This window comes from Pseudomonas sp. W17 (assembly GCF_040268305.1).
In the GTDB taxonomy this organism is placed as follows: Bacteria; Pseudomonadota; Gammaproteobacteria; order Pseudomonadales; family Pseudomonadaceae; genus Aquipseudomonas; species Aquipseudomonas protegens.
In genome coordinates, this window is sequence record NZ_CP158490.1 from 3332740 (window position 1) to 3388470 (window position 55731).

Sequence of the window (55731 nt, forward strand, 5' to 3'; positions counted from 1 at the left end):
TCGGCGTCCGGCGCCGCTTGTACCAGCGCCGCCGGGAATAGAGTGCTTAAACAGACTATTGCGCGCAGTGAAACCGATCGATACATGAAATAAACCGTCCCTTGTGAACCTCAATGGTCGAGAATCAGCGTAGTTCAAGATCAGAATTTGCGTAGAGCGTTGAGCGTACTCAAATTACAGTCCAAAGCACCGGTGCTGGGACCGTTGTTCCTGAGCACCACATTGAGCTGTGTCATGTTGTTCACCAGGTTGCTGTTACCCATCAACTGGGTATTCTGCAGCAAATTGCCCTGGGCCACTTGCTGCAAGGCATTGCCCTGGTTGCCGCTGGCCTGAATGGCCATCTGGATGCCACCGTTGAGGGCCGACACCGCCACACTGCCGGCGGCGTTGCTGCCGGTGATGGTCTGGCCGCTGATCAATGCCTGCCCCACACCGGCCGCCAGTGCCGGCGCCTGATTGGCTTCTGTGACATTGATATTGATGTTGTTGTAGGCCGAGTTGCCGTCGCCGGCGGCCCTTACGCTCTGGGTTACGCCCTGGCCGCTGGCCAGCCCTGCGCCGCCGATCACGTTGCCGGTCCCGGGCGGGGGCGTAGTGCCGTTGCCGGCCTGGCTGATGGTGGAGACGTAGAATTCCGGTTTGATCGTGGCTTGCTGGATCTGCAGCGAAGTGGACGCGCCGATCAGATCGCCGCTGGCGTTGCGCCAGGTACTGCTCATGACAATGCCGAAGCTGATAATCCGCCCCGGCATCACGTAACGGCCCCGTAACTGCGATAACTCCTGATCCTGGATGAGTTCGGGCTTGAAACCAGCATGGGCTGGAAGAGCTGCTGCCAGGCAGGCGGCTGCCAGCCAGTATGAAGTCTTCATCTGCTTGCTGCTCCCGGAGCGTCCTGCCCCTTTATAGTGTTTGCGCTTCTAGAAGAAGTCGCTCTGGATGAAACCGAAGTCCATCAAGTCCGCGTCCCTGACCGGGTAGAAGTTATCGAGCTTGTTCTTCGCGGTCAGTGGGGCTGGCGGGTCGAGCAAGGCGTTGGCCTTGTCGTAGCCAGGGCCGATGATGGCGAACACGATACCGTTCCAGCCTTTGACGAAGTCATCATGGGTGTAGCGCTTGTGGCCCAGCACCGGATCACCGATATAGACCCAGCCTTTCTGCGCCCGCTGCATCACCACGAAGTGCTTGTAGCCGCGAATCTCCATCAGTACCACCACCGGGATGGTCACCGCCTCGAGCTTGTCTGGCGGAATCCGGTAGCCCCGGGCGCGCATGCCGATGCTTTCCACGTAGCGCTTCATGTCGAGCATGGAGAACCCCTGGGTACGCACCAGGTTCTGGTCCGAGTTCACCAGCATGCCCTTGATGACGTGCTCTTCATCGACATCGAGCCAGTAGGCCTGGCGCAGAATGGTCGCCAGCGCGGCAGCGCCGCAGCTGAAGTCGGTTTTCTGCTCGACGATGTCGCTGAACTTGCGCTCGCGCACGCTCTGCACCTGTTTGAAGATCAGGTTGCCACCGGGCAGGCCGGCCACCGCCATCTGTGCGGCCTGGACGGGGGCGCAGAGGCACAGCAGGAGAGAGAGGATCGCAGTACGCATGATCGTTACGCCTTGGTCGGACTGTGGAAAAGCCCCGTTTCCGGGGCTTTCGTTACGATCGCGATTACATGCAGGCTTTGCAGCCAGCGGCGATGGACAGCGAGTTGCTTTGTTGGTTGCCCACACCGGCCGAGACGTTGGCGCCGCCGTTGCCGGAGAAGCCGTTCATCGAGTTGGTCATGCTGGCGTTGTTGACCACTGGGTTTTTCCAGCCGTCTTTGGTCAGCACTTGCTGGGTCCAGTAGCCAGCCAGTTCGATAGTGCCTTGTTCTTTGAAGGTGAGTTTCTGATCGTCGTTGCCGTGGCCTTTGTTGTCGCCATAGCCATGGCCGCTGCCATGATCGTCGCCACCTTCGATTTTGCCGCTGCCGGTGCCTTTGTAGGTGCCAGAGGCTACGAAGCCGCCAGTGAGGGTGTCTTTTTTGTAGGCCTGGACACCTTTGTTGTCTACGACCAGGTTGGTCGATTGCTGGTTGGCCGAAGCAGCGGCAGTGGCTACGCGGCCACCGGAAACGGCAATAGCCAGGTTGTTTTTCTGTTGGTTGAAGTCGCCGGCGGTCACGTTGATGCCGATGTTGCCGGAACCGTTGTTGCCGGAGTTGTTGAGCACGGCGTTGTTCTGAGTCGAGGAGTTTTTCACGTAGTTGTTGTTGTTGACCTGGGTGGCGCTGGAAGCGGCCACGGCACTGCCGAAGATGAAGCTTTCGTCAGCGGTTGCCAGGGCAGCGGCATTGTCTTGTTGGTTGCCGTCGCCGGCGGCGACGTTGGCACCCATGTTGCCGTTGGAGTTGTTCAGGGAGTTGTCGGCCTTGGCGTTGTTGTTGGTGCCCTGGTTTTTCACTACGTTGGTGTTGCTGTTCTGCACATCGATGACTGCGGCACCGGCTCCAGCGGTGATTTGCAGCAGAGTGCTGAGGTCCGGACCTTGATCGTGATCGCCATGGCCGTTGCCATGACCGCCGTTGTTACCATGATCGTTACCACCTGCCTGAGCAGCCATTGCCATGACTGCGGCCAGTGCGAAAACCAGTGGTTTGAGAGCCATTGTAGGTTTCATGGTGTTTCTCCGGTGCTTATTAGTTGGTTAAGTGTTGGTACTTTCTAATTGCACTACGAGGGGTCAATCTGCGACCCGGATGCTCAGGGTGTTAGCCATTCGGTTCCCCACCCCGGCACTCTGGTTCACCTGAATCACTCCACGGCTGCCGGTGAAGGCCTGGTCGCTGGTAACGACCTGGCGGCTGCCTTGTTGAGTGCCAGTTGCTCCTGAGTCTGGTAACAGCGCCACGTTCTGTTGCGACAGGGCGCTGTCGTCAATGCTTTGCGGATTGGCACTGATGCTGATCCGCAGGGCATTGGCCATCTGGTTGTTGGCCCCGGCCGACTGGTTCACGCCCAGTGCGCCGTTGCCGTTGCTGAAAGAGTTGCCGCCGATGGTGCTGCTGGCGTTGACCGCGCGGCTGGCGGCGGTGGTGATCTTCTGGGTCACGCTGGTGGTTGCCGTGGCGTTGGTGCCTATGGCAATGGCCCGTACGTTGGTCTGTTGCTGCTGGTCGCCGGCGGCCTGGTTGACGTTGAAGTTGCCGGTATAGTCTGCGCCGGAGTTCTGGATGTTCGAGGTAGCGGTGACTGGGCTGGCCGAGTCGGCCATGGCCCCGGTGCAGGTCAGCAAGGCGAGGAACAGCAGGGAGCGACTCATGTTATTGCCCTCCAATGTTGCTCAAGGGAGCCATGCCGGAGCTGATGCTGCGGTTGATCGAGTTGGAGATGCTGGCGCCCGCACCGCCGCCATGGCCGGCGGACATGCCGGGCAGGCCGTTGTTGTTGGTCAGCACATTCATGCCGGGTACACCGGCGCTGCCGGACAGCACCGTGCCGCGGACCAGCGCTCCGGTCTTGATTCCGGCAAAGTCGCCATCGCTCATTTCATTACTGGTCATCTGATTGACCAGGACCGACGGGTTGGTGTTGACCTCGACGGGGTTGGGATCTTTTTGCAAAGGTGCGCGGCCGATGGGCTGCGCCTGGACGGTGCGCTGGATGATGATTTCGCCATTCCCCGCAGCCATCACCGGAAGGCTGTACACCGCGCTGACGGCACAACTGATCAGCAGTAGGCGGGTGAAACTTTTATTCAGCGTCCCCACGGCGGTATTCCTTCTTCTCAGTGCTGGCCCTAGCCGGCGTTGCGAGGAAGAGAGCAGAAGCCGTGCCGCTTTTTGTTTCTTTTTAAGATTCAACGGCTTGCGAACGCTGCGGGGCGTCGGCTTTCGGGACTGTTTCAGGGATGAGACACCTACCCCCGACGGCCATTGGCCATAACCGGGGCAACGCTCTGGAACAGGGGTTGCTGCGGGGGTGTATCAGGGGCTTAACAGTTTGCCCGGCCGTGGGCGCCACCGCGGAAAATGGCGGCCTGATGGCCAGGCAGGTGTTTCAGGGATGGACACTTGTGGTCCTGCGGCACTGCACCGATCACGCTTGCAGCAGTTGCCGGACCTGCTCGAAGGCCTGTTGCCGGCGGGCTTGCCAGTCGCCGCCAATGATGCGGTACGGCTGGCGGTGTTGCTCCAGCCAATGGCGGGTAGCCTCGAAGAACGCCAGGCGTTCTGCCAGTTGTGGCTGGCAGCGCTGGCCATCGTCGCTCCAGGCCACATCTTCTGGCGACAGCAGCAGGTGCAGGTCGTAGTGGCGGGCCAGCAGTTGGGGTTCCAGCCACGGCGGGCAGTCGCCGAACAGGGTCTGGCTCCAGAGTTGGTTGCTTAACAGGTGGGTATCGAGAATCAGCAGTCCAGGTTGCTCGGCGCGGGCCTGATCTTCCCAGGCGAGCTGGCCCCGGGCGATCTCGGGAATGTCCGCCAGGCAGGTGTCGCGGCCCTGCTGCTCGATGAAGTGGCGCACGTATTCGCCCACCTGGATGCCACCGAAGTGGGCTTGCAGCTCGCTCGCCAGCCAGCTCTTGCCGCTGGATTCGGGGCCGGTCAGTACCAGGACCTTCACGACTGCAGGGCCGGGTCGGCGCGCCAGGCTCGCCAGCCCTGGACGGCCAGCAGGGTGAACAGGGCATACAGCGCCGCCGTCAGGTAGAGCTCCTTGTAGACGAACAGCCCGACGAAAATCACGTCCACGGCAATCCACAGCGGCCAGCATTGCACGCGCTTCTGCGCCATCCACCACTGCGCCACCAGGCTGAAGGCGGTCAAGGCAGCGTCCAGCCAGGGCTGCGCGGCGTCGGTCCAGTGGGCCATGGCAGCCCCCAGCAGCAGGCTGCCCATTGCGCCCAGGGCCAGGCCCTGTAGCAGTCCGCTGGACTGCAGCTGGCTGACCGGCCGCCCCTGGTGCTGTTCGCCGCCCCGGGTCCACTGCCACCAGCCATAGAGCTGCAGCACCGCGTAGACCACCTGCAGGAGCATGTCGGAATAGAGCTTGACCTCGTAGAAGATCCAGCTGTACAGCAGCACCATGACCAGGCCGATGGGCCAGCACCAGGGGTTCTGTTTGACCGTCAGCCAGACGGCGATCACGCCGAGGGCGGCAGCAAACAGTTCAAGCCCGGACATGGCGGTTCCTTGGGGAAATGGAGGAGGGGGGCGATTGTACCCAGAGTCGGCCCTGGGCGTCAGTCCGGGGCCTTGGGTTCAGCGAGGGGTCAGACGCGGAACTGGCGCAACAGGCCGTTGAGCTGCTCCGACAGCTCCTTGAGGTGGCGGCTGGCGGCGCTGGAGTGCTGGGCCGCCAGGGCCGTGCCCTGGGACAGGCCGGCTGCCTGGCCGACGTTGTGGTTGATATCTTCCACCACATGGGCCTGTTCCAGGGTGGCGCTGGCAATCGTCGCGTTCAGGCCGTTGAGGTTGCGCAGTGCCTGGCCGATGGCGTTGAGGCTGGCGCCGGCCAGCCCGGCCTGCTCGATGGTCAGTTGCGAGGCTCGGCTGCTATCGCCGATGACCTTGACCGCCGCTTCGGAGTGGTTTTGCAGGCGCTCGATCATGCCCTGGATTTCCGCGGTGGACTGCTGGGTACGCTGGGCCAGCAGGCGCACTTCGTCGGCCACCACGGCAAAGCCGCGCCCTTGCTCCCCAGCCCGGGCCGCCTCGATGGCAGCGTTCAGGGCCAGCAGGTTGGTCTGTTCGGCAATCGAGCGGATCACCTCCAGCACCGTGCCGATCTGGGTGCTTTCCGCCGCCAGGGTGCGGATCACTTCCACCGCCTGGTCGATGGTCATAGAAAGCTGGTCGATCTGCTGCAAGCTGCCGTCGATGTTGACCTGGCCCTGCTGGGCCTGGGCCTCGGCCTCGCGCACCTCGGTGGCGGCGTGCTCGGCGTTGCGGGCTACATCCTGGACTGCGCTGGTGACCTGGCTGATGGCGGCCGCCACCTGTTCCATCTGCTGGGATTGCTGCTGGCTGCGCTCCTGGGCGTCGTTGGCGTTGCTACCCAGTTCGCTGGAGGACTGTTCCAGGGCTGCGGCGCTGGATTGCAGCTGCATCACCACACCGCGCAACTTGGCGGTAAAGCCGTTGAAGTGCCGGGCCAGTTCGGTGACCTCGTCCTGGCCATGGGTGTCGAGGCTGCGGGTCAGGTCGCTTTCGCCGCTGGCGATGTTGGCCATGGCGTGCACCGTTTCGCGCAGCGGGCTGACAATGCTGCGCACGATCAGCACCACCAGGGCGGCCATCAGCAGGGCAATCACCAGGCCGATGGAGGAGGCGCGCAGTACCTGGGCGTAGAACTCGTCCTGCAGGTCGTCGATATAGACTCCGGAGCCGATGATCCAGCCCCAGGGCTGGAACAGCTGGATGTAGGAGGTCTTCTGGACCGGTTGCTCGGCGCCGGGCTTGGGCCAGCGGTAGTCCACCATGCCGCCGCCCTTGGCCTTGGCCAGGGTCACCATCTCGTTGAACACCTCGAAACCGTCCGGGTCCTTCACCGCGGCCAGGTTCTGCCCGTCGAGCTTGGGGTTGGCCGGGTGCATGATCATCACCGGCGTCAGGTCGTTGATCCAGAAGTAGTCATTCTGGTTGTAGCGCAGCCCGCGAATCACCTGCAGCGCCTGCTTCTGCGCCTGGTCGCGGGTCAGGCTGCCGGCGGCTTCCAGGCCCTGGTAGTAATTCAGCACGCCGGCGGCGGTCTGCACCACGTGCTGGGTCTTCTGCGCCTTGGCCAGGTACAGGTCCCCATGAATCTGCTTGAGCATCATCACGCCCAGGGTCACCAGGGTCAGCACCGCCACGATCAGGATCAGCCACAGGCGCTGACTGATGGACATCTTGCGTAAGCTATTCATCATCCGGTCACTCCAGATTCTTGTTCTTGTCATAAAAGGCCCGGAGCATCCAAGCACGCTGGCCTTCCAACGCCAACCCTACGGAAGTCCAATAACATCGCGGCGTGTTTTGCGCCTGTCTGTTAGGATTTCGGCGCCTTTACCGAAAACCTGAACCTTTCTGAACTTTTCACATAATTTTCATGGGCTTGTGTTGATCTTACGAGCGCCGATTTCTCGGCTACGCTCGACGCAGCAAATGCTTTGACCAATTAAAAAGAGGCATGCCACGAGCATCGCCTCATGGGGGAATCGATGGATCTTTGGACCGCCGCACAGGCATTGATACTCGGGATTGTCGAAGGCCTGACCGAGTTTTTACCCATCAGCAGCACCGGGCACCAGATCATTGTGGCCGACTTGCTCGACTTTGGCGGCGAGCGGGCGATGGCCTTCAACATCATTATCCAGTTGGGGGCGATCCTTGCGGTTGTCTGGGAATTTCGCCGCAAGATCCTCGATGTGGTGATCGGCCTGCCGACCCAGCCCAAGGCCCAGCGCTTCACGATCAACCTGTTGATCGCCTTCCTGCCGGCGGTGGTGCTGGGGGTGATTTTCGCCGACCTGATCCATGCCTACCTGTTCAACCCCGTTACCGTGGCCACGGCCCTGGTGGTCGGCGGCCTCATCATGCTGTGGGCCGAGCGCCGGCAGCACCAGGTGCATGCCGAGACAGTGGACGACATCACCTGGAAGGACGCGCTCAAGGTCGGCTGCGCCCAGTGCCTGGCGATGATCCCGGGCACCTCGCGCTCGGGATCCACCATCATCGGCGGCCTGCTGTTCGGCCTGTCGCGCAAGACCGCCACCGAGTTTTCGTTCTTCCTGGCCATGCCCACCATGGTCGGCGCCGCGGTGTATTCCGGCTACAAGTACCGCCATCTGTTCCAGCCCGATGACTTCCCGGTGTTCGCCATCGGTTTCGTCACCGCCTTTGTCTTCGCCATGATCGCGGTCAAGGGCCTGCTGAAGTTCATCGCCAGCCACAGCTACGCGGCCTTCGCCTGGTATCGCATTGCCTTCGGCCTGTTGATCCTGGCGACCTGGCAGTTCGGCTGGGTCGACTGGACGGCGGCCAAGCCATGAGTACGGCCCGGCGCCCGGCGCCTTCGGCCAGTGCTGCGCGGCTCCAGCATCCCCGGGCCAAGCTGCTGGCGTTCGTACTGCTGTGCGGGTTGCCGCTGTTCGGTTCGCTGTCGCTGTGGTGGAAGGGGATTTCGCTCATTCCCCTGATCGCCTATGGCGCGGTCAGCCTGCTGGCCTTCCTGGTCTACTGGCACGACAAGCGCCGGGCCCAGGCCGAGGGCCGGCGCACCCCGGAGAACGTCCTGCATGCCCTGGAACTGGCCGGTGGCTGGCCCGGGGCCTTGCTGGCCCAGCAGCTGTTGCGCCACAAGACCCGCAAGGTCTCCTACCAGTTGGTGTTCTGGCTGATCGTGGCCTTGCACCAGGTGTTCTGGATCGACCGGCTGTTCCTGGAAAGCAGCCTGCTGAGCCTGTTCTAGAGCAGCAAACCCACCTGAACCCGCTTGGGCAGCTTGCTCACCACCAACTGGTGAGAGCGCTGCAGCAGCGCCTCGAGCTCCGAGGCGCCCAGGGGGTAGGGGGTGTTCATGATGATCCAGTGCGCCCGGGCCAGGTAGGGCGCCGGGGCAATGCCCGGGCGGTCGACATGGCCGAGAAACAGCTCCTGATCGACCTTGAAGGCCAGCGAGTCGCCCCGCAGGTGCTGCACGGCGAACATCTTGTTGCCGGCAATCGAGAACACCCGCACACCGCCCCACTTGTAGTCTTCCCGCGCACCCGGCAGGCCCAGGCAGAATTGCGCCACTTGCTCTTCATTCAAGGTTCGGGCTTTCACAGCAGTCGTTCTCCGCAGCGTTCGAAGGATTCACTCAGGTGCTCGATCCAGGCGCGCACGGCCGGCATCACACCCCGGCGGTGAGGATACACGGCCTGCAGCCAGCCGCCGGGCAATGACCATTGCGGCAGCATCTGCACCAACTGGCCGCTGGCCAGTTCCTCCTCGCAATACAGCATGGGCAGCACAGTGCAGCCCTGGCCAGCGAGGGCACAGGCACGGCGCACGATGAAGTCGTCGATGCCCAGGCGTGCTTCCAGGGCCAGGTCGCAGGCCTGGCCTTGCTGGTCGAGCAGGCGCAGGTGCACCAGGCGGTCGGCCTCCAGGGCGCCGAGAATCGGCACGCGCCGCAGGTCTTCCGGGTGCTCCACCGGGTACTGCCGGAGGAAGTCTGGGGTCGCCACGATCGCCGTCTGGGCCCGGCGCAGGCGCCGGGTCACCAGCAGCGGGTCTTCGTCGCCCAGCTCGCGCACCCGCAGGGCGACGTCCACACCCTCGTTGATCAGGTCGACACGGCGGTTGAGCAGGAGCATTTCCAGCTGCACCTGGGGGTACTTCTCCAGAAAGCTGCTGACCAGCGGTGTCAGCAGTTCGTGGGCCAGGCCCACCGGGCTCGACACCCGCAGGCGCCCGCGGGGTTCGCTGGCCATGCTGGCCACGGCTTCGTCGGCCATCTCCGCTTCCAGCAGCATGGCCTGGCAGTGGCGCAGGTAACGCTCGCCCACGGCAGTCAGGCTCAGTTGCCGGGTGGTGCGTTGCAGCAGCCGGGCGTTGAGGCGTTCTTCAAGCTCGGCGATACGCCGTGACAGCCGCGATTTGGGAATGCCCAGCAGGCGTCCGGCGGCGGCGAAGCCACCGGCTTCCACCACCTTGGCGAAGTAATAGAGGTCGTTGAGGTCTTGCATGATGGTTTTTCGCTCGATTGTCCTGCTGGTGGGACGAACTATCGCATTTATACCGGCTAATCAGCTATTGGTTTCATCTGTAGGATTGCCCACATCCGATCGCCCAGTGGCGGTCCTCACTTGGAGATCCCAGATGAAACTCTTGCATATCGATTCCAGCATTCTTGGTGACAACTCGGCCTCCCGTCAGCTCAGCCACAGTGTGGTCGAGGCCTGGAAAGCCGCTCATCCGGCCACCGTGGTGACCTACCGCGACTTGGCCAATGACGCCATCAGCCACTTCTCCGCCGCCACCCTGGTGGCTGCCGGTACCGCCGCGGAGCTGCGTGACGCCGCGCAGAAGCATGAGGCCCAGCTCAGCGCTCAGGCCCTGGCCGAATTCAAGGCTGCCGATACCGTGGTAGTCGCCGCGCCGATGTACAACTTCACCATCCCCACCCAACTAAAGGCCTGGATCGACCGCATCGCCGTGGCTGGCGAGACCTTTCGCTACACCGAAGCCGGCCCGCAAGGCCTGTGCGGCGGCAAGAAAGTGATTGTGGTGTCCACTTCCGGCGGCCTGCACGTGGGCCAGGCCACTGGGGTGGCTCACGAGGACTACCTGAAAGTGCTGTTCGGCTTCTTCGGCATCACCGATGTCGAATTCGTTCGCGCCCATGGCCTGGCCTACGGCGAGGAAGTACGCAGCAAAGCCATGAGCGACGCCCAGGCGCAGATCAGCCAGCAACTCTTCGCTGCCGCGTAAGGCTTGTGTAAAGAGCCTTTGCTGCACGGCAAGGGCCACTAAACTCTGTATTCTGCTCACCGCATGAAGTGGGCAGGGTGCGGAGTTTTTTTATTGTGGTGTTCAGGGTTTCTGGCCCGGGTTATGCAACACACGGAGCAATGCTCCCGGCTTGTGCATCCCTGGCTACGGCGTGGTACAGCTGCAAGGCCTTGGCGGCAAGGGATGGCAGGGGAGAACGGCTTTCTCGATCCGGCGGCAAAGGTGGGCGTGCGATGAAACGTCTTTGTGCAATGTTACTGATCTGCCTGCTCAGCAGCCTGCTTTCGGTGCAGGCCGCCCCTGGGCCGCATCCGCACTGGAGCGTGGGCTTTCACGAGATGAGTTTTCTCGACCCCCTGGACCGGCAACCGATGCGCGCCATCGCCTTCTACCCATCCACCGGTATCGAGCACGGGAGCCAGCTTGAGGGCTATCAGATCGCGGCCTCGCGGGATGCCAAGATCGCCATCGGCCGCTTCCCGATGCTGATGCTGTCCCACGGTAACACCGGCACCCCTCTGGCCCTGCATGACCTGGCCACCTCTCTGGCACGCAAGGGTTTTGTCGTGGTGGCGGTGATTCACCCTGGCGACAACTCCAAAGACCACAGCCGTCTGGGTACCCTGAGCAATCTGTACGGGCGGCCGATCCAGATTTCCGAAGCCATCACCGCAACCCTCGGCGACCCGATGCTGTCGCCCTTCGTCAATGCCGACCAGGTGGGGGTGATCGGCTATTCCGCCGGTGGCGAGACTGCGTTGATTCTCTCCGGCGCCACGCCGGACCTGGACCGCTTGCGGCGCTACTGCCAGGAGCGCCCCAATGACCGGGATGCCTGCAACACCCAGGGCGAACTGATCGTCGACCGCGACGACCTGCAACCGGTGGCCGACCCTCGGGTGCATGCCTTGATGCTGCTGGCCCCCCTGAGCCTCAAGTTCGGTCGCCAGACCCTGGCCGGGGTGCATGTGCCGGTGCTGCTCTACAGTGGTGATGGCGACCAGTTGGTGGCGCTGGACAAGAACGCCGCGGCGCTGGCGCGCAAACTGCCGGTGGCCCCGGACTTCAAGCTGCTGGCCGGCGCCGGGCATTTCGTGTTCATGGCGCCTTGCTCCGCGCAGCAGATGGCTGCGATGCCGGCGCTGTGCACCGATGCCGACGGCGTCGACCGTGAAGACATCCACCGCAACCTGATTCTCGAAGCCGGCAATTTCTTCGCCCATACCCTGGGCCGGCCAAGCCGGGCCGGGATGCAGACCGCCGATCAATGACTCAGGCGCCGGCCCGGCGCTTGAGCATCAGGGTCAGGCCCAGGCCGGTCAGCGAGAGCAGGGCGGCGCAGAAGAAAATCCACGAATACCCCAGGTTCAACGCCACCGCGCCCATCAACGGCCCGGCGATGGCCAGTGCCAGGTCGAAAAACACCGCATAGGCGCTCAAGCCTGCGCCACGGCTGCTGTTGGGCACTTGCTTGATGGCCTCCACTCCCAGGGCCGGGTACACCAGCGACAGGCCGAAGCCGGTCAACCCGGCCCCCACCAGGGCCCAGCCGGTGGAGGGCGCCAGCCACAGCAGGGCCAGGCCCAGGGTTTCGACGCACATGCAGGCGATGGCCGAACGAAAGCCGCCGAAACGGCTGATGCAGGAGATGAACAGCAGCCGCGAAAAGATAAAGCACACGCCGAACACCGTCAGGCAATAGGCCGCGCCGGTCCAGCCGCGGCTGAGGTAGAACAAGGTGATGAAGGTGGTCAGGGTGCCGTAGCCGATTGAGGCCAGGCTCAGGCTGGCGCCAAAGGGTGCAATGCGCCCGAACACGGCCCAGAACGGCAGGCGCTCGCCGCGAATCACCGGCACCGAAGGCTTGTTGCGGATCAGCAGCAGCGCCAGGATCGCCAGGCTCGACAAGGCGATGCCGAGGCTGGCGAAACCGTATTGCTGGACCATGAGCACCCCCAACGGTGCACCAATGGCAATCGCGCCGTAGGAGGCAATGCCGTTCCAGGAAATAGACCGCGCCGTGTGTTCCGCACCGACCTGGCCCATGCACCAGCTGATGGTGCCGACCCCGATCAGGCCCTGGGCCACCCCCAACAGCAGGCGCCCGCCCAGCAGCACGGCAAGGCTCAGCAGCGGCCACTGGACGAGCAGCACCGAAACCAGGGTCAGCACCCCGCTGAGCAAAATCCCCAGCAGGCCATAGATGATCGAACGCTTGGTGCCCACGGTGTCCGACATACGCCCGGCCATGGGCCGGCTGAGCAGGGTGGCCAGGTATTGCGCGCCAATGGTCAGCCCGGCGACCACCGCGCTGAAGCCCAGCTGTTCGTGGACATAACCCGGCAACACCGCGATCGGCAGGCCGATGCAAAGGAAGGCGATAAAGGTATAGAAGACGATGGAGACGATCTGCAGGGTGATCGCCATGGAGCTTTGAGCGGGCGTTTGTGGCTCGGGCATGAAGGCTCGTTCGCGGGCGGCGGTTAGAGGCCTGCATCATCGCGTGCCGTGAATGTAAAAGAAAGCAGGCTAACTATCTATTCCCCGCACCCGGTAGGCGCTGGCAGGAGCGGTGCAAGTCTTGCGGGTCTCTCCGCCGGCAAGCCGGCTCCTACAGAGGCCTGTGGGTTCGTGCCGGAACTGGCTTGCCAGCGAAGGCGCCCGCTGGGCGATGCAAGGCTGGCGGGCCTTTTCGTCGGCAAGCCGGCACCTGCGAGCGGGGGAGATACAAAAAAGCCCCGTCACACTGGACGGGGCTTTTTTGTTGTCGCTTACTGCTTGCCGCTGTCTTTAGAACATCACGCCCTGGCTGCGCAGGTAGTCGTCGTAGGTGCCGCTGAAGTCGGTCACGCCGCTTGGGCTCAACTCGATGATGCGGGTGGCCAGGGACGATACGAACTCACGGTCGTGGCTGACGAAGATCAGGGTGCCCGGGTAGTTTTCCAGGGCCAGGTTCAGCGCCTCGATGGATTCCATGTCCAAGTGGTTGGTCGGTTCGTCCATCACCAGCACGTTGGGCTTTTGCAGGATCAGCTTGCCGAACAGCATGCGGCCTTGCTCACCACCGGAAATCACCTTCACCGACTTGAGGATCTCGTCGTTGGAGAACAGCATCCGGCCCAGGGTGCCGCGGATCATCTGTTCGCCCTGGGTCCACTGGCCCATCCAGTCGAACAGGCTGACGTCGTCTTCGAAGTCATGGGCGTGGTCCTGGGCGTAGTAGCCCAGCTCCGCGCTTTCGGTCCACTTCACTGTGCCGGCGTCCGGGGTCAGCTCGCCCACCAGGGTGCGCAGCAGAGTGGTCTTGCCGATGCCGTTGGGGCCGATGATCGCTACGCGCTCGCCGGCCTCGACGGTGAAGCTGAAGTTCTGGAACAGGGTCTTGCCGTCGAAACCCTTGGACATGCGCTCCAGGGTCACCGCCTGGCGGTGCAGTTTCTTGGTCTGTTCGAAGCGGATGAACGGGCTGACGCGGCTAGACGGCTTGACTTCGGCCAGCTGGATCTTGTCGATCTGCTTGGCCCGGGACGTGGCCTGCTTGGCTTTCGAGGCGTTGGCCGAGAAGCGGCTGACGAAGGTCTGCAGTTCGGCGATCTGGGCTTTCTTCTTGGCGTTGTCCGACAGCAGCTGCTCGCGGGACTGGGTCGCGGCGATCATGTATTCGTCGTAGTTGCCCGGGAACAGGCGCAGCTCGCCGTAGTCCAGGTCGGCCATGTGGGTGCAGACACTGTTGAGGAAGTGCCGGTCGTGGGAAATGATGATCATGGTGCTGTTACGCGCCGTGAGGATGTTTTCCAGCCAGCGGATGGTGTTGATGTCCAGGTGGTTGGTCGGTTCGTCCAGCAGCAGCACTTCCGGATCGGAGAACAGCGCCTGCGCCAGCAGAACTCGCAGTTTCCAGCCTGGCGCGACTTCGGTCATCGGGCCGAAATGCTGTTCCAGGGGAATGCCCAGGCCCAGCAGCAGCTCACCGGCGCGAGACTCGGCGGTGTAGCCGTCCATCTCGGCGAATTCGGTTTCCAGCTCGGCCACGGCCATGCCGTCTTCTTCGGTCATTTCCGGCAGCGAGTAGATGCGATCGCGCTCGGCCTTGACCTTCCACAGCTCCTCGTGGCCCATGATCACGGTGTCGATCACGGTGAATTCTTCGTAGGCGAACTGGTCCTGGCGCAGCTTGCCCAGGCGTACGTTCGGTTCCAGCATGACCTGGCCGCCGGACGGCTCGAGGTCGCCACCGAGGATTTTCATGAAGGTCGACTTGCCGCAACCGTTGGCGCCGATCAGGCCGTAGCGGTTGCCGCCGTTGAACTTGACCGAAACGTTCTCGAACAGCGGCTTGGCGCCGAACTGCATGGTGATGTTAGCTGTGGAGATCAATTACTTACCTACCAATGTTTTAGCGCCGACCTTAAATCCACAGGGCGCGATCTGGAGCCTTCCAGGTCGGACCGGTATGGGTGTGGAACTGAGCCAGCGGGCGTACGTCGAGCGCAACATTCCGGCCGAAAGGCCAGGTTGCTGAGCGAAGAGTGCGGGGTGCATGTTGAAATTTGCGCGCATTGTCGCATATGTAAACGAGCAGTTGTATGACACAGGGGCAGGGATTTTAGCGCGGGCAGACGATGCTCAACCCCTGCCGGGCATGGTAGCCGCTTCCAGCAGGTCGTTCAGGAAGTGCTGCAATTGCGCCGCTGCCGCGGCCGGCGCGGCCTGGAGCAGGCAGTGGGGCGCCTTGATCTCCACCAGCCGGGCGTCGCTGCGCAGTTGCCGGACCAGGGCCGACGCCGATGGGGGCACCAAGCGATCCTGGTGGGCCCGCAGGTACAGCAGCGGCACTCGGGTGGTAGCCAGGGCCTGGCGTACATCCACGGCGATCACCGCCTGCAACCGGGCCTGCAGTACCTGCGGCGCCACTTGGGCGATCGCCGCCGCCAGTGCCTGACGCAGTGCCGGGGTGGAAAAGCCGCCCAGCAGCAGGGCATCCATGGGCCAGAACGGCAGGCGCTGCACCGGCAGCACCTTGAGCAGGGGCTGCAAAGGCGCAAGGCGCGGGCGCGGATTGCGTACAAAGCTGCTGCACAGCACCAGGCCCATCAGCCCTTCGGGATTGCGGGCGGCCACGCTCACCGCCACCGGGCCGGAAAAGGACTCGCCCAACAGGATGAATCGCCGGTTCGTCGGCAATTGCGCCATCACCCGCTCCACCAGGGCCGGGTAGCCCAGGGGCTGATCGCCGGGATAATGCAAGACCTGTACCGGCCAATGCTGGTCCAAGGCCTGGAGCAGCGGTTCGAACAGGGTGCCGGTGCCATCCATGCCCGGCAGCAGCACCAGGGTTGGCGGGAGATTGGGGTCGATCAAGTCGGGAATCCTTGCCGAAGAGGAGAGGGCAGCGGCGCGCAGGATACCTCGGCAAGGCCCGGCAACACAGTCCCTTGCGGGTCGCTACCGGCACCGAGCGGCTTTTGTTGAGCTGAATCAACAGCCGGCGCAATACCCGCATCTTTCAACGAAAGGAGCGCAGCTTTTAACAAATATGAGTTAACCATTGGTTACAAACTGTGGCTAAAATGCCAGCCGACGGCCAGATGCCGAGGGTCGAACCTGCGACGAAGAGTGTCGCCGGTTACGCTTTTTTCAACTCAGACGCTGCAATTTGCCTTTGGCCTTCCGGGCTTTCAGAGGCGCAGCATGTTCTCTTCTGACGTGTGACGATTTCCGTGAAACTCATCATTGCCGCTGTATACGTTTTATCCATTGCGTACGTACACCTGCGGGGGCGCGTGCGCCATAAACTGGGCCGCCAGCTCAGCGATCACTCGACCTTCCTGGCGCCCATCAACTGCTTCCTGTATCTGTTCTCCAAGTACCCCAACCGGCCGTACCTGGACCCGGCCGACTTCCCGGAGATGAACAAGCTGCAGGAACACTGGGAAGAGATCCGTGCCGAAGGCCAGAGCCTGCTGCAGGCCGGCGAGATCAAGCGCTCGGACCAGTACAACGATGTGGGTTTCAACTCCTTCTTCAAGACCGGCTGGAAACGCTTCTACCTGAAGTGGTACGGCGACAGTCACCCTTCGGCGATGAAGCTGTGCCCACGCACCACCGAGCTGGTGCAGAGTATCGGTTCGATCAAGGCTGCGATGTTCGCCGAGCTGCCGCCTGGTTCGCGCCTGGTTCGTCACCGCGACCCTTATGCCGGTTCCTATCGCTACCACCTGGGTCTTTCCACGCCGAACAACGAAGGCTGCTTCATCGAGGTCGACGGTGAGCGTTATCACTGGCGCGACGGCGAAGCGGTGATGTTCGACGAGACCTACATTCACTACGCGGAAAACACCACCGAGCAGAACCGCATCATTCTGTTCTGCGATGTCGAGCGGCCGATGAAGTACCGCTGGGCCGCTGCGTTCAATGGCTGGTTCAGCCGTACCGTGATGTCCGCCGCCGGCGCGCCCAACGATGCCGGTGACAAGACGGGTGGCCTGAACCGTGCCTTCAACAAGCTGTACAAGATCCGCCTGCGGGGCAAAGAACTGAAAAAGCGCAACCGCACGCGCTACTACCTGGAAAAGTGGGCGATCTTCGCTGCACTGCTGTTGCTGTTCATCTATATCTGACGTTGCACCCCCGCGGTGTAGGAGCGGGCTTGCCGGCGAACGCATCCTTGAGCCAGAGGCATGGCCAAAGGGCCCGTTCGCAGGCCAGCCAGCGCTTGCAGATGAAGGCACCGTGGATACCGGGTGTTACATGTTCTGAAGGATTATTTAGTTAACAAAGCCGAACCCTGGGCGTAGCGTGGAATCGAATTCGATACCTTGTCGCTCCTCAGGAGGCTTTTCATGAACGGTCTGGCTCGCGGGTTTGCCGCACTCATCGCGCTGGTCTGGACCAGCGGCGCCGCCTGGGCTGGCGCCCCTGAAGCACCTCCCCCCCATCAACACCCCCTGCAATTGGCGCAGAACCTGCCCAGCAGCGGCAACAACGACCCCTACAGCAACCCCATCCGTCGCGCCAACCCCAACAGCATGCAGGGCACCCAGCCCAGCAGCCCGCCCGTGCGCGGCCCCAGCACCGCTCCGACCGGTCGCCCGCCAACCCTTGAGAACGGTGGCATCGGCAATGGCTACCCGCGTGGCGGGGTGCAGCGACCCAACCCTGATCCCCGGGTGCAAAGCCCCCGCGACAGCGATCCCGGCAACCGGCGCTGAAGCACTGTCCTGCCACCCTGGCGGCAGGTGCGAAACCTGCTACCGAGGATTTTCTCGATCGACAAAAGGAAGCGAGCATGTTGCGTAAAACCCTTATCGCCACCTTGTGCTCCAGCGTCTTGCTGGGCAGTGCCGTGCCCGCCATGGCCGCCACACCCCAGGCTTTTTCCAGTGAGCAGGGCACGCTGAACCTGACTCCGGTGGCCGCCGGCCTTGACCATCCCTGGGCCCTGGCATTCCTGCCGGACCGCCAGGGCATTCTGGTGACCGAGCGCCCGGGCAACCTGCGGCTGGTCGGCGCGGACGGCAAGCTCTCGGCGCCCCTGAGCGGGGTGCCCAAGGTCTGGGCCAAGGGCCAGGGCGGCTTGCTGGATGTGGCGCTGTCGCCGGACTTCAAGCAGGACCGCATGGTGTATCTGTCCTATGCCGAAGGTGGCGGCGAGGGCGGGACTGCCGGCACCGCCGTGGGCCGTGGCCGTTTGAGCGATGACCTGAGCGGGCTCAAGGATTTCCAGGTGATCTTCCGGCAGGAACCCAAGCTGTCCACGGGCAATCACTTCGGTTCGCGGCTGGTGTTCGACCGCGACGGCTACCTGTTCGTGACCCTGGGAGAAAACAACGACCGGCCCACCGCCCAGGACCTGGACAAGCTCCAGGGCAAGATCGTGCGCCTGTACCCGGATGGTCGGGTGCCGGATGACAACCCTTTCGTCGGCCAGGCCGGGGTGCGCCCGGAGATCTGGAGCTACGGCCACCGCAACCCCCAGGGGGCGGCGCTCAACCCCTGGAGCGGCACCCTCTGGGAGAACGAACACGGGCCCAAGGGTGGCGACGAGATCAATATCATCGAGCGCGGCAAGAACTACGGCTGGCCTCTGGCGACCCACGGCATCAACTATTCCGGCCAGCCGATCCCCGAGGCCGTGGGCCAGACCGCGCCCGGCACCGTGGCGCCGCACCATGTGTGGGAGAAGTCCCCCGGCATCAGCGGCATGGCCTTCTATGACAGCGACCGCTTCAAGCCCTGGCAGCACAACGTGTTCATTGGCGCCCTGGCCAGCCAGGAGCTGATCCGGCTGCAGTTCAACGGTGATCGGGTCGAGCACGAGGAACGCCTGCTGGGCGGGCTCAAGGCGCGTATTCGTGATGTGCGCCAGGGCCCGGACGGCTACCTCTACATCCTCACCGACGAGGACCAGGGCACGCTGTACAAAGTCGGCCTGCAATAGCCCCGGGCTCCCTTGCAGGCGCCCACAGGGGCCGCGCAAGGCTGCGGGCCTCTTCGCCGGCAAGCTGGCTCCTACGGGGGGCGGCTGCGAGGCGTATCTGGCTGCTGTAGGAGCTGGCTTGCCAGCGAAGGCGCTGGCAGGGGCCGCGCAAGGCTGCGGGCCTCTTCACCGGCAAGCCGGCTCCTACGGGTGGGCGCGCGCGGGGAAGAGGATCACCGCGGCGCGCAGTTTGCTGCTGCCGAAACTGCACATCTTGGCGAACTCGCCGTGACTCACCGGCAGGTGCTGGCAGTCCAGGGGCTGGCGGTGCTGGCTGTGGTCGACATCCGGGTCGTGGAGGTAGACGAAGTCCTGGTCGCAGTCGGTGACTATCACCCAGTGCGGCGCCTTGGAGCGGGTCAGGCGATAGCTGCTGATCAGCACCAGGGGCTGGCCGCCTTCACGCAACAGGCCGGGCAGGTCCAGCGGCCCGCCGAGCACCTGCTGCACTTCGCTGGCATCCAGTTCCTTGCAGAACTCATCGTGGACCAGGCGCATGACGTCCTTTTTATGTTCGTCGCGCACGCCGTTGAGAAACAGCGGCCCGCTGCTGTTGACCTGCAAGCGCACGGCAAAACCGCGGCGCCAGGCCGCCAGGGCCAGGCCCTGGGGGCTGCAGCCACCATGGCCCGAGGTCATGAAGACGGTGGTGGCTTCACGCCAGATCTGCAGTTCCTCCCGACGCTCCAGGGGCCGTGAAGGTTGCAGGGCGCCCATGGCCATCAGCAGGCAGGCGGGGCCGCAGGTGAAGTCGGTGGTCTGCTGGTAATAGGGCACGCGGATGCTACGGGTCTCGCGGTGCTGGAGGATGCGCTTTTCCAGGCGCAGGGCGTCGGCGTGGTCCTGGTAATAGTCGGGGACCAGGGCGAAACGCCGGTAGCCGTTGCGCTCGTACAAGGCGATGGCCGCAGGGTTGTCGGTGCGTACCTCCAGGCGCAGGTAGGCGCAGTCATGGGCCAGGGCACAGGCCTCCATGCGTTGCAGCAGGCGCTTGCCCAGCCCCAGGCCCCGGGCGCTTTCGGCGATGGCCAGGGAATACAGGCGCGCCAGGGAGGTGCCGCGATGAAACAGCACCAGGGCATACCCCAGCACCTGCGCCTGCTGTTCGGCCACCAGCAGCTGCCCATGGGCGCGGCTGATCATCCACTGGAAGCTGCGCGGGGTCAGCCGGTCGCTGGTGAAACATTGCTCTTCCAGCGCCACCAGCGCCGGCAAGTCCTCGAGGGTTGCAGTGCGAAAGACAAGATCCATATGACCGCCGTAAAAGTTGCGTAATGAAACGAGACTTCAAAAAAAGTTCGTGCTTAATAGAAAGGGTCAGGTTCTTCAGCGAGAGCGAACTTTATGTCAGCGGTACAAGGTCATTGGCGAGAAGTATCCGGGCAAAGTTTGCCGGCGACAATCACTTCCTCAACTAATATTGCACGGCTGGACAAAACCTCAAGCCAGGTAATCATTATTGTCGAACGCAAGGAAGACTGGGCCTCGTACTTTCCCAGCGACGACATCCTCACGGCCCAGGAGTACCTCGAACACAGCCGCGAAAGCGCGCCCGGCAAGCGCGTCCAGGTGATCAACCTGTGCCGCAGCTACAAGTACCTGGGGCATGGCTACTATTGCTCGCTATTGGCTGAAGCCCGCGGCCACCGGGTGATTCCCTCGGTGCGCACCATCAGCGAACTGACCCGCAAGGCGCTTTACGGGTTGGCCCTGGACGATCTCGACAAGAGCCTGGAAAAGGCCCTGAGCAATCATCTTTACCGCGATACCGAAGGCTTTACGCTGACCCTCTACTTCGGTCGAACTCATATAGAGCCCTTGCAGGAATTGGCTCGGCAATTGTTTGAACTCTTCCCTTGTCCGATCCTGTTAGTTGATTTCAAGCGAACTAACAGTTGGCACATCGAAGGCGTCAAGTCGGGGGCGCTGCATAAGTTGCGCGAAGATCAGGAAGATCAGTTCGCCAACTCCCTGGACAGTTTCAGCCGCAAGGTCTGGCGGGTTCCGCGCTCCCGGCAAGTGGCCCGTTATGACTTGGCCATTCTCCATGATCCCCAGGAACTGCTGCCGCCTTCCAACCCTCGGGCGCTGGAGAGTTTCATTCGCGTGGGCAAGGGCCTGGGCATCGATGTGGAACTGATCGAGAAGAAGGACTATTCGCGGCTGGCCGAATATGACGCGCTGCTGATCCGCGAGACCACCAGCGTCGACAACCACACCTACCGTTTTGCCAAGAAGGCCGAGAGCGAAGGGCTGGTGGTGATGGACGACCCGGCGTCGATCCTGCGCTGCACCAACAAGGTCTACCTCAGCGACCTGCTCAAGGGCCATCAACTGGGCATGCCCGCCACCGAGATTCTCTACAAGGAGCGACCGCAGGATTTCGAACGGGTCGGCGAGCGCCTGGGTTTTCCCCTGGTGCTGAAGATCCCCGACGGCTGTTTTTCCCGCGGAGTGATCAAGGTCGAGAGCCAGCAGGCCTTGATGGAAGCCACCGCCGAGCTGTTCGAGCACTCGGTACTGCTGCTGGCCCAGGAGTTCTTCTACACCGAGTACGACTGGCGCATCGGCGTGCTCAACCGCAAACCGATCTTTGCCTGCCAGTACTTCATGTCCAAGGGCCATTGGCAGATCTACAACCACAAGGCCAAGGGCCAGGACATCAACGGCGAGTGCCGCACCCTGGCGATCCACGAAGCGCCCCGGGCGGTGGTGGATCTGGCGGTGAAGACCGCCAACCTGATCGGCGACGGCCTGTATGGCGTCGATCTCAAGCAGTCCGGCGACAAGGTGGTGGTGATCGAGGTCAACGACAACCCCAACCTCGACGCCGGCATCGAGGATGCCTACCTGCAGGACGATCTCTATGCCCTGGTGCTGGAGGAGTTTGTCCGCCGCCTGGAGCTCAAGCGGCGCGGCCAGGCCTGGTAGGGGCCTTCATTGCGGTTGCAGGGTCAGCACCTCGAAGCCGTCCCGGGTCACCGCCACCGTGTGTTCCCACTGGGCCGAGAGGCCGTTGTCGCGGGTGACCACGGTCCAGCCATCCTTGAGCCCGCGGACCCGGGCGCTGCCCTGGTTGAGCATCGGCTCGATGGTGAAGACCATGCCCTCGCGCAGCTCCAGGCCGGTACCGGGACGACCGAAGTGGAGGATTTGCGGCTCTTCGTGCATCTGCCGGCCGATGCCATGGCCGCAGTATTCACGGACCACGCTGTAGCCCTTGGCTTCGGCATGGGCCTGGATGGCATGGCCGATATCGCCCAGCCGGGCGCCGGGGCGCACCACCTTGATCGCCGCCCACATGGCCTCGAACGTGGTGTCCACCAGGCGCCGGGCCTTGGGCCCGACAGTGCCGATCAGGTACATCTTGCTGGAGTCGGCGATGTAGCCGTTCTTCTCCAGGGTGATGTCGATATTGATGATGTCACCGTCCTTGAGCACGGCCTTGGGGTGGGGCATGCCGTGGCACACCACCTCGTTGATCGAGGTGTTGATGCAGTAGGGGTAGTTGTACTGGCCCTTGCTGGCCGGGCGCGCCTTGAGTTCATGGCGGATCAGGTGTTCCACCGCGGCGTCCAGCTCCAGGGTGGACAGGCCGGGGGCGACAAAACCGTCGAGATAGGTGAACACCTGGGCCAGCAGCCGCCCGGCTTCGCGCATCAGCGCCAGTTGTTCCGGGGTCTTGATCAGGGCCTGGGTCATGCGCGCCCCCTGAGCAGGTCGGGTTTGTTCAGCAACAGCTTGTTGATCAGGTCGTTGTAGGCCAGGTGAGGGTTGAGTTCGGCCAGCAGGCCGATCTTCATCCAGAACTCGGCCTGGGCATTGATCGAGCGGTCCATGGCGGCGCTGGCCACGCGGATCTGCTCGTGCAGTTCATCGGAGATCTTGACGATGCCCATGGGGGGCCTCCCTTGAGGAAATATACGAATCATATATGTTTCGTATATTTGGCTTCAAGCCACGGTGCCCAATGACAGACGTCGCCGTTCAAGGAGGCCGGGAAAAAAGCGTTGACCGGACCCTGCTGGCGCGAGTAATTTCCAGCCATGACTTTCCCTGCATATCGTTTCCAGCCAAGCATTATTACCGCCATTCCTTATTGGCGGGCTTGCTGACGACTGCACCCAACCCGCCCTGGAGGCGGGTTTTTTCTCTCTGTCTCCCGGGCTTCGTACACAGCCAGGAGATCCACCATGAGTCGCCCCAGCCGTTCTGCCACCCCCCAGCCCAGTGCCGACATGGCGTTGCTGGAGCGCTACGTGAAGATGATTCTTGCGGCGCCGGTCTACGACCTGGCGATCCGTACGCCGTTGCAGGCGGCGCCGGCGCTGTCCGAGCGGCTGGGCAATCAGATCCTGCTCAAGCGCGAAGACCTGCAACCGACCTTTTCCTTCAAGATCCGTGGCGCCTACAACCGCCTGGCGCACCTCACCCCGGAGCAGAAGCTGCGCGGAGTGGTCACCGCGTCCGCCGGCAATCATGCCCAGGGCGTGGCGCTGGCGGCGCGGGAACTGGGGATCAAGGCAAGCATCGTGATGCCCGCCAGCACCCCGGAACTCAAGGTGCTGGGGGTGCGCAGCCGCGGCGCCGAGGCGATCCTGCATGGCCAGAGCTTTCCCTTCGCCCTGGAGCATGCCCTGGATCTGGCCCAACGCACCGGCAGTACCTTTGTTTCACCCTTTGATGATCCCCATGTGATTGCCGGGCAAGGCACCGTGGCCATGGAGATCCTGCGCCAGCAGCAGGGCGAACTGGACGCGATCTTCGTTCCGGTCGGCGGTGGCGGGCTGATCGCCGGGATCGCCGCCTATGTCAAATACCTACGGCCACAGATCCGCATCGTTGGTGTCGAGTCCGAACATTCCAACTGTCTGCAACAGGCCCTCGCGGCAGGGCAGCGGGTGGTGCTGCCTGAAGTGGGAACCTTTGCCGACGGTGTCGCGGTGGCACAGATCGGTGAGCATGGTTTCCAGATCTGCCGGCATCACGTGGATCAAGTGATCAGCGTCAGCAATGACCAGCTGTGTGCGGCGATCAAGGACATCTACGACGATACCCGCTCCATCACCGAACCCTCGGGCGCCCTGGCGGTGGCGGGCATCAAGGAATACGTGGCGCAAAGCGGCGTCCGCGGCCAGACCCTGGTGGCGATCGACTCGGGGGCCAACATCAACTTTGACAGCTTGCGCCACGTCGCCGAACGCGCCGCCCTGAGCAACGCCGCCTTGTAGGAACAGACCTGCCAGCGAAGGCGCCCTGTGCGGCGATGCAAACCTTTCGGGCCTCTTCACCGGCAAGCCGGCTCCTACGACAGCAGAGGGCGCATGAAGCTGCGTTCGTAGCTGAGGATGAAGCGCTTTTGCACCACCGCCGCTACCAGGGCCACGCTTTCCGGGTCACTGAGGGCGCTCTGGCGGTAGGCTTCGTAGTCCGCCAGGGAAGGAAAGCTGAACAGGCAGTAGGCGATGTTGCTGGCACCTTCGGAGGGCAGGAAATAGCCGTGGTGGGTGCCGCCCAGCCGCCTCACCACCGCGATCCAGGCCTTGGAGTAGGCTTCGAACTCGGCCAGTTGGTAGGGGTCGATCACGTATTTGACATGGCAGGTAATCAAGGGCGGCACTCCGGCTGGGGGGATGGCTTATTCCTGGCGGGCGTTTTCTGTCTTGTCCGCGGCGCTCCACAGGCGGTAGCGCACTTCCACGTCCTTGGGCGCGTAGATCACGATCGGCAGCTTGCTGTTGTAGCGCAAGACGAAGCCGTCACCGGTCACCGGGACGAAATCCTCGCGGGTCTTGCCGTCGGGGCAGGCCATCCGCGTACTTATCGGGCCGCTGACCTGGTCCAGGCGGTAGTAGGGATAACCCCAGCCTTCGAGGTTCTTCTCTAGCAGTTTGCCGCCCAGGCGCTGCAGGTTGCAGTCCACGGTGAGGGTCTTGCCGGCGAGGATCTCGACCTTGTAGCGGTCTTCGTGCTGTTGCTTGGGCAGGTGGATGACCTGGCGGGTGAAGCCGTCTTCGGCCTTGGGGTAGGGTGCGGTGTCTTCGAGCTTGGCGGCAAAGGCCTGGGCGCAGAGAGCCGAAAGCAGGGTGACGCTGGCAAGGGGGAGCAGACGCATGAAGCCTCCTGGCTGATTGAAAGCGCGATACACCCGTTTGAGTGGGCGCCTTGGGGAAAGTCCGGCCCGGGCATTCTGACCGGCGCCCGAGGCGCAATGCAAACGTCCTGGGTAGCAGGGCATTTTGCAAGGCCCACCGCCGGCTTTCTTGCACTTTGCACGGCTGCTCGTACGCCGCGTGCCGATTTCGCAGGGTCCTGTGGCGCTGCCGGCCAGGCACGTTTCCTGCTGCTTTATCAATCAGGCCCGCGATTGAGCAAAACCTTGAAACAAGACCAGTTGCACGCAAATGGAGGGATAGGCCGGCGGCCGGTATGGGCTGGCAGCCAACCAAGCGAAAAACCCCGGTGCTCAGAGCGAAATCGAATTTAGCAGCCTCGGGAAAGCGGCTTAGTCTGTAGCTTGGCTCCGTCTGCAAGGATCAAGACCGGGCCCGGATCACTACCGAACACGGACGTCATTGTTGTCAGGTTGTTTGCCTATTGATTGGCCGTCTCGAACAAAGGAGAGAGTCGCCATGTTTCTATCTGCCCTTGAACTGCGAAATATCATTGAAAGCAGCTTTCTGCCCAAACGCTGCCAATGCACCCTAAGCCCCGACCTGTCGATGACCGTGAAGGTCTTCGGCGACCATCAAACCGACCGGGTCGACCTGGTGGTTACCGGCATCGACGCCTCGCAGCTCAACGGCTGTCGGGAAATCAACGAGCTGATTGCCGAATTGCGCTACGACCTGGCGCACAACCCTCGCCAGGTTGCCCCTCTGCGGCGTGCATTCTAGGCGCCTTCGGGAGTAGGGAATTCAACAGCGGGGCCGCCAGGCCGCCGCGAAACCCGGCTTGCCGATCGGCACCGGGCGTGATGAGGGGCCGCAGCGCGGCCCCGTGTGAGCGTGTTGCACAGCCTCAATTATCGGTGGTGCACGCATCCGACATCTTTCTGTAGGTGATTTCCTCGGGCTTGCCCTGGTTGTCGATGAACTTCATGTCGGCGGTGATCACTTTGCACTCCTGGGTCGCAGGTTCGGTCATCGAGATCACTTTGCCCACATGCAGCGGCATTCCATAGTGGTAGGGCACGGCGGTGGTGCTGTCTGCCTGGGCCAGGCCACTGAGGGCACTCAACAGCAGGGCGGTGGCAGTCAAACCGATACGCAGGTTCATGGCAATTCTCCGATGCAGGCTACGTCAGTTCCGCGCCAATCAGGCGTTAGAACTTGCCGCGCAGCGCTTCAGATTGTTCTGAGCTAGCGCGGTCAATGACACTTTTAGCCTGCCGGATTAATTGCCGATTAAATTGCATAGGGAGCTAATGTTTTTTACAGCTCGCTGTAGGCAATGCGTTGATACCCGGGCAATGCCTGTTGCAGCAGTTGCTCCAGAGACTGCTGCGCCGGCAGGTAATCGTCACCGAAATCACCCTCGGCCAGCTGGGTCGGGTGGGCCACCACTTCAATCACGCCGGGCGGGCGAAAACCTTCCAGCAGGTCCCTGGGCGTGCACACGCTCTGGGCCCCGGCCCCGCACAACCAGCGGATACGCAGGTTGAGCGCGCTCTTGAACAACCGCTTGAGGGGCCCGATGTTGCCCCCCACATTGCGCGCCAGGCGCACCGGCACCCCTTGCTGCACGGCGAAGCGAGCGACGATGGCTGCCACCGGCCACAGGTTGTGCACGTGCTGGTGGGAGTCGATATGGCTGGGCCGCACACCCTGATCGACACAGCGCTGCCACTGGGCCTGCAACTCCTCGCGCACCGCCTCGGCCGCCGCGGCCGGCAGGCGCAGGGCCGAGCGCCGCAGGTTCAGGTCGAACTGCCCCTGAGGGTCACAGAACAACGGCTGGTGGCGCATCGCCGGGCTCAGTGGCGCGCCGTAGGTGAGGTTGAAATGCAGGCCGATGCGTCCCAGCAAACCGTGCTGCTGGGTCAGTTCACAGGCGTCGTTGAACGCCGGCATGTTGGCCATCAGGGTCGCCGAGCTGATCACCCCTCGCTTGAAGGCGCGCAGGGTCAGCTGGTTGTAGTCCAGGTCGAGACCGAAGTCGTCGGCATTGACGATGACCCGGTGGAGCCGGGCGGCAGTCAGGGGGCGGTTCATGGGCGGGATCCTTGTACGGTGTTGGCCTGGCGCCGTTCGCGCCAGGCCTTGAGGCGCGGCTTGAGCCACTGCCAGATGCGTTCGGCGGTACCGGCCAGCAGCGCTCGCGGGCGCCAGGAATAGAAGCTCCAGCGCTGGTGTTCCACCAGGCCGCTCATGCGTTCATGCAACTGATGGCTGGAGCGGCTGAGGCTGACCCGCGAGGCATCGACCCACTGCCAGCCTTCGTCCAGCCCCCAGCGGATCCACTCATCCAGCAGCAGCCGGCCGCTACCCAGGTTCTTGTATTGCGCCAGGAAGGCGATGTTGTAGTCGTACAGGCGGCCGCGCTCCAGCAGGCCGAGGCGATAGCTGATGCAACGGCCCTGGTGTTCCAGCATCACCACCCGCACACAACCTTCGGCGGCCAGGCCGCGCAGGGCGCTGGCCATCCATTGCCAGCGCAGCTCCCCGGAGAAGATCCCCAGCCCGTCTGCGCCTTTCCAACTGGCCTGTTCCACCTCGCGGAGCATCTCCAGCACCCCGTCCATGCCGTCGGCCTGGGGCGCCATGCGGATCACCCGAGCGTCGATTTCCGCGCAGCGTTTCTTCGCCCGGCGCAGCTCGTAGCGCAAGGTGCCGGTGGCTTCCTCGCGGTCGCTGTCGACAATCAGGTGTTCCGGCGCCCGGCAGCTCAGGGCCTGTTCGCTGTACCAGCTGGCCCGGCGCCAGGGCGCCAGCAGGCCCTCGGCGTCCAGCAGTTCATGAAGTTGCAGCAGGTCATGGGGCAGTTGCCGGCGGATCTGCTCCAGCACCTCGGGCATGGCGCCTTGCGCCGGGTCCGCGACCAGCAGCGCCAGGCGATCGCTCAGCGGATGCCCCAGGTGGCGTACCACCTGCAGGCGCAGGCCGGCCCGGGTTTCGCGGCCCAGGGTCAGCGGCAGGCAGAGCACCAGGCGCTGGCCGTGCCAGCCCAGGAGGATCTGCAAGTGCCGGTGATCCAGGGCCCGTTCCGCCCCCTGCAGCCAGCTCAAGCGATTGAACGGCGTGGCCTGTGGCACTTGCTGGCGCAGTTGCTCATAGGCCGCCACGGGAAAGTCCTGGGTGCAGAGGCTGGCGCACCATTGCCAACGCAGGCTCACGAACGTTCCTTGTCGATAGGGCTGGAACCGCTGGGCTGCTGTGCCAGGCGCCCGCGGCGCAGGTGGTGCAGGCGTGTCTGGTGGTAGGGCCGGCGGCGGTGGAAGTGCAGGCAGCGCAACAGGCAGTAGACATGCAGGGATTCACCCACTTCCTGGAACCCCAGGCGCATGTGCATCTTCAGCGCCGGCTCGTTGCGCACGTTGACCAGGGCCCGGATGGCCTTGAAACCGCGCTCGCGGTATTCGTCCCAAAGCAGCTTCTGCGCCAGGATCACCACCCCCGAGCCGCGATACGGCACCGCGCACTCTCCGGCGAACTGATACAGGCAGCCCGGCGGGATGCGCATCCAGCAGCGGTACAACTGGTCGTCGTAGTAATCGCGCTCGCTGATCCACACCATCATCATCACGTTGCCGTCTTCATCCAGGTGTGCGCTGCCGCGGCTGCCTTTGTCCAGCAGGCCGCGAATGGCCGGCAGTTGCGCCTTGAAGTACTTGTCGAAGGCCGGCAGCAGCTCGCGGGTGATGGGCACCTGGGGCCAGCGGCCGGGGTTGATGGGACAGGGCACCGGCAAGGCCAGGGAACGTTCCAGGGTCAGCAGTTCCCAGTGGTAATAGAAGAAGCGTTCACGCAGCACCCGCAAGCTGCCACGCAGGCCCTTGCGGCGGATTCTGGCCAACAGGCCGGTCAAGCGACTCATAGGGTTTTCCAGGTCAAGGCAAACAGGGTTTCACCGGGCACCTGCAACTGGGCCCGGCCATTGCTGCACTGCACGGCGGCGGAGCGGCTGTGCCCGTCGGCGCCGAGCAGCTCCAGGCTCGGGCCGGCCTGGCAGATCTGCTCGGCGCCGTCCAGGTCGATGGTTTGTGCGCGCGGGGTCTTGGTCACGCCCAGCAGGCTGTGGCGCGGACCATCGCGCAGTGCCAGGGCATCCACCTCGAAGGCCGGGTTGTCCAGCGCCTGGACCTGCCCCAGCCAGTGCTGCTGGATGAATTGCTGGGCCACGGCCACCGGCTTCAGGCTGAAGCGCTGGGCGTCGTGCTGGGCCAGCATGCCCTTGGGGTACTCGGGCTCATCGGCGGCCTGGAACCAGTTGAGCATGTCCAGCAGGCCGTCCTGGGAGGCATTGGCCACCACCGACATCCACCACAGGGCGGCGTAGTGAGTGTCCTGCTGATAGGGGCTCAGGTCCGGGCCGCTGGAGATATTGGTCTGGCTCAGCAACAGCGCCTTGCGCGGCCGGCCCAGGTCATCCAGGCCCACCAGGTCGGCGGCGGCGCGCACGCTGGCGCGGTAGTGGCGGGTGGCCAGCAGGTCGCGGACCATCCACTCGTGCCAGGCCATGGCGTCGATATCGGCGCCGTGGGCCTCCAGCAACTGGCGCGCCCAGTCGATGCCGCGGCGCTGCCCGGCACCGATGCGAAACGGCCCGTCCAGCAGCCGCGAACTGACCGGCATGGCAATGCGCACACCTGCGGCCCGGGCGTCGGGGTTGGCCTTGACGTGCTCCAGCATGCGCCCGAAGTAGCTGGCGAACACGGCGTAGCTGGGGTAGTTGAGGTTGGGTTCGTCGGCGAACGCCAGGTAGTGCAGGCCCTGGTTGCCCAGGCGCACGCTGTCCGCCAGCCAGGCGTCGAGGCCGGCGAAGCTCTGGCTGTCGGCTGCCAGCACCGCACGGCGCCCGGTGCCCGCCAGCAGGGTGATGTCGCGGTCGATCTTGAACGTTTCGCGGTACAGCCGGCGAAAGCCCAGCTCGCGCTGGGGTTCCTGCTGGATCACATCGACGAAGCTGTAGAAGTTGGCCGCCCGCGGCCCCAGGGCCCGCAGCAGTTCAAAGGTCGACTGCGGCGGCTGGGCATAGGGCAGGGCGATCCCCAGGTGCGGGCTCGGGCCGCGCATCTGCGGCTTGAGGCTCAGCTCGACCCGGCCCGGTGTCCATTGCAGCGGGTGCAACTGGCGCAGGTCCTGGGCGAACAGGTTGGCGGTGCCGTCGAGCCAGAACGCCACCTTGCCCGAGCCGCCCAGGGACAGGCGCCAGACCTCGTCCTGCTGGGCCACCGGCAGTTGGATCTGGTCGAACTGACCGTACTGCGGGTGCTCCACCAGCTTCAGGCGCAGCAACTGGTGGTCACTCAGGCGCGTGGCCTGGAGCACGCTGACCCCACCGTAATACTTGCCCGCCAGTACCGCCTGCTCTCCGGCGGCCACGCGAAAATACAGCTCCACGCCACTGGGCACGTCGGCGCTGAAATGCACCTTGGCCGGTTCGAACTGGGCCCGGGTGGCGCTGTCGTGGCTGACCTTGAAGTTGCGAAAGCTGTAGCCCGGTACCTGCAGCCGGTAGTCGCCCTGGGCCGCGGGCAGTTGGACTTCCCGCTGGCCGTAGGGTTGGTCGGCGCGAATCTCCAGCTGTTGCAGCAACTGGCCGTCCGGGTGCAGCAGGTACAGCTGCTCCTGGTTGGCGTCGCTCTGCCAGGCCGGGCTCCAGCGCAGGTGCAGGGTGTCGCCGGCCTCGGCTTGCAGGTACAGGCTGCCGTCGCGGATATCGCCCCATTGCAGGGGCGCGGCGTGCAGGGCAGTGGCCGCCGAGATCAGCATCAGGGCGAGCAGGGAACAGGGTTTCATTGAAGCCTTTCCTTAGGGCGCAATAACTGGCGCACGTAGACGATGTCTCCAGGTAACAGGATCAGGGTGCGGTACCAGGCCACACCGCTGAGGTGGCAATACAGGCCGAGCATGGCCAGGCTCACCGCGAGGTAGGCGATGGACGAGGCCAGGCCGGCGCCGACGATGCCCAGCGACGGGATCAGCAGCGCATTGAGCGCCAGGTTCAGCAGGGCGCCACCGGCCAGCAGCAGCGACAGCGTGCCGGGGCGCTGCTTGCCCAAGAGGTCCAGGCGCAGGATGCTCGCGTAGCACAGGCCGAACAGCCCGGGCAGCAAGGCCAGCAGGGCACCGTAGGCCGGGGCGTAGTCGGTGCCGAACAGGGTGACAATCAGCCACTGGCCGATCAGCGCCATGCACAGGCAGGCGCCGAGCATCACCGTGGCGGTCAGGCGCAGGGCCAGGGCGGTCAGTTGCTCGATGCCCGACCCCTGTTGCAGCAGGCGCTTCATCAGTGGCGTGGTCACCGCCTCGGGAATGATCAGCAGCAGCTCGGCGGCGGCGCTGGCCATGGCGTACCAGCCCAGGGCCGCGGGGTCGAGCAGGGCACCGATGAACAGGTAGTCCGAACGCAGCATCAATTGTTGCGACAGCACCCCGGGGTGGCTCTGGGCGCTGTAGCGCAGCAGCTTGCCCTGTTCCCCGGCCTGCCAGCGCAGGCCCAGGTCGTGGAAGCGTCGCAACCAGCACCAGCCAACCACCACCACCAGCAAGGTGCCCCCCAGCCAGCTGACCAGGGCCGCCGACAGCGGCTGGTCGCGCCAGATCCACCACAGGCCGACGAACAGCAGCAGCGGCACCAGGGATTCCAGCAGGCGCAGGGCATTGAAGGCTTCGACCCGGCCATCGGCGTTGTGCAGGGTCAGCAGGCCGCTCTTGAGCACGGTGATGGGCACCGCCAGCAACAACAGCCAGGCCAGGTCCCCCAGTTGCAGGCTCAGTTCCCACTGGCTGCCCAGGGTGTTCATCAGTGCCAGCCCGGCCAGGGTCAGCAGGCTGGCCAGCAGGCAGCCGTACACCAGCACCTGGGTCAGTAGCAGGCCCATGGGCCGCTGGCGCGCGGCTTCATAGCCGACCGCGGTGTTCAGTCCGCCGCTGGTCAGGGCGGTAATCAGGTCCGGCAGGGTGCTGAGCAGGGCGAACAGGCCGCGATCCGCCGGGCCCAGCAAGCGAGCCAGCAGCACGTTGCGCAGCAGCCGCAGGCCGATCATCGCCAGGCGCGTGCCCATGCTCAGGGCCAGGTGCCAGAGGTAGCCGCCGCGCTTCATGCCCGGGCTCCCTGCAGCAGGCGCCAGGCCAGCAGGCCGGGGCGGGCGGCGCTGGCGTGGCTGACGTCGATGCGTGGCAAGGCCAGGAGCGGGTTGCCACTGGCCTCGATCAGCCCGGGGCGGGTGCCCAGGGCGTAGCGATAACCCAGCCCGGCGACGGCGGCGCGCACCTGGGCATTGTGGTCGCCATTGGGGTAGCAATAGACCCCCAGCGGCGCCTGGCAATGGTTCTGCAACGCCTGATGGGAGCGTTGCAGATCCGCTTTCAGCGCGGCCTCGTCAAGGCCGGTGAGAATGGCATGGCTGGCGCCGTGGGGCCCAAAGCGCACCAGCGCCGAACGCTCCAGGCGCTGCACCTGGGCCCAGTCCAGGCTGTGGGGGCCGTGCTCGTTGGGGCAACTGTCGGCCAGGGCCTGGAGGGTGGGCCCGGGCAGGGTCTTCAAGCGTTGCAGGTAGCGCCCCAGGAGCCGGCTGCGGGCGTCGCTGTCGCCTGGCTGCAACAGCTCGGCCGCAGGTGCCAGTTGCAGCGCCTGCAACTGTTCCAGCAGCGGCCTGGCCGCGACGCTTGCGGGCCGCAGCCAGAGCGTTTCGCCGATGGACTCCCACCAGAAGCCCTGGGCGCTGCCGATGAAGTCGGTGGAGAGGAAGATGCTCGCCGGCACCTCGTAGCGCTCTAGCAGCGGGTAGGCCACCTCGGCGTTGTCGCGCCAGCCGTCATCGAAGGTCAGGGCCAGGCGCGGCCGGTCACCGCCGGGGTATTGCAGCAGGTGATTGAGCGGCACACAGTCGAAATGCCGCCGCAGCCAGCGCAGCAGGTGCTCGAACTGGCGCTGGCCGACGCACAGTGGCGCCCGGTGCGGCCGGCGGGCGGCCTGCTCGTCGGCCAGCACCCGGTGCAGCATCAGCACCACCCCGGCTTCGCTGAGGCGGGCGCGGCCGACGCTGTGCAAGTAGACGCTGCCCAGCAGGCGCTTGAGGTTGAGTTTGAGGTTCATGTCAGCGGTTCTGTTGTGGGTTCCACAGGGCATAGCGCTGCCCGCGGAGAAATTGCCAGAGGCCCATGCTCATGCCGGCCATTGTCACCAGTACGAAACCGGCCAGGCGAAACACCTTGGGCAGGCGCCCGCGGCGGTCCAGCAGGCCCATGATCCCGGCGCCGTAACCCAGCACCTGGGCCAGCAGGGCCAGGCTGTAGAAGGCGCCGGCATTCCACAGCAGCAGGCTGCTGACCAGCAGTGGCAGCAACAGCACCGGGGCCAGGCGGCGGATCAGCTTGTGGCTGATCAGGGCGATGGCGTAGGCGCCGTGGCGCAGTGGGTTCATCAGCTCGCGGCGCTGGGCCAGGCTCTGCAGGCCGCCGACGGTGACCCGCAGGCGCCGCCGGTACTGCTTGCCGGCTTCGTCCACGCCCTGGTCCAGCACCTGGGCCTCCTCGACATAGACGATCCGCTTGCCGGCCACCGGGGCGCAGGTGCTGATGAAGAAGTCATCGTTGACCTCGGCCGGAATCCGCTGGAACAGTTCGCGGCGCAGGGCCAGCAGCGCGCCGTCGGCGGAGACCATGCAGCCGGTGCGGTTTTCCGCCTGGCGCAACCAGGCCTCGTAGTGCCGGTATAGGCTGTCTCCCAGGCTCAGGTTGTGCCCGGGGTCGGGGATGATCATGTGCCCGCCACAGGCCCCCACCTGCGGGTCGGACAAGGGCGCCAGCAGCTTGCCCAGGGTGTCGTGGGACCACTGGTTATCGGCGTCGGTGAACACCAGGATATCGTTGCGCGCCAGTTCCACCGCGGCGTTCAGTGCCCCGGCCTTGCCCACCCGGGGTAGGTCCAGGACCACGATCCGTGAGTCGCGCACGCCCAGGGCCGTGGCCACGGTGTCGTCGCTGGAACCGTCGCTGGCGAGGATGATCTGCAGGTCGGTGGCCGGGTAGTCCTGCTGCAACAGGGTGCGCAGCTTGTGCTCGATGTGCGGGCCTTCGTTGTGCGCGGCGATGATCACGCTGACCGACAGCGGCGCGCCTTCCTGCACCGGCCGCGGCCTGACGAACAGGCTGAGCAGGGCCAGCAGCAGGGGGTAACCGACCCAGGCATAGAAAGGCAGTAGCAGGCACAGCCAGAAAAGTGTTTTAGCCACGGTCAGGTCTCTCGGCAGAACGGTTGAACAGGGCCTGCACCAGGGCCAGGGCGCCCAGGTGCAGGCGCACCCAGTGCAGCAGCCAGAGTTGCAGGACGAACAGCGGGTCGCGTTGGCGCAGGCCCTGGCGCACTGCCAGGGCCAGGGGCGCCAGCGCTCCCAGCAGCAGGCACAGGCCCGCGGCGCCGGGCAGGCCCGCGAGCAGGCACAGCAGCGCCACGAGGCTGAGCAGGGCGCAGGCCAGGCACAACAGGGGGAAGCGCAACAGGCGCAGGCTGAGGCCGCTGCCCTTGAGCAATTGCACGTGGCTGCCCTGGCGCCAGCGTTCCTTGCCGGCCCATTCGGCCCAGCTGGCCTCGTAGCCCCAATGCAGCACCTGGGGCTGGGGCAGGCTCAACTGGCGGGCGCCGGCAGCGTGCAGGCGCAGGCCGAAATCCTTGTCCTCGCCGGTGCGCAGCTGTTCGTTGAAGCCGCCGACCCGTTCGAACCAGGCCCGCTGCAGGCACAGGTTGGGGGTGGGCATCCACGGCAGTAGCCGGGGTTGCGGGTCGCCGGCCAGACTGCGGCGCTGCCAGGCCCGGGCGAACCAGGGGGCGCTGGCGGGTGCCGCGCAGTCCAGGGCGAAGACCTCGGCACGCTGCTCGGCCTGGGCCTGCTGCCAGAGCTGCAGCCAATTGCCGGGCACTTCGATGTCGGCGTCGAGGAACGCCAGGCTATCGCCGGTGGCCACCGCCGCACCGCGGTTGCGCAGGGCGCCGATGCCGATGCCCGGGCACAGCAGCACCCGCGCGCCCAGCTCCCGGGCCCGTTGCGGCCCCTGATCGGTGGAGCCGTTGTCCACCACTATCAGTTCGCAGTCCAGGGTCGCCGCCCGGGCGGCGCGCAGCACGCTGTCCAGGGTGCGGGTGATGTGACGCGCCTCGTTGTACATGGGCACGATCACGCTGATCCTTTGCATCTTTGCCTCCCTTGGCCAGATTGCGTTGTTGTCGTGGGCGCCGGGTGAGGGCGCGGTGTTGCTGTTCTGTCGGTGCTGCTCCTGGGGGCCAGAAGGCCCTTCGGGCCTTGTCGCAGCCTGGGGCAGTGGCTACCACGCGGGGTTGTCAGGCCGGGGCCGGGCGCGGCACGGGAACTTCTTCGGCCTGCAGGCGCAGGACGCTGGACAGGGCCAGGAAGATCCACAGGTACTTGTGGTTCGGCGCGCTGAGAAACAGCAGGAACACCGCCATGGCCAACAGGCTCAGGCCCAGGTGGGTGGCGATATCGGCCTGTTCGCGCTGGCCCCGGGCAAGAAAGCCCTGGCGCGCCCGTTCTAAGTTGCGCAGGCCCATCAGCATCAGCGCCACGAAGCTCAGGCCGCCGGGAATGCCCAGCTCGCTGAACAGCTCCAGGTAGGTGTTGTGAGCCCGGCGGAACAGGTCCGGCTCGTTCATGTTCTCCGAGAAGCTGCTGGCAAAGCCGGTCTGCGCGTAGTGGATCGGGAAGGTCCCCAGGCCCGAGCCCAGCAGCGGGTTCTGGCGGATCATCTGGCCGCCCACCACCAGGTAGGAGGTGCGCCGGCCCAGGGAGGTGTCCGCCGAGTGCGCGCCGGACTTGAGCATGCTCAGGGACTGGATCCGCGCCACGTACTCCGCCGGCAGCACGGCAATGCCCAGGGGAATGACGATGGCCACGGCGAACATGGCGAAGCCCAGGTGCTTGGGCCGCAGGCCCTTGAGCCGGTCGCGGTAGTGCCAGACGCCGATGGCAATGGTGAACAGCACCACCAGCAGGCCCGAGCGCGAGTCGGTCTTGGTCATCCCGGCCATCAGGGTCAGGCTGATGCCGACCCAGAACAGCCGCACCGGCCAATGGGGCGAACGCAGGGCGAGGAAGATCGCCGGCGGCACCGCCATGGCGATCAGCAGGGCGAAGTAGTTGGCATCCTGCAACAGGCCGATGGCCCGGCCGCCCACCTGGTACTTGGCCGATACCAGGGCGATCACACAGGTGATGGCCACGCTCACCGCCAGTAGGCGGCAGAGCATCAGCAGGTTGACTTCCCGGGCAATCAGCAGGGTGACGAAGAACAGCACCAGGCCCACTGCCAGCTCCCGCAGGCTGTCCAGGGACACCAGAAGGTTCTCGCTGTACAGCATGCTCAGCAGCAGGCACAGCAGGAATGGCCCCAGGGCCCGCCACAGGTTGCTGCGCAGGCGGGTGTCGGGGATCTGCCGCAGCAACAGTTTGAACAGCATGATCAGGATCAGCGAGGCGCCCAGCAGCTTGGCCCCGGAGAACGCGCTGTCCTTGAACAGGCCTTCGAAGGGCACCAGGGCGCAGATCCCCAGCAGGCCCCAGCCCGGGCGCCGGTACAGCAGCGCCAGGCCGAACAGCCCGACCACCACCAGCGGCGCAAGAAACGGCCAGGGGCTGGCCAGCAGCAACAGTGCGGCCAGGCCCAGCAGCAAACCCAGGAACGGAGCGGCGATCATACTCGGGAGCTCTCTCTGGCGACGCGGTACAGCTCATCCCAGCGGCGAGCCAGGGTGGGCAAGTGATAGTGCTTGCGTTGGGTGACCTGGGCCGCCTTGGCCAGCTCCCCGGCCAGTACCGGATCGTCCAGCAACTGGCCGATGCAGCGCCCCAGCCCGACACTGTCCAGGGGCTTGGCCAGCAGGCCGTTGTGCCGGTGCTGCAGCACATCGGGAATCCCGCCCACGGCAAAGGCCACCACCGGGGTGCCCGCCTGCATGGCTTCGAGCAGGATCATCGGTGTGCCTTCGGTGCGTGAACTCAGTACCAGCACATTCAGGCGCTTGAGCCAGGGCTGCATGTCGTTCTGATAGCCCGGCAGCAGGATGCGCGTGGCCAACCCGGCTTCGTTGATGCGCTCGCGCAGGGCCTGGTTCTGTTCACCATCGCCCAGCAGCACGGCCTTGAGCGCAGGGCGCTGCTGGCACAGGCCGATCAGCGCATCGAGAAACAGGTCCGGGCCTTTTTCCGCGCTCAGGCGCCCGACGAAACCCACCAAGGGTTCCATTTCGTCGCGGCGTACTTCCGGCTCGCGCAGCGGCGGCCCGTCCAGGCTCGCCGGCAGTTCCAGGGCGGGCTCCGGCAGGCCGTTGGGGATCACCCGCAGCTTGCCCTCGGCGACCCCCGCCTCCAGGTGCAGCAGGGCAATGCTCTGGGCCACGCAGGCTACCCGGCGCACCCGGCGGCTGCGACACAGGCGCAGGCTGAGCCAGGTGTAGAACTTCTGTTTCAGGCTGCGCGGGGTGAAGCCGTGCTGGGTCATGACCAGGGGCAGGCGCAGGCGCCGGGCGCAGACCCAGGCAAACACCTGGGCCTTGAAGTTGTGTGCGTTGAGCAGCCCCGGCTGTTGCCGCAGGTGCGCCAGCAGTTCCTGCAGGCAGTGGCAGTTGTGGCTCGCCACGCCGGCCTCGGCGAAACGCTGTAGCAACGTGTCGGGGGCATTGATGAACACCACCCGATGCTGCCCCGGGGTGCCCAGGCAATGATCCAGCAGCATGCGCTCGGCACCGTAGAAACCGCCGCTGTGGATCAGGTGCACGATAGGCTGCGCGGCCATGCTCAGGTCGCTCACTGTTTGGCCCAATGCCAGGCCCAGCGCCAGGTCCAGCGCGGGTACGGGTTGACCTGGGGCTGCTCGACCGCGTTGAGCACCATCAGCACCGGCAGGCCGAGGTGATCACTGACCTGGGCCGGGTGCTTGAAGCGATGGTCGAAGAACTCGTAGACATAGCCCAGGGCAATGGCCAGCAGCAGGCCAGTCAGCAGGCCCAGGGGAATGATCAGCATCGGCTTGGGGAACGCCGCTTCGCTGGGTTCGTAAGGCTGGCTCAGGACCCGCGCGTTGGACAGCTCGCCACTGATCAGGCGCTCGCCACGGCTCTCTTCGTAGCGCTGGGTGTAGGTGAAGAAGGCTTTGTGCAAGGCATCGATTTCAGTGTCCAGCTGGCGCAGTTTGCTCAGGACCTCTTGCAGGTCGCGCACCCGCGCCTTGTAGTCGTTGATCCGCGCGGTCTTCTGGGCGATCACCGACTGGGTGATCTGCAAGTCGCTGCTGCGCTCGCGCACGCGGTTTTCCACCACCTTGAGGAACTGCGCCCGGGCCCGCACGATCTGCTCGCGCTGCTGCTGCATGGGCACGCTGTCGGCGCGGTAGGTGTCGGCGGTGGTGCCGTACTGGCTCACCAGGTTGGTCAGCTGTTCGCCCAGTTGCTTGATCTCGCGGTCTTCGTAGGCAACGTTGTCCACGGTGTTGGCGAAGGCGAAGGGGAAGGTGTAGTCGGTGAGGCCGGCCTTGCGCGCGGCAGCCAGGTTCTTCTGCAGGTAATCCAGGCGGCGCTGGTTCTCCAGGGCCTGGTCGCGGTAGCCGTTGAGCGATTGCTCTTCGGTGTTGATGGCGTTCAGGCGGAAGGTGATCTCTTCCTTGGGGTCGGAGGCGTGGGCCGCTTCCAGCAGGGCCTGGCGCTTGCCTTCCAGGTCATCCAGGCGCGACTGGTACTGGGCCTTCTTCTGTTCGTAGAAGGCTTCGGGCAGTTCGTTGGATTGCAGGTCCTGGCGGTTCTTCAGGTAGTTGGCCAGCAGGCGCTCGACAAAGCGCGTGCCTTCGGCGGCGTTGGGGCTGGCGTAGACGATGGAGATCACGTTGGAGCCGGGCAGGGTGCCGATCTTCAGGTCCTTGACCGCCTGGTCGGTGAAGGCATCCAGGCTGGTATCGCGCACCGGGTCCACGGCCAGGCCGAAGAAACCGCGCACCGGGTTGATCACGTGGTTGCGCAGGGGGGCGATCAGGCCATTGCGGATCGGCTTGACGATCAGCCGGGTCAACAGGCCCTCGCTGCCGCCGAATTGGCCTTCGCGGCGCAATTGGTCGATGGTGTCGCGGATCAGCGTGGGTGAACGCAGGATGTTGCTCTCGGTCTCCATGTCCGCCAGCGACGGCGGGATGAACTTGTCGGAGTCCGGGGCGAGCACGGTGTTGGCGTCGGTCTGCGAGAGTTTCTTGGACTGCACGATGACTTCGGCAGTGATCTCGAAGCTCTGCTTGAGCACCAGGGGCAGCAGCAGGGCGATCACCGCGAAACCCAGAAACACCCGTTTGATCAGGCGCCGATTGACAAAGAACACGAGCAGGAACTCGTGCAGGTAGTTTTCGATCTTGGTCATCAAGAGGGAACTCAGTTGTTGTTCGTTTCTTTGTTGTCGACGCGGTAGCCGAAGCTGAACCCGACACCCTGGAACATGATTACGTCCGCCAACTGCTTGCTCAGGGCGCCGGCCTTGGCCAGGCGGGTCTTGGGCACGTAGAGCATGTCGTCGGGCTGCAGGTAGGCGAATTGCAGGGCCTTGCCGTCCAGCGCCGCGTCGGCGTCGTAGACCCGGGCTTCAACCTGGTTGCCCTTGCGCCGCATGATCACCACCGAATCCAGGCGTGCAGTGGGGCCGGCCCCCTTGGCCAGGGTCAGGGCCTCAAGCACCGAGATCGGCCGGCGGATCGGGTAGGCTCCGGGCTGGCCGACTTCGCCCATGACGAACACCTCGTTGGAGGCGGTGGTCTTGAGCAGCACATCGACGCTCACCGAACCCACCTCCTTGGCATAGCGCTGGTTGACCAGGGTCTGCAGCTCGCTGAGGCTCTTGCCCTGCAACGACAGGCTGCCCAGAAGCGGGAAACTGGCGCGGCCGTCGGAGCCCACGACGATCTCGCGGCTAAGCCCGGTGGCCGGGTTGGTCAGGCTGGTGCGCAGGTTGTCCAGCTGGGCCATGGCGTGGGAGATCGAAAAGTTGATCTGCGGCTTCTTCAGCACCTTGGCGTATTGGGTTTCCAGGACCTGGCGCGCCTGTTCGGCGGAGAGCCCGGCGACCTGGATGTTGCCCACGTAGGGCATGTCGATGCTGCCGTCGGGCAGCACCAGTTTGCTGCCGCCCAGTTCCGGAGCGGTGAGGAAGGTCACATCCACCTGGTCGCCAGGCTGCACGAGGTAGCGCTGCTGGCTGGTGGTGCCGATATGGAAGATCACGTCCAGCACGTCCTGCGGGCGCAGCACCTGCTCGATGGGCATCACCTCGGTGAGCTGGGCCTGGTCGGCCGGGGCACTGAGGATCTGCACCGGCATCTGCTGCGGCTCGCGATTGACGCAGCCGCCGAGGGCCAGCAGCAGTGACAGGCTCAGCAGGGAAAGTCTTGGCTTGTTCATGGTTACACGGTCCTTGTGCCGGTCAGAGACGGTCATAAACCCACTTGGGCATGTAGTACTTGCGGGCGTTGAACACGCTGCCGATCAACTTGGCCTCGGCCTGGATCAAGCGCTGCGCCGCAGCCTGGGCCACTTCCCAGCGGGTTTCCTCGCTGCGCACCACCAGCACCACGCCGTCGACCTGGGTGGCCAGGGTGAGGATGTCGCCGCTGCTGTAGACCGGGTCCCCGTCGATGATCACGAAGCGATATTCCTCGGCCAGGGCCTGCAGCAGTTCGCGCAGCAGTTCCGGGGTCAGGCGCTCGCTGTACTGCTGGCGGCGGCCCAGGGGCAGGAAGTCGAAATTCACCGCGTCGCTGCTCTCGATGCACGAGGCCAGGGGCGGCGGGGTTTCAGCCAGTGCCAGGTCGAGGAAGCCGGGACGCTCATCCAGGGCCAGGCGCCGGGTCAGGCTGCTGTCCGAGAGGCTGGTGTCCACCACCAGCACCCGGCCGCGGCTGGTGCGCGCCAGTTCGTTGGCCATGCTCAGGCTGCTGCTGGTGACGCCGCTGTTGCGGTTGGCCGCGGTCAGCAGGATGACCCGCAGTTCCTGGTCGAGTACGGTCACCGCCAGGTTGCTTTCGCTGGGGCTCTGGATCTTCAGACTGGCAAAGGTTGCTGCCGCCATTTCAACTTGCTCCGTGGCCATTGAGGACCTTGAAAGGGGTTTTGATCAGGATCTTCAGGTCGAGCCAGGGGCTCTGCTGGAAGATGTAGGTCATGTCGAGGGTCACGCGGCCGTCGAAATCTACGTCGCTGCGCCCGGATACCTGCCACAGGCCGGTGATCCCCGGGTAGATGCTCAGGCGGCCGAGGTGGTGTTCCTTGTAGGTCTGGGCATGGAACGAGGTGGGGCGCGGGCCGACGATGCGCATCTGGCCGAGCACCACGTTGATCAGGTTGGGCAGCTCGTCGAGGCTGGTACGGCGCAGGAAACCGCCGATTCCAGTGATCCGAGGGTCGCGGTCGATCTTGAAATCCACCGAGTCGGCGCCGTGCTTGTTCAGGTGGCGCACCGAATCCTTCAGGGCCTCGGCGTTGACCACCATGGTGCGGAACTTGTACATGCCGAAGCGCCGGCCGCGAAAACCGGTGCGCAATTGCACGAAGAACACCGGGCCGGGGCTGGTGAGCTTGATCAGCAAGGCCACGACCAGCAGCACCGGCGACAGCAACACCAGCAGCACCGCGGCCAAAAGCGCCGAGGTCAGGCGCTTGCTGCGCGACAGGGTCCAGGGCCGCCCGCCGTCGCGGCCGGTGATCCAGCCGTGCTGTTGCAGGTCGATGGCGGCCTGGACCTTGCGCCGGAACGGATCGTTGCGCCGGTCGATGTGCAGCGGGGCGGGCACCTCGGTTGCGGGCGATGAGAGAGGTCTATCCATATCCACCGGGAATACTTCCATTGCAGGGGTTGGGTAAAAACGTTCGGCTGTCGCGGCTCAGGACGCCGCGCCCGGGTAGTAGCTCAGGTACCACTGGACGAACTCGCGCAGGCCTTCCTCCAGGGGCACCTGGGGGCCGAAACCGGTGAGGTTTTCCAGGGCGCTGACATCCGCGCAGGTGTTGAGCACATCGCCGGGCTGCAGCGGCAGGTATTCCACCTGGGCCTTATGGCCGAGGAGTTTTTCCAGGGTCGCCACGTAGTCCTTGAGCTCCACCGGGCGCTGGCCGCCGATGTTGAACAGGCGCCAGGGCGCCATGCTGGTGGACGGGTCCGGCTGTTCCCGGTCCCACAGCGGATCGCGCACTGGCGGCTTGCCCAGCAGGCGCACCAGGGATTCGACGATGTCGTCGATGTAGGTGAAGTCGCGCTGGTGCATGCCGTAGTTGAACAGTTTCAGCGGCCGGCCCTGGCTGATGGCGTCGGCGAACAGGATCGGCGACATGTCCGGCCGGCCCCAGGGGCCGTACACCGTGAAGAAGCGCAGGCCGGTGGCGGGCACGCCGAACAGGTGGCTGTAGCTGTGGGCCATCAGCTCGTTGGCTTTCTTGCTGGCCGCATACAGCGACAGCGGGTGGTCGACGTTGTCACTGACCTTGTACGGGGTCTGCTGGTTGGCCCCGTACACCGAACTGGACGAGGCGTAGATCAGGTGCTGCACCGGGTAGCGCCGGCACATCTCCAGCAGGTTGAGGAAACCGCTGAGGTTGCTGTCCAGGTAGGCCTTGGGGTTTTCCAGGGAATAGCGCACCCCGGCCTGGGCGGCGAGGTTGATCACCACCTGGGGCCGTACTTCGGCGAACAGCCGTTCCAGGCCCTCGCTGTCGGCCAGGTCCAGGCGCTGCAGGGGAAAGTGCCCTACCTGGCGTTCCACCCAGCGCACCCGGTCGCGCTTGAGCTGGGGGTCGTAGTAGTCGTTGAAATTATCCAGCCCGGTGACCTGGTGCCCATCCTTGAGCAAACGCAGTGCGGTATGGGCGCCGATGAATCCGGCGGCCCCGGTGATCAGGATATTCATGCGCGCAATGCCTCCGGTACACGGTAGGGCAGGCCGATGCTCAGGTAATGCAGGCCGGCATCCGCTGCCTGTTGCGGGTTGTAGAGGTTGCGGCCGTCGACCACCAGGCGATCCCTGAGGGTCTCGCGCAGCAGCGTGAAGTCCACCACGCGAAAGGCCTTCCATTCGGTGCAGATCACCAGCGCGTCGGCGCCTTGCAGGGTGTCGTCACGGGTGGCGCACAGTTGCAGGTCATCGCGGTAGCCGTACAGGCGCCGGCATTCGGTCATGGCTTCCGGGTCGTAGGCCTGGACCTTGGCCCCGGCTTCCCACAGTGCCTGCATCAGGTAGCGGCTGGTGGCTTCGCGCATGTCGTCGGTGTTGGGCTTGAAGGCCAGGCCCCAGAGCGCGATGACCTTGCCCTGCAGGTTGTCCCCCAGGTGCGCCTTGAGCTTGCGAAACAGCACATGGCGCTGCTGCTCATTGACGTCGCGCACGGTCTTGAGCATGTGCGGTTCCAGCCCGTGGCTTTCTGCGGTGTGGATCAGCGCCCGCAGGTCCTTGGGGAAGCACGAGCCGCCGAAGCCGGCGCCGGGGTAGATGAAGTGGTAGCCAATGCGCGGGTCGGCACCGATGCCCTTGCGCACGGCATTGATGTCCACCCCCAGGCGTTCCGCCAGGTTGGCCATCTCGTTCATGAAGCTGATGCGGGTGGCGAGCATCGCGTTGGCCGCGTACTTGACCAGCTCGGCGCTGCGGTTGTCCATGAACATCAGGCGGTCATGGTTGTGGTTGAAGGGCGCGTATAGCTCGCTCAACTGCTGGCGGGGCAGGTCGTCGGCGCAACCGACGATGATCCGGTCCGGGCGCATGCAGTCGGCCACGGCCGAGCCTTCCTTGAGGAACTCCGGGTTGGAGACCACGTGCACCCGCAGTTCGGATTTGCCCAGGTCTGCCAGTTGTTCGGCGACGGTCTCGATCACCAGATCGGCGGTGCCCACCGGCACCGTGGATTTGATCACCAGGGTCTTGTCGCTGAACATCAGGCAGGCAATGTTGCGCGCCACCGCCAGGACATGGTCGAGGTCGGCGGAGCCGTCTTCGTTGGAGGGAGTGCCGACCGCGATGAAAATCACCTTGCCGTGGCCCACTGCATCGCTGGCCTGGGTGGTGAAGTGCAATCGGCCGGCCTTTTGATTCTCTTCGATCAGGGTCGCCAGGCCCGGCTCGTGAATCGGCGGAATAGAACGTTGCAGCTGGGCGATCTTGTGGCTGTCGATATCGACACAGACCACGTTATGCCCGACATCGGCCAGGGCAACTGCTTGCACCAGGCCAACATAGCCAGTACCAAAAACGCTGACTTCCAAGGGAACGACCTCGTCCATGATGAGTGTTGGGGTGAGGGTGGTTCTCACCTTCTGAAAAGGCGTATGGCACATTGCCGCTATCACGCTCTTTTTTTGACACTACCATAACGTAGAGACGTTTAATTGACGTTTTGCTGTGTTACATAAATGACAGCTGTGTTTTGTTTATTTTTCGATGAATAAAATAATGTTTAAAATCAATTAGTTAAGAGTCTTCATGATAGTCATCATGGAAAGCGTCAAATAGTTGGTTTTTGTTAATAAATGACTGAAAAAACCGACGAACGGTAGTGCGGTGAGACGAAAAGCTAATGCCTTTTTGACATTACCTGCTACGGCATCCTGGGTTCCGAAGGTGAAGCTGAGCAGTCGGACAGTTTTTTTGACGCTTTTCTGCAGCTTGAAAACTGTTGAAATTGATCGGTTTTTTCAAAGATATGGCTGGCAAGGCGGGACGGGTAGCGCCGGTTATGACCAGGCGGGCGTCAGACTAAAGTCGGGTTGGGAGGGTAGGGGCTATCTGCCATCATTGCCGGTCTTCATTGATTCAATCAATTCAGCTGGCGATCACAGATTCGCTGGATGAATTTCACCTGGGTCTTTTTCTTTACCTCGCGTCACTGATTTGCTGCTGGAGCCTGTTCATGCGTCCCCCTTTCCCCTTACTCAATCCGTGCCCATTGCTGGGCCTCGGCGCTGCCGTGCTGTGCGCGGGTTTTGCCCCTCTGGCCAATGCGGCGGGTTTTTTCGAAGACAGCAGCGCCAAGCTGGAATCGCGCACGATCTACTTCAACCGGGACTTTCGCGACGGCCACACCAGCACCGACCAGGGCGCATCCAAGCGTGAAGAATCGGCCCAGGGCTTTATTCTCAACCTGCAATCGGGCTACACCGAGGGCACCGTGGGTTTCGGCCTGGACGCCCTGGGCATGCTGGGGATCAAGCTCGACTCCAGCCCCGACCGCAGCAACAGCGGCCTGCTGCCCTCCAGCGGTCACGACCCGCGGGGCTCGGCGGACCAGTACGCCAAGCTGGGGTTGACCGCCAAGGTCCGGGTCTCGCAGACGGTATTCAAGTACGGCGCCCAGTTGCCGGACCTGCCGCTGCTCAAGTACAACGACGGGCGCCTGCTGCCCACCATGTTCAACGGCGCGGTGCTGACTTCCCGGGAGGTCAAGGACCTGACCCTGACCGCGGCCCGCTTGAACCGCTACACCGCGCGGGACTCCAGCGATGCCCAGGACATCCGCGTGCACTGCAAGAACAAGCGCTACGCCTGCAACACCACGGCGGATCACTTCGACACCTATGGGGTGGACTACAAGTTCAACGATCGCCTGACCGGCCAGTACCACTACGCCGAGCTGGAAGACATCTACCGTCAGCATTTTGTCGGCCTGCTGGCCAACCAGCCCTTGGGGCCCGGCGTGCTCAAAGGCGACCTGCGCCTGCTCAAGAGTGCCGACACCGGCGCCGAGCGCGCCGGCGGCATCGACAACCGCGCCCTGAGCACCATGCTCGGCTACAGCGTGGCCGGGCACGTGTTCAGTGCCGGCTGGCAGCGCATGTACGGCGACAACTCCATGCCTTACCTGGATGGCAGCAACCCGTACCTGGTGAACTATGTGCAGGTCAACGACTTCGCTGCGATCCAGGAGCGTTCCTGGCAACTGCGCTATGACTATGACTTCAAGGCCATTGGCCTCAACGGCTTGAGCTTCCTGACCCGCTACGTCAGCGGCGACCACATCAAGGTCCCGGGCAGCCTGCGCGAAGGCCGCGAATGGGAGCGCGACAGCGAGCTCAAGTACGTGGTGCAGAGCGGCACCTTCAAGGACGTGAGCCTGCGCCTGCGCAACGCCACCTACCGCAGCAACTACCAGAAGATCGCCCGCGACATGGACGAAACCCGCCTGATCGTCAGCTACAACTTCTCGCTGCTCTGACCGACGACTCTGGTAGAAGCTGGCTGGCCAGCGAAGGCGGTAGCCGCAATTGCGCAAGGCTTGCGGGCCTCTTCGCCGGCAAGCCGGCGGCTACGGGAGTTGATGTCGGTACGGCAGGTCCGGGCCGGTGCGGGTGCAGGTCTGGGCCGCGGCGTTGACGGCGAAACGCAGCAGGGCGTCGGTCTGTTCGCGATCGAGCTGTTCAAGGCCCTGGGGGGAATCCAGGCCCTGTTCGGTCAGCCAGGTGATCAGCGCGGCCTGGAAGGTATCTCCGGCGCCCACGGTGTCGGCAACCTCCACCCGGGGCGCGTCCACCGACCAGCTGCCATGCCCACGGCTGAACACCGTCGCGCCCTGGCTGCCACGGGTCAGGAACACCAGCCGGGCATTGCCTTGCAGCCAACCCCGGATCAGCGTCTCGGGCGCCTGCCCGGGGTACAGCTGGGTCAGGTCTTCGTCGCTGACCTTGATCAGGTCGGCATGGCCGGCCAGTTCGGCGATGCGCTGGCGCCACAGCTGGATATCCGGCTGCGGGTTGAGCCGTACGTTGGGGTCCAGGCTGATCAGCCGCTGCCCCCGCTCACGGCGCACCAGGGCCAGCAAGGTATCGGCAATCGGCTGCACCACCAGGGCAAACGAGCCGATATGCAGCCCGCGCACCTGTGCGTCGAGCTGCGGCAGGTGCTCTTCTTGCAACTGGCGATCGGCACAGCCCTCGCCGCGAAAGCTGTAGTGGGGCGAGCCATCGGCGCCCACGGCCACCATGGCCAGGGTGGTGGGGGCGTCGAATTCCCGCAGGTAGCGGGTATCCACGCCTTCGTTTTCCAGCACCCGCCGCAGGCGCTGGCCCAGGTAGTCCCGGGACAGCCCGGCCAGCAGGGCGACATCGACGCCCAGGCGGCGCAGGCCCACTGCCACGTTGAACGGCGAGCCCCCGGCGATCGCCTGGAACGCCACTTTACTGGCCGGGGCCCCGGCCTCATCCGCGCTGAAAAAGTCGAACAGCGCTTCGCCACACACCAGATACATAGTCATTCGCTCTTCAAAGGCTTGCCAGTTGCTGTCGATAGCGCTGGTACACCGGTTCGTAGGCCGCCACGTGTTCGGCCCGGGGCTGGGTTTCGCTGCCCGGGTCGAGGCGCACGCAGCGCTCGCAGAGTTGGTGCAGGTCCAGGTCCGGATCATCCAGCCGGCCATGGCACCAGGCTGCCTGGATCGCCGCGCCCAATGCGGCGGCTTCGGCCTCGCGGGGGCAGATCACCGGGGCATGCATGATATCGGCGACCATCTGTCGCCACAGCAGACTTTTCGCACCGCCGCCGATCAGCCGGATGCTCTGGCTGTGCAGGCCCGCTGCGCGCAACAGGTCGAGGCCGTAGCGCAAACCGAAGGTGGTGCCTTCCACCACCGCGCGGCACAGGTTGGCCGGGGTCAGGTTGTCCAGGGTCATACCGTGCAGGCTGCCCTGGGCCTGGGGCAGGGCGGGCACTCGCTCGCCGTTGAAGAACGGCAGCAGGCACAGCCCCTCGGCCCCGATGGGGGCCTGCTCCAGCCGCTGGTTGAAAGCGGCAAGGTCCAGGCCCAGCAGTTCGCGCACCAGGGTGGTGGCGTTGGTCAGGTTCATGGTGCAGATCAGCGGCAGCCAGCCACCGCTGGACGAACAGAAGGTCGCCACCGAAGGCTCGGGGCTGATCAGCGGGCGCTCGGCGTAGGCATACACGGTGCCGGAGGAGCCCAGGCTCATGGTGATGATTCCGGGCTGGATATTGCCGGTGCCGATGGCCCCCAGCATGTTGTCGCCACCGCCGCTGGCCACCCAGGCATCCGCGCTGATCCCCAGTTGCCGGGCGACCGGCGCAAGGATCCGGCCCACAGGCTGGTGCGCTTCGAGCAACGGCGGCAAGGCCCGCTCCAGGCGCCCGCTGGGGTCGATATGGGCCAGCAGGGCGCGGTCCCAGTCGCGCCTGCGCACATCGAAATAGCCGCTGCCCGAGGCATCGCCGTACTCGCTGCAGCAGCGCCCGGTCAGCCAGAAATTGAGGTAGTCGTGGGGCAGCAGGATATGCGCAATGCGCTGGAACAGTTCCGGGTGCTGCTCCCGGGTCCAGAGTAGTTTCGACACCGTGTAGCCCGGGGCAATGGCCAGCCCCAGGCGCTCCAGGGAGCCCTGGGTGCCCCCCAGCCAGTCCAGCAGGCGCTGGTTTTCGGCGCTGCTTTGGGTATCGCACCACAGCTTGGCCGGGCGCAGCACCTGGCCCTGGTCATCCAGCAGCACCAGACCGTGCTGCTGGCCGCAAACCCCGACACCGAGCACCTGCCGGCCATCCACCCCGGCCGCCTGCAAGGCCTGCCGGGTGGCGCTGGTGCAGGCTTGCAGCCACTGCGCGGGATCCTGTTCGCGGCAGCCATTGGCGCCGCTGATCAGGCTGTGGGGCGCAGCGCCCCGGCCCAGGACGGTGCCGCTCCGGCTGTCGAGGATCAGCGCCTTGGTGCCCTGGGTGCCGCAGTCGAGGCCGAGAAAAAGCGCGGGTTGAGTCATCGTCGCTCCTGGTGTGGGTGATTATTGTCGAGCTGTAGCCGCTGCCGAGCCTGCGGCAGCGGCTACACGGGCCTGGCCAACAACCGCTCCAGCGTCTTGCTCACGCCATGTTCGCGCAAGCTGTTGAAGCAGCGCTCGAAAGCATCGACAAACGCGCTGGAATGGGGAATCGCCGAGCCGAAGATTTCTTCCACCGCCAGCAAACGCTGGGTCAGCAAGGTATCGTCGGCCACCAGGGCCTGGCAGAACTCGGCCCGCGGGTCGGGAACCCGGTAGCTCAGGCCATTCTCGTCCACGCCCTTGAGGTACAGGGCCCAGGCCGCCACCACCAGGGCCGCACGCTCGGTATCACGACCATCGGCGATCAGCCGGTTGATGGTAGGCACGGTGAACTTGGGAAACTTCGACGAACCGTCGCTGCACACCCGCTCCAGCTGGTCGGCGATCGCCTGGTTGGAGAAGCGCTGGATGAGGGTGTCCTTGTAGGCCGCCAGGTCGATGCCCGGTACCGGCGCCAGTTGCGGGGTTACGTCCAGGTCCATGTAGGCGCGCATGTAGGCGACGAACAGCGGGTCGTTCATGGTTTCGTGGACGAAGCGGTAGCCCTTGAGAAAGCCCAGGTAGGTCAGGGCCAGGTGGCTGCCGTTGAGCAGCTTGATCTTCATCTCTTCATAGGGCGTGACGTCGTCGGTGAACTGCACGCCGACCTGTTCCCAGGCCGGCCGGCCATTGCAGAACTTGTCTTCCAGGACCCACTGCACAAAGGGCTCGCAGACGACCGGCCAGGCATCGTCGATGCCGTGCTCATCGTGCAGTTGCAGGCGGTGGGCGGTGCTGGTCATGGGGGTGATGCGGTCGACCATGGCGTTGGGAAAGCTCACGTGGCGCTCGATCCAGTCATGCAGGTCGGCGTCGCGGCGGGCGGCGAAGGCCAGCAGCGCCTTGCGGGTCACCGCGCCGTTGTGGGGCAGGTTGTCACAGGACATCAGGGTAAAGGCCGGGATCCCCGCGGCCCGGCGCAGGGCCAGGGCCGCGCAGAGAAAGCCGAATACCGTGCGCGGCTGTTGCGGATGGGCCAGGTCGTGCTGGATCTGCGGCAGGTGCAGCATGAACTCGCTCGTGCTGTCGTCGATGCAGTAGCCGCCCTCGGTGATGGTCAGGGAGACGATGCGGATCTCCGGGCTGGCCAGTTTGTCGATCAGCGCCTGGGCGTCGTCCTCGGCCAGCAGCATCTGGCTGATGGCGCCGATCACCCGCACCTCGTGGCCGTCGCCATCGCCCAGCTCGTACAGGGTGTAGAGGTAGTCCTGGCCGGCCAGATCGTCCCGCGCGCGGCGGTCTTCGGAGCGCAGGCCGACCCCGCAGATGCTCCAGTCCAGGCCCTGGCCCAGGTTCATCAGGGCATCGGTGTAATAGGCCTGGTGGGCCCGGTGAAAGCCGCCGACGCCAATGTGCGCGATGCCCTGGCGGGTGGCGGCGACGGTGTAGGCGGGTACCCGCACCTGGGGCGGCAGTTGGCTGAGGTTCAAGCGTTTGAGTTTCATGCAGGGCTCTCTGGGATCAGGCGGCGGCGCGCAGGGGGCGGGACACGGCGACCCCCTGGGCATCGAATAGATGGCAGTGCTGGGGGGCCAGGTGCAGGTGCAGCTGTTCGCCGTAGCGGCTCGCCAGGTCACCGCGGATACGCAGGGTCAGGGCTTCACCGCAACTGCTGCGGACATGGCAGAAGGTGTCGCTGCCCAGGCGCTCGGCCACGTCGCTGGTGACTGCCAGGCTGCCCGGGCCAGGCTCGCCCAGCTCCAGATGCTCGGGACGGATGCCCAGGGTCACCTCGCTGCCCAGGCTCAGTTGCGCACCGCTCTGCTCCAGGCGCAGGCGTGCCCCGGCATCCAGCTGGACCTCGCAGCCCTGGCCGTCGACGTGGCTGATGCGGCCCTTGAGAAAGCCCATCTTCGGCGTGCCGAGAAAGCCTGCGACAAACAGGTTGGCCGGGCGATGGTAGAGCTCCAGGGGCGAGCCCACCTGTTCCACCCGGCCACCATTGAGCACCACCACCTTGTCTGCCAGGGTCATGGCTTCCACCTGGTCGTGGGTCACGTAGATCATGGTGGCCTGCAGTTCCTTGTGCAGGCGCGCCAGTTCCAGGCGCATCTGTACCCGCAGGGCGGCATCGAGGTTGGACAGCGGCTCGTCGAACAGGAAGATCTTCGGGTTGCGCACAATGGCTCGGCCAATGGCCACGCGCTGGCGCTGGCCGCCGGACAGCTGCTTGGGCTTGCGTTCGAGCATCGGCCCCAGTTCCAGGATGCGCGCCGCTTCGTCGACCTTCTGCTGCACCAGGGCCTTGTCGACCCCCGCCAGGTCCAGGGCGAAGGACATGTTCTTGCGCACGCTCATGTGCGGGTACAGGGCGTAGGTCTGGAACACCATGGCCAGGTCGCGCTTGGCCGGGCTGACTTCGGTGATGTCGCGACCGTCCAGCTCGATGCTGCCGCCGCTGACTTCCTCCAGCCCGGCGATCAGCCGCAGCAGGGTGGACTTGCCGCAGCCCGAGGGGCCGACGAAGACCACGAACTCCTTGTCGTTCACCTCAAGGTCGATGCCCTTGATGATGGAAAAGCCTTCGAAGCCTTTTTGCAGGTTGTTGATTTTCAGGTGAGCCATGGGATGTCTCCGCAATTTCAGAGTTACTTCACCGCGCCAAAGGACAGGCCGCGCACCAACTGCTTCTGGCTGATCCAGCCGAAGATCAGGATCGGCGCGCAGGCCAGGGTCGAGACCGCCGAGAGCTTGGCCCAGAACAGCCCTTCGGGGCTGGAGTAGGAGGCGATCAGCGCGGTCAGCGGGGCGGCGTTGGAAGAGGTCAGGTTCAGCGACCAGAAGGCCTCGTTCCAGCACAGGATCAGCGACAGCAGTGCAGTGGAGGCCAGGCCACCCTTGGCGATGGGCATCAGCACCCGCAGCATTTCCTGGGCCAGTGTGGCGCCGTCCAGGCGGGCGGCTTCGAGGATGTCCCGGGGGATGTCCTTGAAGTAGGTGTAAACCATCCACACCACGATCGGCAGGTTGATCAGGGTGTAGATCACGATCAGCGCGATGCGCGTATCCAGCAGGCCGAAACTCTTGGCCAGCAGGTAGATGGGCATCAGCACGCCCACCGGCGGCAGCATCTTGGTGGAGAGCATCCACAGTAGGGTGCGCTTGGTGTTGCGGGTTTCAAAGAAGGCCATGGAGTAGGCCGCCGGCACCGCGATCAGCAGGCACAGGGCGGTAGCGCTGAAGGAAATCACCACCGAGTTCCAGGCGAAGGCCAGGTAGTTGCTGCGCTCGTTGATGTGCAGGTAGTTCTCGAGCGTTGGCGTGAAGATGAATTGCGGCGGCGTGGCAAAGGCGTCGATCTCGCTCTTGAAGCTGGTCAGCACCATCCAGAAGATCGGGAAGAAGATCAGGATCGCGATGGCCCAGGCCAGGGTGCCCAGTAGCAGGCTTTGCAGGCGTCGGGATTGTTGCAGGGTCATGGCGGCCACCTCAGCTCTGGTCAGTCAGGTTTTTGCCGATCATCCGCACCAGGATGATCGCGGCGATGTTGGCGATGACCACGGCGATCAGCCCGCCGGCCGAAGCCATGCCGACGTCGAACTGCACCAGGGCCTGGTTGTAGATCAGGTACGCCAGGTTGGTGGAGGCATAGCCCGGGCCGCCGTTGGTGGTGGTGAAGATCTCGGCGAACACCGACAGCAGGAAGATGGTCTCGATCATCACCACCACGGCAATCGGCCGGGCCAGGTGCGGCAGGGTCAGGTGCCAGAAGATGGCGATGGGCCCGGCACCATCGAGGCGTGCGGCTTCCTTTTGTTCCTGGTCCAGGGACTGCATGGCGGTCATCAGGATCAGGATGGCGAACGGCAGCCACTGCCAGGAAACGATGACGATGATCGACAGCAGCGGGTAGTGCGCCAGCCAGTCCACCGGCTGGGCGCCGAACAGTTTCCACAGCGCGGCGAGGATCCCCGACACCGGGTGGAAGATCAGGTTCTTCCAGATCAGCGCGCCCACCGTGGGCATGATGAAGAACGGCGAGATCAGCAGCACCCGGACGATGCCCCGGCCGAGGAATTCGCTGGCCTCCAGCAAGGCGCTGATCAGTACCCCGAACACCACGCTGATCAGCAGTACGCTGCCCACCAGCAACAGGGTGTTGGTGGCCCCGGGCACAAAGCCCGAATCACTGAGGAAGTAGCTGAAGTTCTCCAGGCCGACGAACTGGTTCTCGCCGGGATACAGCAGGTTGTAGCGGATCACTGAAAAGTACAGGGTCATGCCCAGGGGCACGATCATCCACAGCAGCAACAGCGCCACCGAGGGGCTGACCAGGAACCAGCCGGGGTTGGCCAGGCGGCTTTTGCGAGGCGCCGCCTGCGGTTGCACATGCAGCTTGGCAGTCGAGGTATTCATAAGGTTCACAACCAGTTGGGTACAGGGGGGCCCGACACGGCGCTGGCACGGCCGGGCTGCCCGTAGGCGCTGGCTTGCCAGCAAAGGCGTCCTTGAACACTGCGCAAGACTCAAGGGCCTCTTCGCCGGCAAGCCGGCTCCTACAGGGAGTGCCGGGTTATTTCGGGTAGCCGGCGCGCTTCATTTCCCGTTCGGTGCTCTGCTGCGCGGCCGCCAGGGCCTGGTCCACCGTGGTCTGGCCGATCAGGGCGGCGGAAAACAACTTGCCGACCTGGGTGCCAATGGCCTGGAACTCGGGGATGGTTACCAGTTGGATGCCAACGTAGGGCACCGGCTTGAGGGTGGGCTTGCTCGGGTCGGCGACCTTAAGCGACTCCAGGGTGACCCTGGCGAACGGCGCGGCCTGCATGTAGGCCTCGCTGTAGGTGGAGGCGCGGGTGCCCGGCGGCACATTGGCGATGCCATCCTTCTCGGCCACCAACGCGGCGTACTGCTTGGAAGTGGCCCAGGCACTGAAGGTCTTGGCGGCGTCCTTGGCCTTGGAACTGGCGGGGATCGCCAGGGACCATGAGTACAGCCAGGCGCTGCCCTTGTCAGTGACCTGGTGCGGCGCGTAGGTGAAGCCCACATGGTCGGCGACCTTGCTCTGGCTCTTGTCGGTGACGAAAGAGCCGGCCACGCTGGCGTCGACCCAGATCGCGCACTTGCCGCTGTTGAACAGCGCCAGGTTTTCGTTGAAACCGTTGCTCGAAGCCCCGGGCGGGCCGGACTTCTTCATGTTGTCGACATAGAAGGTCAGGGCGTTCTTCCATTCCGGCCCGGTGAACTCGGGCTTCCATTGTTCATCGAACCAGCGCGCCCCGTAGCTGTTGGCCAGGGTGGTGATCAGGGCCATGTTTTCGCCCCAGCCGGCCTTGCCCCGCAGGCACAGACCGTATTGCTCCTGGTCGGGCTTGTTGAGCTTGGCGGCGAATTCGCCGATCTGCTCCCAGGTCGGCCGCTCGGGCATGCTCAGGCCGGCCTCCTTGAACAGGTCGGTGCGGTAGTAGGTCATGGAGCTTTCGGCGTAGAACGGCAGGGCGTAGAGAGTGCCCTTGACCGACAGGCCCTCGCGCACCGAAGGGAAGACATCGTCCAGCTCATAGCTGGCCGGCAGGTCCTGCATCGGTTGCAACCAGCCCTTGGCGCCCCAGAGTGCGGCTTCGTACATGCCGATGGTGAGCACGTCGAATTGCCCGCCCTGGGTGGCGATGTCGGTGGTCAGGCGCTGGCGCAGCACGTTCTCTTCCAGCACCACCCAGTTCAGCTTGATGTCCGGGTGCTCGGCCTCGAAGGTCTTGGACAGGCGTTGCATGCGGATCATGTCGCTGTTGTTGACGGTGGCGATGGTCAGGGTCTGGGCGCCAAGGGTGACGCTGCTGAGGGTCATGCAGGTGGTGAGGAGCAGGGCTTTGCTGCAGGGTTTCATCGTTCACTCCTGTCCTGCGCCGGTAAGGGCTGCAGAAGGACGGTTATTGTTGTTATGTCTTCCTCTGCCGAGGAAGAAGGTGGGCTGATTACAGCCCTCAAACGCGGTGCTGACAAATCATCCCTGACACTTGAATTGATACTTTTTTGCACTGGCCCGTCAAAGGGCCATTGGCTTGGGCAGACGTTCTGCGGGACTCGCTAGCGCTTGGGCCTGTTCGCGGCCTTGCAGATGCGTATTGGTTTTGGCCGGCAGGAGGGGCTACCACTTAGCCCAAAGCCCACTGGCTTTTTCCCGGTCACTGCCTAAGATGGCCATCCCAGGATTGAGTAAACCGTTGGCCGCGATGTCGGAAAAAGACACCATCTCCATGCAACTGGTGCGCGAGGCACTGCTGCAAAGCTGCGCCCCGGGCGCCGCCACCGATGAAGTGCTGCACAAGGTCGGCATCGACCCGGCGGGCCTGCAGCAGGGCACGGCGCGGGTACCGGCCAGTGCCTATGCACGGCTCTGGCGCCTGCTGGCGCGGCGCCTGGACGATGAGTTCTTCGGCATGGACCCGCGCCGCCTGAAGTCCGGCAGCCTGGCCTTTCTCTGCCGCTCGGCCATGGCCCAGCCGACCCTGGCCAGCGGGTTGGACTCGGTGCTGGGCTTTCTGACGCTGATGTTCGAGCGCATGCCGGCGCAGCTGGTGCATCAGCAGAGCCTGGCGGAAATCGTCCTGCTGGAGGATGAACACGAGCCGCGGCGGGCCTTTACCTACTTCACCTACTGGATGATTGTCCACGGCGTGGCCTGCTGGCTGGCGGGCCGGCGCATTCCGATCCTGGCCATCGAGCTGCGCGGCCCGCAGCCGGATTTCTGTGACGACTACCGGGTGATGTTCTCCGACAACCTGCGTTTCGAACGGCCGCGCACACGGATGATCATCG

The 55731-nt window shown here is 64.5% G+C and carries 55 protein-coding genes (2 of these 55 cut by a window edge); 12 read left to right on the plus strand and 43 right to left on the minus strand.

Translation table 11 applies throughout. From position 1 onward, the window contains the following. From ABCR88_RS15485 to ABCR88_RS15525, 9 genes are all read right to left on the minus strand, one after another. A protein-coding gene (locus tag ABCR88_RS15485; protein ID WP_011061410.1) for a hypothetical protein crosses the window boundary here: on the minus strand, positions 1 to 86 show its 5' portion. Its footprint begins 1210 nt before the window's first position; 86 of the gene's 1296 nt are visible here — the first part of the coding sequence; the start codon lies at positions 84 to 86; the stop codon falls past the left edge of the window. Positions 87 to 140: 54 nt separating this feature from the next. After that, on the minus strand, positions 141 to 875 hold the full coding sequence (locus ABCR88_RS15490; protein ID WP_041118298.1) for a hypothetical protein: 735 nt from the start codon (positions 873 to 875) through the stop codon (positions 141 to 143). Positions 876 to 923: 48 nt separating this feature from the next. Next, on the minus strand, positions 924 to 1604 hold the full coding sequence (locus ABCR88_RS15495; protein WP_041118296.1) for a C39 family peptidase: 681 nt from the start codon (positions 1602 to 1604) through the stop codon (positions 924 to 926). Positions 1605 to 1668: 64 nt separating this feature from the next. After that, on the minus strand, positions 1669 to 2661 hold the full coding sequence (locus ABCR88_RS15500; RefSeq protein WP_041118295.1) for a hypothetical protein: 993 nt from the start codon (positions 2659 to 2661) through the stop codon (positions 1669 to 1671). Between the two features lie 63 nt (positions 2662 to 2724). Next, positions 2725 to 3303, minus strand: a complete 579-nt coding sequence (locus ABCR88_RS15505) for a hypothetical protein (protein ID WP_041118293.1) — start codon at positions 3301 to 3303, stop codon at positions 2725 to 2727. Between the two features lies 1 nt (position 3304). Then, positions 3305 to 3751 carry a hypothetical protein gene (locus ABCR88_RS15510; RefSeq protein ID WP_041118291.1) on the minus strand — a complete coding sequence of 149 codons (447 nt, stop codon included), beginning with the start codon at positions 3749 to 3751 and terminating at the stop codon, positions 3305 to 3307. Between the two features lie 328 nt (positions 3752 to 4079). Beyond that, positions 4080 to 4604 carry an AAA family ATPase gene (locus ABCR88_RS15515; RefSeq protein WP_194237623.1) on the minus strand — a complete coding sequence of 175 codons (525 nt, stop codon included), beginning with the start codon at positions 4602 to 4604 and terminating at the stop codon, positions 4080 to 4082. Next, positions 4601 to 5164, minus strand: coding sequence for a nicotinamide riboside transporter PnuC (gene pnuC, locus ABCR88_RS15520; protein WP_011061403.1), 564 nt, complete (start codon positions 5162 to 5164; stop codon positions 4601 to 4603). The genes ABCR88_RS15515 and pnuC overlap by 4 nt, the downstream gene beginning before the upstream one ends. A gap of 89 nt (positions 5165 to 5253) precedes the next feature. Next, positions 5254 to 6888 carry a methyl-accepting chemotaxis protein gene (locus tag ABCR88_RS15525; protein ID WP_047286737.1) on the minus strand — a complete coding sequence of 545 codons (1635 nt, stop codon included), beginning with the start codon at positions 6886 to 6888 and terminating at the stop codon, positions 5254 to 5256. 294 nt (positions 6889 to 7182) lie between these two features. On the opposite strand from ABCR88_RS15525, the gene ABCR88_RS15530 reads away from it, so the two are divergent. Together ABCR88_RS15530 and ABCR88_RS15535 are read left to right on the plus strand one after the other, a co-directional pair. After that, a complete protein-coding gene (locus ABCR88_RS15530) occupies positions 7183 to 8013 on the plus strand; it encodes an undecaprenyl-diphosphate phosphatase (protein ID WP_232642057.1) in 831 nt (276 codons plus the stop codon). Continuing rightward, positions 8010 to 8432, plus strand: coding sequence for a DUF1294 domain-containing protein (locus ABCR88_RS15535; protein WP_065364105.1), 423 nt, complete (start codon positions 8010 to 8012; stop codon positions 8430 to 8432). Before ABCR88_RS15530 ends, ABCR88_RS15535 begins: the two co-directional genes overlap by 4 nt. On the opposite strand, the gene ABCR88_RS15540 is transcribed toward ABCR88_RS15535, so the two are convergent. Both ABCR88_RS15540 and ABCR88_RS15545 read right to left on the minus strand, forming a co-directional pair. Next, on the minus strand, positions 8429 to 8773 hold the full coding sequence (locus tag ABCR88_RS15540) for an MmcQ/YjbR family DNA-binding protein (protein WP_169891849.1): 345 nt from the start codon (positions 8771 to 8773) through the stop codon (positions 8429 to 8431). The two genes, ABCR88_RS15535 and ABCR88_RS15540, sit on opposite strands and share 4 nt — an antisense overlap. 11 nt (positions 8774 to 8784) lie before the next feature. Continuing rightward, on the minus strand, positions 8785 to 9693 hold the full coding sequence (locus ABCR88_RS15545; RefSeq protein ID WP_011061398.1) for a LysR substrate-binding domain-containing protein: 909 nt from the start codon (positions 9691 to 9693) through the stop codon (positions 8785 to 8787). Between the two features lie 133 nt (positions 9694 to 9826). On the opposite strand from ABCR88_RS15545, the gene ABCR88_RS15550 reads away from it, so the two are divergent. Together ABCR88_RS15550 and ABCR88_RS15555 are read left to right on the plus strand one after the other, a co-directional pair. After that, positions 9827 to 10438: an FMN-dependent NADH-azoreductase gene (locus tag ABCR88_RS15550; protein ID WP_011061397.1), complete on the plus strand. Its 612-nt coding sequence runs from the start codon at positions 9827 to 9829 to the stop codon at positions 10436 to 10438. A gap of 254 nt (positions 10439 to 10692) precedes the next feature. Then, positions 10693 to 11730, plus strand: coding sequence for a dienelactone hydrolase (locus tag ABCR88_RS15555; protein WP_011061396.1), 1038 nt, complete (start codon positions 10693 to 10695; stop codon positions 11728 to 11730). A 1-nt stretch (position 11731) separates the two neighbouring features. On the opposite strand, the gene ABCR88_RS15560 is transcribed toward ABCR88_RS15555, so the two are convergent. From ABCR88_RS15560 to ABCR88_RS15570, 3 genes are all read right to left on the minus strand, one after another. After that, positions 11732 to 12919 (minus strand): MFS transporter, encoded by a 1188-nt coding sequence (locus ABCR88_RS15560; RefSeq protein ID WP_123473421.1) that lies wholly within the window; start codon positions 12917 to 12919, stop codon positions 11732 to 11734. A gap of 330 nt (positions 12920 to 13249) precedes the next feature. Beyond that, on the minus strand, positions 13250 to 14836 hold the full coding sequence (locus ABCR88_RS15565; protein ID WP_011061394.1) for an ABC-F family ATPase: 1587 nt from the start codon (positions 14834 to 14836) through the stop codon (positions 13250 to 13252). 249 nt (positions 14837 to 15085) lie between these two features. After that, positions 15086 to 15820, minus strand: coding sequence for an alpha/beta hydrolase (locus ABCR88_RS15570; RefSeq protein WP_350404833.1), 735 nt, complete (start codon positions 15818 to 15820; stop codon positions 15086 to 15088). Positions 15821 to 16179: 359 nt separating this feature from the next. Here ABCR88_RS15570 and lpxO point away from each other — a divergent pair, with 359 nt between their 5' ends. The 3 genes from lpxO (at position 16180) to ABCR88_RS15585 (ending at position 18899) form a co-directional block, all read left to right on the plus strand. Beyond that, complete coding sequence (gene lpxO, locus ABCR88_RS15575) at positions 16180 to 17079, plus strand: lipid A hydroxylase LpxO (RefSeq protein ID WP_011061392.1); 900 nt, start codon at positions 16180 to 16182, stop codon at positions 17077 to 17079. Between the two features lie 222 nt (positions 17080 to 17301). Continuing rightward, entirely contained in the window at positions 17302 to 17670 is a 369-nt protein-coding gene (locus ABCR88_RS15580) for a hypothetical protein (protein WP_065364103.1), read from the plus strand. 77 nt (positions 17671 to 17747) lie between these two features. Further along, entirely contained in the window at positions 17748 to 18899 is a 1152-nt protein-coding gene (locus ABCR88_RS15585) for a PQQ-dependent sugar dehydrogenase (protein WP_350404835.1), read from the plus strand. A gap of 183 nt (positions 18900 to 19082) precedes the next feature. On the opposite strand, the gene ABCR88_RS15590 is transcribed toward ABCR88_RS15585, so the two are convergent. Beyond that, positions 19083 to 20189, minus strand: coding sequence for a GNAT family N-acetyltransferase/peptidase C39 family protein (locus ABCR88_RS15590; protein WP_015635683.1), 1107 nt, complete (start codon positions 20187 to 20189; stop codon positions 19083 to 19085). A 93-nt stretch (positions 20190 to 20282) separates the two neighbouring features. Here ABCR88_RS15590 and ABCR88_RS15595 point away from each other — a divergent pair, with 93 nt between their 5' ends. Continuing rightward, complete coding sequence (locus ABCR88_RS15595; RefSeq protein ID WP_015635682.1) at positions 20283 to 21869, plus strand: RimK family alpha-L-glutamate ligase; 1587 nt, start codon at positions 20283 to 20285, stop codon at positions 21867 to 21869. Between the two features lie 6 nt (positions 21870 to 21875). Here ABCR88_RS15595 and map read toward each other — a convergent pair whose 3' ends face one another. Together map and ABCR88_RS15605 are read right to left on the minus strand one after the other, a co-directional pair. Next, complete coding sequence (gene map / locus ABCR88_RS15600; RefSeq protein ID WP_011061387.1) at positions 21876 to 22640, minus strand: type I methionyl aminopeptidase; 765 nt, start codon at positions 22638 to 22640, stop codon at positions 21876 to 21878. Further along, on the minus strand, positions 22637 to 22837 hold the full coding sequence (locus ABCR88_RS15605) for a ParD-like family protein (RefSeq protein WP_011061386.1): 201 nt from the start codon (positions 22835 to 22837) through the stop codon (positions 22637 to 22639). Before ABCR88_RS15605 ends, map begins: the two co-directional genes overlap by 4 nt. A gap of 294 nt (positions 22838 to 23131) precedes the next feature. On the opposite strand from ABCR88_RS15605, the gene ilvA reads away from it, so the two are divergent. Next, the gene (gene ilvA / locus ABCR88_RS15610; RefSeq protein ID WP_015635681.1) at positions 23132 to 24169 is read left to right on the plus strand and encodes a threonine ammonia-lyase, biosynthetic; all 1038 of its coding nucleotides are present in this window, start codon (positions 23132 to 23134) and stop codon (positions 24167 to 24169) included. Between the two features lie 74 nt (positions 24170 to 24243). Here the strand turns inward: ilvA and ABCR88_RS15615 are convergent, their stop codons facing one another. Both ABCR88_RS15615 and eco read right to left on the minus strand, forming a co-directional pair. After that, the gene (locus tag ABCR88_RS15615) at positions 24244 to 24549 is read right to left on the minus strand and encodes an NIPSNAP family protein (RefSeq protein WP_011061384.1); all 306 of its coding nucleotides are present in this window, start codon (positions 24547 to 24549) and stop codon (positions 24244 to 24246) included. A 27-nt stretch (positions 24550 to 24576) separates the two neighbouring features. Further along, positions 24577 to 25053, minus strand: coding sequence for a serine protease inhibitor ecotin (gene eco, locus ABCR88_RS15620; protein WP_015635680.1), 477 nt, complete (start codon positions 25051 to 25053; stop codon positions 24577 to 24579). A 517-nt stretch (positions 25054 to 25570) separates the two neighbouring features. Here eco and ABCR88_RS15625 point away from each other — a divergent pair. Then, entirely contained in the window at positions 25571 to 25834 is a 264-nt protein-coding gene (locus ABCR88_RS15625; RefSeq protein ID WP_011061382.1) for a DUF1652 domain-containing protein, read from the plus strand. A gap of 124 nt (positions 25835 to 25958) precedes the next feature. Here ABCR88_RS15625 and ABCR88_RS15630 read toward each other — a convergent pair whose 3' ends face one another. From ABCR88_RS15630 to ABCR88_RS15710, 17 genes are all read right to left on the minus strand, one after another. Further along, the gene (locus ABCR88_RS15630) at positions 25959 to 26216 is read right to left on the minus strand and encodes a DUF2790 domain-containing protein (protein WP_011061381.1); all 258 of its coding nucleotides are present in this window, start codon (positions 26214 to 26216) and stop codon (positions 25959 to 25961) included. 155 nt (positions 26217 to 26371) lie between these two features. Beyond that, entirely contained in the window at positions 26372 to 27151 is a 780-nt protein-coding gene (locus tag ABCR88_RS15635; RefSeq protein WP_350022706.1) for a ChbG/HpnK family deacetylase, read from the minus strand. Next, positions 27148 to 28272 carry a GNAT family N-acetyltransferase gene (locus ABCR88_RS15640; protein ID WP_350022705.1) on the minus strand — a complete coding sequence of 375 codons (1125 nt, stop codon included), beginning with the start codon at positions 28270 to 28272 and terminating at the stop codon, positions 27148 to 27150. The genes ABCR88_RS15635 and ABCR88_RS15640 overlap by 4 nt, the downstream gene beginning before the upstream one ends. Further along, a complete protein-coding gene (locus ABCR88_RS15645; protein ID WP_350404840.1) occupies positions 28269 to 28973 on the minus strand; it encodes an N-acetyltransferase in 705 nt (234 codons plus the stop codon). The genes ABCR88_RS15640 and ABCR88_RS15645 overlap by 4 nt, the downstream gene beginning before the upstream one ends. Beyond that, positions 28970 to 30898, minus strand: coding sequence for a hypothetical protein (locus tag ABCR88_RS15650; RefSeq protein ID WP_350022704.1), 1929 nt, complete (start codon positions 30896 to 30898; stop codon positions 28970 to 28972). The genes ABCR88_RS15645 and ABCR88_RS15650 overlap by 4 nt, the downstream gene beginning before the upstream one ends. Continuing rightward, positions 30895 to 32205, minus strand: a complete 1311-nt coding sequence (locus ABCR88_RS15655) for an oligosaccharide flippase family protein (RefSeq protein ID WP_236203734.1) — start codon at positions 32203 to 32205, stop codon at positions 30895 to 30897. The genes ABCR88_RS15650 and ABCR88_RS15655 overlap by 4 nt, the downstream gene beginning before the upstream one ends. Beyond that, the gene (locus tag ABCR88_RS15660) at positions 32202 to 33200 is read right to left on the minus strand and encodes a polysaccharide deacetylase family protein (RefSeq protein WP_350022703.1); all 999 of its coding nucleotides are present in this window, start codon (positions 33198 to 33200) and stop codon (positions 32202 to 32204) included. Before ABCR88_RS15660 ends, ABCR88_RS15655 begins: the two co-directional genes overlap by 4 nt. Position 33201: 1 nt before the next feature. Beyond that, positions 33202 to 34338 carry a glycosyltransferase gene (locus tag ABCR88_RS15665; protein ID WP_011061374.1) on the minus strand — a complete coding sequence of 379 codons (1137 nt, stop codon included), beginning with the start codon at positions 34336 to 34338 and terminating at the stop codon, positions 33202 to 33204. After that, positions 34331 to 35296: a glycosyltransferase family A protein gene (locus ABCR88_RS15670; protein ID WP_041118267.1), complete on the minus strand. Its 966-nt coding sequence runs from the start codon at positions 35294 to 35296 to the stop codon at positions 34331 to 34333. The genes ABCR88_RS15665 and ABCR88_RS15670 overlap by 8 nt, the downstream gene beginning before the upstream one ends. Positions 35297 to 35441: 145 nt before the next feature. Then, positions 35442 to 36812 carry an O-antigen ligase family protein gene (locus ABCR88_RS15675; protein ID WP_350404843.1) on the minus strand — a complete coding sequence of 457 codons (1371 nt, stop codon included), beginning with the start codon at positions 36810 to 36812 and terminating at the stop codon, positions 35442 to 35444. Further along, positions 36809 to 37909 (minus strand): glycosyltransferase family 4 protein, encoded by a 1101-nt coding sequence (locus ABCR88_RS15680; protein ID WP_052470439.1) that lies wholly within the window; start codon positions 37907 to 37909, stop codon positions 36809 to 36811. Before ABCR88_RS15680 ends, ABCR88_RS15675 begins: the two co-directional genes overlap by 4 nt. Before the next feature lie 11 nt (positions 37910 to 37920). After that, a complete protein-coding gene (locus ABCR88_RS15685; protein WP_065364094.1) occupies positions 37921 to 39513 on the minus strand; it encodes a lipopolysaccharide biosynthesis protein in 1593 nt (530 codons plus the stop codon). 11 nt (positions 39514 to 39524) lie between these two features. Continuing rightward, positions 39525 to 40544 (minus strand): polysaccharide biosynthesis/export family protein, encoded by a 1020-nt coding sequence (locus ABCR88_RS15690; RefSeq protein ID WP_041118259.1) that lies wholly within the window; start codon positions 40542 to 40544, stop codon positions 39525 to 39527. A gap of 22 nt (positions 40545 to 40566) precedes the next feature. Next, complete coding sequence (locus ABCR88_RS15695) at positions 40567 to 41211, minus strand: CpsD/CapB family tyrosine-protein kinase (RefSeq protein ID WP_011061368.1); 645 nt, start codon at positions 41209 to 41211, stop codon at positions 40567 to 40569. 1 nt (position 41212) lies between these two features. Then, entirely contained in the window at positions 41213 to 41965 is a 753-nt protein-coding gene (locus ABCR88_RS15700) for a sugar transferase (RefSeq protein WP_019093969.1), read from the minus strand. A 57-nt stretch (positions 41966 to 42022) separates the two neighbouring features. Next, complete coding sequence (locus ABCR88_RS15705) at positions 42023 to 43042, minus strand: NAD-dependent epimerase (protein ID WP_011061366.1); 1020 nt, start codon at positions 43040 to 43042, stop codon at positions 42023 to 42025. Beyond that, positions 43039 to 44391, minus strand: a complete 1353-nt coding sequence (locus ABCR88_RS15710) for a UDP-glucose/GDP-mannose dehydrogenase family protein (RefSeq protein WP_011061365.1) — start codon at positions 44389 to 44391, stop codon at positions 43039 to 43041. Before ABCR88_RS15710 ends, ABCR88_RS15705 begins: the two co-directional genes overlap by 4 nt. A gap of 644 nt (positions 44392 to 45035) precedes the next feature. Between ABCR88_RS15710 and ABCR88_RS15715 the strand changes: the two genes are divergently transcribed. Next, positions 45036 to 46337: an OprD family porin gene (locus ABCR88_RS15715; protein WP_053158615.1), complete on the plus strand. Its 1302-nt coding sequence runs from the start codon at positions 45036 to 45038 to the stop codon at positions 46335 to 46337. A gap of 90 nt (positions 46338 to 46427) precedes the next feature. Here ABCR88_RS15715 and ABCR88_RS15720 read toward each other — a convergent pair whose 3' ends face one another. The 7 genes from ABCR88_RS15720 to ABCR88_RS15750 all read right to left on the minus strand — a co-directional run bounded on the left by ABCR88_RS15720 (position 46428) and on the right by ABCR88_RS15750 (position 54760). Next, positions 46428 to 47366, minus strand: coding sequence for a carbohydrate kinase (locus ABCR88_RS15720; RefSeq protein ID WP_041118255.1), 939 nt, complete (start codon positions 47364 to 47366; stop codon positions 46428 to 46430). A 13-nt stretch (positions 47367 to 47379) separates the two neighbouring features. Beyond that, entirely contained in the window at positions 47380 to 48876 is a 1497-nt protein-coding gene (gene xylB, locus ABCR88_RS15725; RefSeq protein WP_350404848.1) for a xylulokinase, read from the minus strand. A 62-nt stretch (positions 48877 to 48938) separates the two neighbouring features. Next, entirely contained in the window at positions 48939 to 50420 is a 1482-nt protein-coding gene (locus tag ABCR88_RS15730) for a mannitol dehydrogenase family protein (protein WP_041118253.1), read from the minus strand. A 16-nt stretch (positions 50421 to 50436) separates the two neighbouring features. After that, positions 50437 to 51540 (minus strand): sn-glycerol-3-phosphate ABC transporter ATP-binding protein UgpC, encoded by a 1104-nt coding sequence (ugpC, locus tag ABCR88_RS15735; protein WP_041118251.1) that lies wholly within the window; start codon positions 51538 to 51540, stop codon positions 50437 to 50439. Positions 51541 to 51563: 23 nt separating this feature from the next. Next, the gene (locus ABCR88_RS15740; protein ID WP_011061359.1) at positions 51564 to 52394 is read right to left on the minus strand and encodes a carbohydrate ABC transporter permease; all 831 of its coding nucleotides are present in this window, start codon (positions 52392 to 52394) and stop codon (positions 51564 to 51566) included. A gap of 10 nt (positions 52395 to 52404) precedes the next feature. Continuing rightward, the gene (locus ABCR88_RS15745; protein ID WP_011061358.1) at positions 52405 to 53331 is read right to left on the minus strand and encodes a sugar ABC transporter permease; all 927 of its coding nucleotides are present in this window, start codon (positions 53329 to 53331) and stop codon (positions 52405 to 52407) included. A 157-nt stretch (positions 53332 to 53488) separates the two neighbouring features. Continuing rightward, a complete protein-coding gene (locus ABCR88_RS15750; RefSeq protein WP_258028837.1) occupies positions 53489 to 54760 on the minus strand; it encodes a sugar ABC transporter substrate-binding protein in 1272 nt (423 codons plus the stop codon). A 385-nt stretch (positions 54761 to 55145) separates the two neighbouring features. Between ABCR88_RS15750 and ABCR88_RS15755 the strand changes: the two genes are divergently transcribed. Then, a protein-coding gene (locus tag ABCR88_RS15755; RefSeq protein WP_041120647.1) for an AraC family transcriptional regulator crosses the window boundary here: on the plus strand, positions 55146 to 55731 show its 5' portion. 437 nt of this gene lie beyond the right edge of the window; 586 of the gene's 1023 nt are visible here — the first part of the coding sequence; its start codon is at positions 55146 to 55148; its stop codon lies off the right edge, out of view.

Coding starts and splice junctions, on each gene's coding strand:
- ABCR88_RS15490 (WP_041118298.1), bottom strand. CDS start 875: ATGAAGACTTCATACTGGCTGGCAGCCGCCTGCCTGGCAGCAGCTCTT.
- ABCR88_RS15495 (WP_041118296.1), bottom strand. CDS start 1,604: ATGCGTACTGCGATCCTCTCTCTCCTGCTGTGCCTCTGCGCCCCCGTC.
- ABCR88_RS15500 (WP_041118295.1), bottom strand. CDS start 2,661: ATGAAACCTACAATGGCTCTCAAACCACTGGTTTTCGCACTGGCCGCA.
- ABCR88_RS15505 (WP_041118293.1), bottom strand. CDS start 3,303: ATGAGTCGCTCCCTGCTGTTCCTCGCCTTGCTGACCTGCACCGGGGCC.
- pnuC (WP_011061403.1), bottom strand. CDS start 5,164: ATGTCCGGGCTTGAACTGTTTGCTGCCGCCCTCGGCGTGATCGCCGTC.
- ABCR88_RS15525 (WP_047286737.1), bottom strand. CDS start 6,888: ATGAATAGCTTACGCAAGATGTCCATCAGTCAGCGCCTGTGGCTGATC.
- ABCR88_RS15530 (WP_232642057.1), top strand. CDS start 7,183: ATGGATCTTTGGACCGCCGCACAGGCATTGATACTCGGGATTGTCGAA.
- ABCR88_RS15535 (WP_065364105.1), top strand. CDS start 8,010: ATGAGTACGGCCCGGCGCCCGGCGCCTTCGGCCAGTGCTGCGCGGCTC.
- ABCR88_RS15545 (WP_011061398.1), bottom strand. CDS start 9,693: ATGCAAGACCTCAACGACCTCTATTACTTCGCCAAGGTGGTGGAAGCC.
- ABCR88_RS15550 (WP_011061397.1), top strand. CDS start 9,827: ATGAAACTCTTGCATATCGATTCCAGCATTCTTGGTGACAACTCGGCC.
- ABCR88_RS15555 (WP_011061396.1), top strand. CDS start 10,693: ATGAAACGTCTTTGTGCAATGTTACTGATCTGCCTGCTCAGCAGCCTG.
- ABCR88_RS15560 (WP_123473421.1), bottom strand. CDS start 12,919: ATGCCCGAGCCACAAACGCCCGCTCAAAGCTCCATGGCGATCACCCTG.
- ABCR88_RS15580 (WP_065364103.1), top strand. CDS start 17,302: ATGAACGGTCTGGCTCGCGGGTTTGCCGCACTCATCGCGCTGGTCTGG.
- ABCR88_RS15585 (WP_350404835.1), top strand. CDS start 17,748: ATGTTGCGTAAAACCCTTATCGCCACCTTGTGCTCCAGCGTCTTGCTG.
- ABCR88_RS15590 (WP_015635683.1), bottom strand. CDS start 20,189: ATGGATCTTGTCTTTCGCACTGCAACCCTCGAGGACTTGCCGGCGCTG.
- ABCR88_RS15595 (WP_015635682.1), top strand. CDS start 20,283: ATGTCAGCGGTACAAGGTCATTGGCGAGAAGTATCCGGGCAAAGTTTG.
- map (WP_011061387.1), bottom strand. CDS start 22,640: ATGACCCAGGCCCTGATCAAGACCCCGGAACAACTGGCGCTGATGCGC.
- ABCR88_RS15605 (WP_011061386.1), bottom strand. CDS start 22,837: ATGGGCATCGTCAAGATCTCCGATGAACTGCACGAGCAGATCCGCGTG.
- ilvA (WP_015635681.1), top strand. CDS start 23,132: ATGAGTCGCCCCAGCCGTTCTGCCACCCCCCAGCCCAGTGCCGACATG.
- eco (WP_015635680.1), bottom strand. CDS start 25,053: ATGCGTCTGCTCCCCCTTGCCAGCGTCACCCTGCTTTCGGCTCTCTGC.
- ABCR88_RS15625 (WP_011061382.1), top strand. CDS start 25,571: ATGTTTCTATCTGCCCTTGAACTGCGAAATATCATTGAAAGCAGCTTT.
- ABCR88_RS15630 (WP_011061381.1), bottom strand. CDS start 26,216: ATGAACCTGCGTATCGGTTTGACTGCCACCGCCCTGCTGTTGAGTGCC.
- ABCR88_RS15635 (WP_350022706.1), bottom strand. CDS start 27,151: ATGAACCGCCCCCTGACTGCCGCCCGGCTCCACCGGGTCATCGTCAAT.
- ABCR88_RS15645 (WP_350404840.1), bottom strand. CDS start 28,973: ATGAGTCGCTTGACCGGCCTGTTGGCCAGAATCCGCCGCAAGGGCCTG.
- ABCR88_RS15650 (WP_350022704.1), bottom strand. CDS start 30,898: ATGAAACCCTGTTCCCTGCTCGCCCTGATGCTGATCTCGGCGGCCACT.
- ABCR88_RS15655 (WP_236203734.1), bottom strand. CDS start 32,205: ATGAAGCGCGGCGGCTACCTCTGGCACCTGGCCCTGAGCATGGGCACG.
- ABCR88_RS15660 (WP_350022703.1), bottom strand. CDS start 33,200: ATGAACCTCAAACTCAACCTCAAGCGCCTGCTGGGCAGCGTCTACTTG.
- ABCR88_RS15670 (WP_041118267.1), bottom strand. CDS start 35,296: ATGCAAAGGATCAGCGTGATCGTGCCCATGTACAACGAGGCGCGTCAC.
- ABCR88_RS15675 (WP_350404843.1), bottom strand. CDS start 36,812: ATGATCGCCGCTCCGTTCCTGGGTTTGCTGCTGGGCCTGGCCGCACTG.
- ABCR88_RS15680 (WP_052470439.1), bottom strand. CDS start 37,909: ATGGCCGCGCAGCCTATCGTGCACCTGATCCACAGCGGCGGTTTCTAC.
- ABCR88_RS15685 (WP_065364094.1), bottom strand. CDS start 39,513: ATGACCAAGATCGAAAACTACCTGCACGAGTTCCTGCTCGTGTTCTTT.
- ABCR88_RS15690 (WP_041118259.1), bottom strand. CDS start 40,544: ATGAACAAGCCAAGACTTTCCCTGCTGAGCCTGTCACTGCTGCTGGCC.
- ABCR88_RS15695 (WP_011061368.1), bottom strand. CDS start 41,211: ATGGCGGCAGCAACCTTTGCCAGTCTGAAGATCCAGAGCCCCAGCGAA.
- ABCR88_RS15700 (WP_019093969.1), bottom strand. CDS start 41,965: ATGGATAGACCTCTCTCATCGCCCGCAACCGAGGTGCCCGCCCCGCTG.
- ABCR88_RS15705 (WP_011061366.1), bottom strand. CDS start 43,042: ATGAATATCCTGATCACCGGGGCCGCCGGATTCATCGGCGCCCATACC.
- ABCR88_RS15715 (WP_053158615.1), top strand. CDS start 45,036: ATGCGTCCCCCTTTCCCCTTACTCAATCCGTGCCCATTGCTGGGCCTC.
- ABCR88_RS15720 (WP_041118255.1), bottom strand. CDS start 47,366: ATGTATCTGGTGTGTGGCGAAGCGCTGTTCGACTTTTTCAGCGCGGAT.
- xylB (WP_350404848.1), bottom strand. CDS start 48,876: ATGACTCAACCCGCGCTTTTTCTCGGCCTCGACTGCGGCACCCAGGGC.
- ABCR88_RS15730 (WP_041118253.1), bottom strand. CDS start 50,420: ATGAAACTCAAACGCTTGAACCTCAGCCAACTGCCGCCCCAGGTGCGG.
- ugpC (WP_041118251.1), bottom strand. CDS start 51,540: ATGGCTCACCTGAAAATCAACAACCTGCAAAAAGGCTTCGAAGGCTTT.
- ABCR88_RS15740 (WP_011061359.1), bottom strand. CDS start 52,394: ATGACCCTGCAACAATCCCGACGCCTGCAAAGCCTGCTACTGGGCACC.
- ABCR88_RS15745 (WP_011061358.1), bottom strand. CDS start 53,331: ATGAATACCTCGACTGCCAAGCTGCATGTGCAACCGCAGGCGGCGCCT.
- ABCR88_RS15750 (WP_258028837.1), bottom strand. CDS start 54,760: ATGACCCTCAGCAGCGTCACCCTTGGCGCCCAGACCCTGACCATCGCC.